General features: G+C 35.7%; 49 protein-coding genes (1 of these 49 cut by a window edge). 32 read left to right on the forward strand and 17 right to left on the reverse strand.

The annotated features are described in order from the left end of the window. Window positions 1–908: 908 nt before the first annotated feature. Genes IGI43_RS13875 through IGI43_RS13890 form a run of 4 tightly spaced genes read right to left on the reverse strand, consistent with a single transcriptional unit; the run spans window position 909 to window position 4,342 of the window. Window positions 909–1,583 carry an ABC transporter permease gene (locus tag IGI43_RS13875; RefSeq protein ID WP_438758369.1) on the reverse strand — a complete coding sequence of 225 codons (675 nt, stop codon included), beginning with the start codon at window positions 1,581–1,583 and terminating at the stop codon, window positions 909–911. After that, window positions 1,583–2,515 carry an osmoprotectant ABC transporter substrate-binding protein gene (locus IGI43_RS13880; protein ID WP_438758370.1) on the reverse strand — a complete coding sequence of 311 codons (933 nt, stop codon included), beginning with the start codon at window positions 2,513–2,515 and terminating at the stop codon, window positions 1,583–1,585. Before IGI43_RS13880 ends, IGI43_RS13875 begins: the two co-directional genes overlap by 1 nt. Beyond that, window positions 2,515–3,150, reverse strand: a complete 636-nt coding sequence (locus IGI43_RS13885) for an ABC transporter permease (RefSeq protein ID WP_438758371.1) — start codon at window positions 3,148–3,150, stop codon at window positions 2,515–2,517. Before IGI43_RS13885 ends, IGI43_RS13880 begins: the two co-directional genes overlap by 1 nt. 4 nt (window positions 3,151–3,154) lie before the next feature. Further along, complete coding sequence (locus IGI43_RS13890; RefSeq protein WP_438758372.1) at window positions 3,155–4,342, reverse strand: betaine/proline/choline family ABC transporter ATP-binding protein; 1,188 nt, start codon at window positions 4,340–4,342, stop codon at window positions 3,155–3,157. Window positions 4,343–4,879: 537 nt separating this feature from the next. On the opposite strand from IGI43_RS13890, the gene queA reads away from it, so the two are divergent. Further along, complete coding sequence (queA, locus tag IGI43_RS13895; RefSeq protein WP_438758373.1) at window positions 4,880–5,911, forward strand: tRNA preQ1(34) S-adenosylmethionine ribosyltransferase-isomerase QueA; 1,032 nt, start codon at window positions 4,880–4,882, stop codon at window positions 5,909–5,911. A gap of 100 nt (window positions 5,912–6,011) precedes the next feature. Here queA and spxA read toward each other — a convergent pair whose 3' ends face one another. Continuing rightward, the gene (gene spxA / locus IGI43_RS13900) at window positions 6,012–6,410 is read right to left on the reverse strand and encodes a transcriptional regulator SpxA (RefSeq protein ID WP_438758374.1); all 399 of its coding nucleotides are present in this window, start codon (window positions 6,408–6,410) and stop codon (window positions 6,012–6,014) included. Window positions 6,411–6,925: 515 nt separating this feature from the next. Between spxA and lanM the strand changes: the two genes are divergently transcribed. Beyond that, window positions 6,926–9,820 carry a type 2 lanthipeptide synthetase LanM gene (gene lanM / locus IGI43_RS13905; protein WP_438758375.1) on the forward strand — a complete coding sequence of 965 codons (2,895 nt, stop codon included), beginning with the start codon at window positions 6,926–6,928 and terminating at the stop codon, window positions 9,818–9,820. Window positions 9,821–9,901: 81 nt separating this feature from the next. Continuing rightward, window positions 9,902–10,078 (forward strand): hypothetical protein, encoded by a 177-nt coding sequence (locus IGI43_RS13910; protein WP_438758376.1) that lies wholly within the window; start codon window positions 9,902–9,904, stop codon window positions 10,076–10,078. Window positions 10,079–10,144: 66 nt separating this feature from the next. Here the strand turns inward: IGI43_RS13910 and IGI43_RS13915 are convergent, their stop codons facing one another. Both IGI43_RS13915 and IGI43_RS13920 read right to left on the reverse strand, forming a co-directional pair. After that, a complete protein-coding gene (locus IGI43_RS13915; protein ID WP_438758377.1) occupies window positions 10,145–10,477 on the reverse strand; it encodes a hypothetical protein in 333 nt (110 codons plus the stop codon). A 20-nt stretch (window positions 10,478–10,497) separates the two neighbouring features. Continuing rightward, complete coding sequence (locus tag IGI43_RS13920; RefSeq protein ID WP_438758378.1) at window positions 10,498–10,752, reverse strand: helix-turn-helix transcriptional regulator; 255 nt, start codon at window positions 10,750–10,752, stop codon at window positions 10,498–10,500. A gap of 685 nt (window positions 10,753–11,437) precedes the next feature. Here IGI43_RS13920 and IGI43_RS13925 point away from each other — a divergent pair. From IGI43_RS13925 to IGI43_RS13990, 14 genes are all read left to right on the forward strand, one after another. Beyond that, window positions 11,438–14,074, forward strand: a complete 2,637-nt coding sequence (locus IGI43_RS13925) for a calcium-translocating P-type ATPase, PMCA-type (protein ID WP_438758379.1) — start codon at window positions 11,438–11,440, stop codon at window positions 14,072–14,074. Window positions 14,075–14,776: 702 nt separating this feature from the next. Next, entirely contained in the window at window positions 14,777–16,723 is a 1,947-nt protein-coding gene (locus IGI43_RS13930) for a KUP/HAK/KT family potassium transporter (protein ID WP_438758858.1), read from the forward strand. Between the two features lie 131 nt (window positions 16,724–16,854). Continuing rightward, on the forward strand, window positions 16,855–18,153 hold the full coding sequence (locus IGI43_RS13935) for a hemolysin family protein (protein WP_438758380.1): 1,299 nt from the start codon (window positions 16,855–16,857) through the stop codon (window positions 18,151–18,153). 229 nt (window positions 18,154–18,382) lie between these two features. Next, window positions 18,383–19,300, forward strand: a complete 918-nt coding sequence (locus IGI43_RS13940) for an L-lactate dehydrogenase (protein ID WP_438758381.1) — start codon at window positions 18,383–18,385, stop codon at window positions 19,298–19,300. Between the two features lie 39 nt (window positions 19,301–19,339). Continuing rightward, window positions 19,340–20,059, forward strand: coding sequence for an epoxyqueuosine reductase QueH (locus IGI43_RS13945; RefSeq protein ID WP_438758382.1), 720 nt, complete (start codon window positions 19,340–19,342; stop codon window positions 20,057–20,059). A gap of 170 nt (window positions 20,060–20,229) precedes the next feature. After that, window positions 20,230–22,494 (forward strand): 5-methyltetrahydropteroyltriglutamate--homocysteine S-methyltransferase, encoded by a 2,265-nt coding sequence (metE, locus tag IGI43_RS13950; protein ID WP_438758383.1) that lies wholly within the window; start codon window positions 20,230–20,232, stop codon window positions 22,492–22,494. Beyond that, window positions 22,495–23,358 carry a methylenetetrahydrofolate reductase [NAD(P)H] gene (metF, locus tag IGI43_RS13955; protein WP_438758384.1) on the forward strand — a complete coding sequence of 288 codons (864 nt, stop codon included), beginning with the start codon at window positions 22,495–22,497 and terminating at the stop codon, window positions 23,356–23,358. It begins immediately after the preceding gene. An 805-nt stretch (window positions 23,359–24,163) separates the two neighbouring features. Continuing rightward, window positions 24,164–24,766, forward strand: a complete 603-nt coding sequence (locus tag IGI43_RS13960) for a signal peptidase I (protein WP_438758385.1) — start codon at window positions 24,164–24,166, stop codon at window positions 24,764–24,766. A 71-nt stretch (window positions 24,767–24,837) separates the two neighbouring features. Next, on the forward strand, window positions 24,838–26,085 hold the full coding sequence (locus IGI43_RS13965; RefSeq protein ID WP_438758386.1) for a hypothetical protein: 1,248 nt from the start codon (window positions 24,838–24,840) through the stop codon (window positions 26,083–26,085). Window positions 26,086–26,124: 39 nt separating this feature from the next. Then, window positions 26,125–26,859 carry an LPXTG cell wall anchor domain-containing protein gene (locus tag IGI43_RS13970; RefSeq protein WP_438758387.1) on the forward strand — a complete coding sequence of 245 codons (735 nt, stop codon included), beginning with the start codon at window positions 26,125–26,127 and terminating at the stop codon, window positions 26,857–26,859. 16 nt (window positions 26,860–26,875) lie between these two features. Next, a complete protein-coding gene (locus IGI43_RS13975) occupies window positions 26,876–27,718 on the forward strand; it encodes a BsaA family SipW-dependent biofilm matrix protein (protein ID WP_438758388.1) in 843 nt (280 codons plus the stop codon). 13 nt (window positions 27,719–27,731) lie between these two features. Beyond that, on the forward strand, window positions 27,732–28,352 hold the full coding sequence (locus IGI43_RS13980) for a hypothetical protein (protein WP_438758389.1): 621 nt from the start codon (window positions 27,732–27,734) through the stop codon (window positions 28,350–28,352). Between the two features lie 118 nt (window positions 28,353–28,470). Beyond that, window positions 28,471–31,008, forward strand: coding sequence for a hypothetical protein (locus IGI43_RS13985; RefSeq protein ID WP_438758390.1), 2,538 nt, complete (start codon window positions 28,471–28,473; stop codon window positions 31,006–31,008). A gap of 308 nt (window positions 31,009–31,316) precedes the next feature. Then, a complete protein-coding gene (locus IGI43_RS13990) occupies window positions 31,317–32,024 on the forward strand; it encodes a recombinase family protein (protein WP_438758391.1) in 708 nt (235 codons plus the stop codon). 98 nt (window positions 32,025–32,122) lie between these two features. On the opposite strand, the gene IGI43_RS13995 is transcribed toward IGI43_RS13990, so the two are convergent. From IGI43_RS13995 to IGI43_RS14005, 3 genes are all read right to left on the reverse strand, one after another. Next, the gene (locus IGI43_RS13995) at window positions 32,123–33,274 is read right to left on the reverse strand and encodes a pyridoxal phosphate-dependent aminotransferase (protein WP_438758392.1); all 1,152 of its coding nucleotides are present in this window, start codon (window positions 33,272–33,274) and stop codon (window positions 32,123–32,125) included. 106 nt (window positions 33,275–33,380) lie between these two features. Next, window positions 33,381–34,103: an amino acid ABC transporter ATP-binding protein gene (locus IGI43_RS14000; RefSeq protein ID WP_438758393.1), complete on the reverse strand. Its 723-nt coding sequence runs from the start codon at window positions 34,101–34,103 to the stop codon at window positions 33,381–33,383. Then, window positions 34,096–35,559 carry an ABC transporter substrate-binding protein/permease gene (locus IGI43_RS14005; protein WP_438758394.1) on the reverse strand — a complete coding sequence of 488 codons (1,464 nt, stop codon included), beginning with the start codon at window positions 35,557–35,559 and terminating at the stop codon, window positions 34,096–34,098. Before IGI43_RS14005 ends, IGI43_RS14000 begins: the two co-directional genes overlap by 8 nt. A 220-nt stretch (window positions 35,560–35,779) precedes the next feature. On the opposite strand from IGI43_RS14005, the gene IGI43_RS14010 reads away from it, so the two are divergent. The 11 genes from IGI43_RS14010 to IGI43_RS14060 all read left to right on the forward strand — a co-directional run bounded on the left by IGI43_RS14010 (window position 35,780) and on the right by IGI43_RS14060 (window position 45,911). Beyond that, complete coding sequence (locus tag IGI43_RS14010; RefSeq protein WP_438758395.1) at window positions 35,780–36,868, forward strand: iron-containing alcohol dehydrogenase family protein; 1,089 nt, start codon at window positions 35,780–35,782, stop codon at window positions 36,866–36,868. A 169-nt stretch (window positions 36,869–37,037) separates the two neighbouring features. Continuing rightward, window positions 37,038–38,183: a tRNA guanosine(34) transglycosylase Tgt gene (tgt, locus tag IGI43_RS14015; protein WP_438758396.1), complete on the forward strand. Its 1,146-nt coding sequence runs from the start codon at window positions 37,038–37,040 to the stop codon at window positions 38,181–38,183. Window positions 38,184–38,265: 82 nt separating this feature from the next. Next, on the forward strand, window positions 38,266–38,637 hold the full coding sequence (gene yajC, locus IGI43_RS14020) for a preprotein translocase subunit YajC (protein ID WP_438758397.1): 372 nt from the start codon (window positions 38,266–38,268) through the stop codon (window positions 38,635–38,637). Between the two features lie 49 nt (window positions 38,638–38,686). Continuing rightward, window positions 38,687–39,001 carry a post-transcriptional regulator gene (locus IGI43_RS14025; protein ID WP_438758859.1) on the forward strand — a complete coding sequence of 105 codons (315 nt, stop codon included), beginning with the start codon at window positions 38,687–38,689 and terminating at the stop codon, window positions 38,999–39,001. Between the two features lie 105 nt (window positions 39,002–39,106). Then, complete coding sequence (locus IGI43_RS14030) at window positions 39,107–39,925, forward strand: zeta toxin family protein (protein ID WP_438758398.1); 819 nt, start codon at window positions 39,107–39,109, stop codon at window positions 39,923–39,925. Then, window positions 39,925–40,302: a hypothetical protein gene (locus IGI43_RS14035; protein ID WP_438758399.1), complete on the forward strand. Its 378-nt coding sequence runs from the start codon at window positions 39,925–39,927 to the stop codon at window positions 40,300–40,302. The genes IGI43_RS14030 and IGI43_RS14035 overlap by 1 nt, the downstream gene beginning before the upstream one ends. Before the next feature lie 235 nt (window positions 40,303–40,537). Continuing rightward, window positions 40,538–43,135 carry a bifunctional acetaldehyde-CoA/alcohol dehydrogenase gene (gene adhE / locus IGI43_RS14040; RefSeq protein WP_438758400.1) on the forward strand — a complete coding sequence of 866 codons (2,598 nt, stop codon included), beginning with the start codon at window positions 40,538–40,540 and terminating at the stop codon, window positions 43,133–43,135. 92 nt (window positions 43,136–43,227) lie between these two features. Then, window positions 43,228–43,659 (forward strand): GNAT family N-acetyltransferase, encoded by a 432-nt coding sequence (locus tag IGI43_RS14045; RefSeq protein ID WP_438758401.1) that lies wholly within the window; start codon window positions 43,228–43,230, stop codon window positions 43,657–43,659. Between the two features lie 26 nt (window positions 43,660–43,685). Then, window positions 43,686–44,450 carry a type I methionyl aminopeptidase gene (map, locus tag IGI43_RS14050; RefSeq protein WP_438758402.1) on the forward strand — a complete coding sequence of 255 codons (765 nt, stop codon included), beginning with the start codon at window positions 43,686–43,688 and terminating at the stop codon, window positions 44,448–44,450. Window positions 44,451–44,580: 130 nt separating this feature from the next. After that, window positions 44,581–45,441 (forward strand): VOC family protein, encoded by an 861-nt coding sequence (locus IGI43_RS14055; RefSeq protein WP_438758403.1) that lies wholly within the window; start codon window positions 44,581–44,583, stop codon window positions 45,439–45,441. Window positions 45,442–45,482: 41 nt separating this feature from the next. Continuing rightward, entirely contained in the window at window positions 45,483–45,911 is a 429-nt protein-coding gene (locus IGI43_RS14060; RefSeq protein WP_438758404.1) for an NUDIX domain-containing protein, read from the forward strand. Between the two features lie 80 nt (window positions 45,912–45,991). On the opposite strand, the gene fni is transcribed toward IGI43_RS14060, so the two are convergent. From fni to IGI43_RS14090, 6 genes are all read right to left on the reverse strand, one after another. After that, the gene (gene fni, locus IGI43_RS14065; RefSeq protein ID WP_438758405.1) at window positions 45,992–47,038 is read right to left on the reverse strand and encodes a type 2 isopentenyl-diphosphate Delta-isomerase; all 1,047 of its coding nucleotides are present in this window, start codon (window positions 47,036–47,038) and stop codon (window positions 45,992–45,994) included. Then, window positions 47,022–48,119 (reverse strand): phosphomevalonate kinase, encoded by a 1,098-nt coding sequence (locus IGI43_RS14070; protein ID WP_438758406.1) that lies wholly within the window; start codon window positions 48,117–48,119, stop codon window positions 47,022–47,024. Before IGI43_RS14070 ends, fni begins: the two co-directional genes overlap by 17 nt. Further along, window positions 48,116–49,114 carry a diphosphomevalonate decarboxylase gene (mvaD, locus tag IGI43_RS14075; RefSeq protein WP_438758407.1) on the reverse strand — a complete coding sequence of 333 codons (999 nt, stop codon included), beginning with the start codon at window positions 49,112–49,114 and terminating at the stop codon, window positions 48,116–48,118. Before mvaD ends, IGI43_RS14070 begins: the two co-directional genes overlap by 4 nt. Further along, window positions 49,114–50,058, reverse strand: coding sequence for a mevalonate kinase (gene mvk, locus IGI43_RS14080; protein WP_438758408.1), 945 nt, complete (start codon window positions 50,056–50,058; stop codon window positions 49,114–49,116). The genes mvaD and mvk overlap by 1 nt, the downstream gene beginning before the upstream one ends. A gap of 411 nt (window positions 50,059–50,469) precedes the next feature. Next, entirely contained in the window at window positions 50,470–51,105 is a 636-nt protein-coding gene (locus tag IGI43_RS14085) for a pentapeptide repeat-containing protein (protein ID WP_438758409.1), read from the reverse strand. A 15-nt stretch (window positions 51,106–51,120) separates the two neighbouring features. After that, the gene (locus IGI43_RS14090; RefSeq protein ID WP_438758410.1) at window positions 51,121–52,179 is read right to left on the reverse strand and encodes an FUSC family protein; all 1,059 of its coding nucleotides are present in this window, start codon (window positions 52,177–52,179) and stop codon (window positions 51,121–51,123) included. 343 nt (window positions 52,180–52,522) lie between these two features. On the opposite strand from IGI43_RS14090, the gene IGI43_RS14095 reads away from it, so the two are divergent. Continuing rightward, window positions 52,523–54,199: a peptide ABC transporter substrate-binding protein gene (locus IGI43_RS14095; protein WP_438758411.1), complete on the forward strand. Its 1,677-nt coding sequence runs from the start codon at window positions 52,523–52,525 to the stop codon at window positions 54,197–54,199. Between the two features lie 79 nt (window positions 54,200–54,278). Here IGI43_RS14095 and IGI43_RS14100 read toward each other — a convergent pair whose 3' ends face one another. Beyond that, on the reverse strand, window positions 54,279–54,626 hold the full coding sequence (locus tag IGI43_RS14100) for a DUF3899 domain-containing protein (protein WP_438758412.1): 348 nt from the start codon (window positions 54,624–54,626) through the stop codon (window positions 54,279–54,281). Between the two features lie 81 nt (window positions 54,627–54,707). On the opposite strand from IGI43_RS14100, the gene opp1B reads away from it, so the two are divergent. The 3 genes in view from opp1B to opp1D are tightly spaced (at most 5 nt apart) and all read left to right on the forward strand, a layout consistent with a single transcriptional unit that may run on beyond the window. Beyond that, a complete protein-coding gene (opp1B, locus tag IGI43_RS14105) occupies window positions 54,708–55,649 on the forward strand; it encodes an oligopeptide ABC transporter permease Opp1B (protein WP_438758413.1) in 942 nt (313 codons plus the stop codon). Then, window positions 55,649–56,701 (forward strand): oligopeptide ABC transporter permease, encoded by a 1,053-nt coding sequence (gene opp3C / locus IGI43_RS14110; protein WP_438758414.1) that lies wholly within the window; start codon window positions 55,649–55,651, stop codon window positions 56,699–56,701. Before opp1B ends, opp3C begins: the two co-directional genes overlap by 1 nt. A gap of 5 nt (window positions 56,702–56,706) precedes the next feature. Next, window positions 56,707–57,671, forward strand: the 5' portion of a protein-coding gene (opp1D, locus tag IGI43_RS14115) for an oligopeptide ABC transporter ATP-binding protein Opp1D (RefSeq protein WP_438758415.1). 97 nt of this gene lie beyond the right edge of the window; only the first 965 of its 1,062 coding nucleotides appear in the window; the start codon lies at window positions 56,707–56,709; the stop codon falls past the right edge of the window.

Raw genomic sequence — 57,671 nt, forward strand, 5'->3', positions numbered from 1 at the left:
CATTCTGCTTATTGCAGTTTTACCTGTTCTTTCACTTTTATTTTTTTAATAATAGAAAATAGTAGGTGAACTTGAATATTTTATGCGGTTATAAAAAGGGGCTGAAGCACATAAATACAAAATTTATTAAAGTGATTGGTTATATTATTATCTCTATATCAATACTAATATCAATACTATTTAGTTTTAATCCTGATAAAATTCTTGTTGATGGAGATCCTCTAGATACTGGTTATACGATATCAAAAACGTTATTTATAATCACTAGTCTACTCATCTCAACTATTATTGGAGTTCAATTAATCAACAAAAAATAGTTTTATTTTAACTACTAAGAAAGTTGATATGAAGATGCTGAACAAAAATAATCGTAAATATTATTATGTTGTTATAGTGGCTGATGTATTTGTTAGGATTGTTATCTTATTTTGAGAAAACTAGCTTATTTTTTTAATGATGAATTATCTATTTATAAGAAAAGTAAACTAATAGTTTTAATTTAAAAAAACAAAAAGAAAAAATTGAATAAAAAACCTCAATACTTTTTACAAAGAATATGTAAAAAGTATTGAGGTCGTTTTATTTATTGTCCAATTTACCTACAGCAAAAGCAGTTCCTTCTGGGTCGAAAAAACCAAAGGCAAGTAACGTATTATTATCTAAGATGCCGCTTGTAGTGTCGATTCTAGCATGTACATCCTCAAAATATTCTACAAAAAATATACCAGAGTGAGGATTTTTAAAACGATATTTTCAAAATTATCTGATAAGCTATTTTTTTCTACAGTTTTTGCTCTGAAGGTATCTTGTCAAAACACACAGATAGTCTCAACATTACTAACGCAAAGCATTAATCTTGTTTTCTAAATGAGGTTATCACGCTTTTCAAAATGTCGTCGTATTAAGAATTAATTTGTTGAATGTTTACTCGCTGGATCTAATCGACGTTCGATCATACCTAATACCCAGTCTGTAATAATTGCCATTAAAGCTGTTGGTAAGGCCCCAACAAGAATGATGGCTGTACCGTCTGTTGCATTTGTTCCGCGAATAATGATATCACCAAGACCACCGGCACCTACAAACGCACCGATTGCGGTAATTCCGATCGCCACAACCAAAGCATTACGAATCCCTGCCATGATCACGGAAACAGAGAGTGGCAGTTCTACCATGTAAAGACGTTGCCATTTCGTCATACCCATTCCTTTACCCACATCTAAAATATTTCGATCGACTTGAATCATACCCGTATAGGTATTTTTGATGATCGGTAAAAGAGAATAGAGAAAGACGGTGACAATAACCGTATTTACTCCAAGACCAAGGCCTAGCATCAAAATTGAAAGCATTGCCAGAGAAGGAACTGTTTGGATCAAGTTTGCGATACTCACGACCCAGCCAGCCATTTTTCTTCTGCGGGCAATGAAAATGCCAATTGGTATTCCAACAATCGAGGCAAATAATACACCGTAAATGGAAATTAGAAAATGACGGACAAATTGACTCAAAACATAGCTGCCGTTTTGATCAAAGTAATAGAAAAACTGCTGCAGTAAATTCATATCATGTAGATTCTGCATTATTTTCCACCTCCTTCAGATTCGAAGAAATGGTGTTCTTTTAAGAAATTTTGTGCAACTGTTTCAGGTTCCATTAGGTCATTATCTGCTTGATAATTTAGTTTTTGCATTGTTTCAGTTGTGATTTTTCCTGATAGTTTAGAAAGCACGTCATTTAATTCAGGGTGTTTTTTTAAGATTTCATCGGTTGCAACTGCACATGCATCATAAGGTGGGAAGAAATGAAGGTCATCTTCTAAAATGACTAAATCATAACTGCGGATTCGACCATCCGTTGAATAGCCTAAAACAACATCCATCTTATTCGCTGCAACAGCATCATAAACTAAACCAATTTGCATAGGGAAAACACGCTTGAAATCAAATCCATAAGTTTCGGTAAAACCCTTATAGCCATCACCTTTACGATCGATCCAAGAAGTATCAACACCAGCTGTTAATTGATCACCGACTTTTTTCAGATCGCTGATTGTTTTTAAATTATATTTTTTAGCAGTTTCTTGGGTGACCATAAAGGCATAAGTATTGGCAAATCCATAAGAATTAAACCATTTTTGCTGAAATCTTTTTTGAAATTCTGATTGCACGACATCGAACGCTTTTTTAGGATCTTTGATTGGTTCCATATTTAGCGTTGTCGTCAAATCAGTTCCAGTATAACGAGCAGCTGAAATTTGTGCATCTCCATTCATCATTGCTTGATGATTGATTGTAGTTGTTGCTAAGTTATTGATGATCGTTGTTTTTTCATCAGTGTAATGTTCGATCATTCCAGAAACTAGACTTGCTAATATTTGGGCTTCTGATGTAATGCCCCCAGTAATGGAAATCGTCGAGTCATCAGAGTTAGAAGCGAGTCCTGGTAATGAGCAACCTGATAATAATAGAGCGCTACAAAACGTTATGAATACTAATTTTAATTTTCGTTTCATTATTCTGCCTCCCTTAATGCTTTAGGAGTTAATTTCTTCTCTAACAGACCAAGTAATAAGTCTGCAGCTAAAGCCAAAATAGTAACAGGAATGGTTCCGGCAAAAATCAAGTCAGGTTGGTAATTATTCAATCCACTAAAAATAAAGTCTCCAAGACCTCCTGCACCGATGTAAGAAGCTAATGTCGCCCAAGCAATCACATACACTGCAGCTAAGCGAATTCCAGCCATGATAGTTGGCATAGCAATCGGTAATTCTACCATAAAAATCGACTGTACATTTGTCATGCCCATTCCTTTTGCGGCATCTTTATAATCAGAACTGACTTCTTTGATCCCAATATACGTATTACGTAAAATAGGCAGTAATGAATAAATAAACAATGCGATGATTGCTGGAATTTTCCCAACACCAAAAATTGGAATCATCAAGGCAAGTAATGCTAATGAAGGAACTGTTTGTAAGGCACTAGTTAAACCGATGACAATCGCTGCGGTTCTTTTTGTTCTAGTCAATAATATACCGATCGGTACGGCCAACAAAATTCCTATGAGCAGTGCGACACCTGAGATAAAAATATGTTCACCGATTTTAGTAACAAGTTCATTTCCTCTTTCTAAAAGAAATTGATTCATCTTATTACACCTCCGCTTGAGGCTGTTTGACATCAGTTAGTTCTGTTTCATTTGGAACATCTTCAGTTGTCTCTTCTTCACCCCAGATAACATCATATACAATATCAACCAATGAAGCGCGAGTTAAGATACCAACGACTTTTTGATTATCATCCACAACGGGCACATATTTTAAACCACGTTTTAAGATTCGTTGTAAGGTATCGCGCAATAAAGACGATTTTTTTACATAGAAGACTTTTGGATTCATGATGTCACTCACACTTGTCGCTTTATTTCTACGGCGGTCGAGCGTTTCAACATCAATAAAGCCTTTTAATACACCAGTACCATCAACAACTAAGAGCGTATCGACCCGTTTTTCTCTCATTAGCTTGATTGCTTCTGATAATGATTTTTCCGGTGTGATCGTGATAGCGTTGTTCAACATCACTTCGCCAACTGTGGTAATATCTGGCTTGGCTTGGATCAAGCGGTCTTCACCGATCAATTCTTCGACAAATTCATTGACTGGATGACGTAAAATATTATCTGGCGTATCAAATTGAATGACTTTTCCTTCACTCATGATCGCGATTCGGTTGGCTAATTTTAATGCTTCATCCATATCGTGTGTCACAAAAACAATCGTTTTGCCTAAACGCTCTTGTAGATCTTTAACTAAATCTTGCAATGAATCTCTTGTGATCGGATCTAAAGCACCAAATGGTTCATCCATCAAAATGATGTCTTGGTTCGCTGCAAGAGCACGAACGACACCAATCCGTTGTTGCTGACCACCGGACAATTCATTTGGATAGCGATCTAACATTTCTCTAGGTAATTCGACTAAATCAATCATTTTTTCAGCGATTTTGTTTCGTTCTTCTAGGTCAACTTTTAATAACTTAGGTACAAGTACAATATTTTCTCTGATCGTCATGTGTGGCATTAAACCAATATTTTGAATAACGTAACCGATTTTTCTACGTAATTCTACGGGATTACTAGTTTGAATATCCTCACCATTGATCAAGATTTTTCCTTTTGATGGATCAGTCATTCGATTGATCATCCGCATAGTAGTTGTTTTACCACTACCACTGGTTCCGATAAAGCAGATAAATTCACCTTTATCAAAAGACAGATTGACGTCATCTACAGCGATTTTACCGCCTTTGTAAATTTTTGAAACATGTTGAAATTCGATCAACTTTCTCACCCCAAATTCTTTTTTCTGTATCTTACTGCTTAAATGATTGCTATGTTTACTAACAAACGTTTCTACTACTAGTATGCTACAAAACAGCGATTTCGACAAATCAGAGGGTTTTTTCAGTTGTCTTCAGATAATAATGATAGTAAAACAAATTGGTTATTATAGTGTATATTTGCTTAGTTTAGCATTTACTTTAGCTAATATTAGAGAGAAGTTTATTGTATTTGGTGGATTTTATGCGCGTTGTTCGAGTGTTTATTCTGGTCGAATCATTTTAAAAACATATCAAAAAATGTAAAACTAGTTTGTTCGCGTATAATTACTTTAACTGACAAAGCAAAGACCACATTTAATACACAGGAGTCTTCTCGCCGAAATTACTGTCGTTAGCTAGGTTTGATTTACGTGGATTCCAAATGTAGTATAGTACGTTCAAGCATTTTGTCCTGTTGAAGGAAATTCTCTTCGTAGCCAGATAACCTAAAAAATGGTAAAATAACCAAGACAAATCAAGTAGAGAGAGTGACAAATATGCTTAGTACAGAAGATTTTGATTTTGATTTACCAGAAGAATTGATTGCTCAAACACCGTTGAAAGATCGAACAAGTTCACGGCTTTTAGTTTTAAATCGCGAAACAAAAGAAATTGAAGACAAATATTTTCATGAAATTATTGAAGAATTAAATGCTGGAGACGCATTAGTAATGAATGATACAAGGGTATTGCCGGCTCGACTATACGGGGAAAAACCAGAGACTGGTGGGCATTTAGAAGTACTTCTTTTGACAAATAAAGAAGGAGATACGTGGGAAACCTTGATCAAACCTGCTAAGCGAGCGAAAATCGGCACGAAAATCAGCTTTGGTGATGGTCGTTTAATGGCAACTGTTGTGGAAGAATTAGAACATGGTGGTCGAATCGTGACATTTGACTACGAAGGAATCTTTTTAGAAATTTTAGAATCACTCGGAGAAATGCCTTTGCCGCCATACATTAAAGAACGTTTAGAAGATCCTGATCGGTATCAAACAGTGTATGCTAAAGAAAATGGGTCTGCAGCGGCTCCTACAGCTGGTTTGCACTTTAATCAAGAACTACTTGCTAAAATCCAGTCAAAAGGCGTGAAGCTCGTTTATTTGACCTTACATGTGGGATTAGGAACGTTCCGTCCTGTCAGTGTAGATAATATTTCAGAACATGAAATGCACAGTGAATTTTACCGTTTAACTAAAGAGGCGGCAGCGCAATTAAACGATGTTCGTGAAAATGGCGGGAAAATTGTTGCAGTAGGGACAACCTCGATTCGAACATTAGAAACGATCGGAACCAAGTTTGACGGACAAATCAAAGCAGATAGCGGCTGGACGGATATTTTTATTACACCAGGCTACAAATTCAAAGTTGTACAAGCTTTTTCAACGAACTTTCATCTGCCAAAGTCAACATTAGTGATGCTAGTCAGTGCATTTGCAGGAAAAGATGTTACGCTTGCAGCTTATCAGCATGCAATCGATGAACGTTATCGTTTCTTTAGTTTCGGAGATGCGATGTTTGTGAAATAATATAAAACGAAAGTATCAAAAAAACTCATTCAATTCTAAACGTTAACGCTTAGAATTGAATGAGTTTTTTTATTGATTTTTAGACTCGAGGTAATAACGATTATAAACCACTTAAAAGTAAGGTTTGGGATAATTCTCTTTTTCGGACTGATCTAGGTAAGAAGCAACGAATTTCATCTTCATTAAAACCAATCTGTAATCTTTTTTCATCAATCATGATTGGACGGCGAAGTAATCCAGGATTATCTTTGACCAGCTTCAATAATTCATGCAATGGGAGTTCATTAATATCTAAATCTAATTTTTGGAAGACTTTAGAACGGATGGAAATGATATCTTCTGTACCTTCTTCCGTAAGGATTAATATATTTTTTAGTTCATCTAATGTAATAGGAGTAGTGGCAAAGTTCTTTTCTTCAAATGGAATATCGTGGTTTATCAGCCATCTCCTCGCTTTTCTACATGATGTACAGCTATTTGTTGTGTATAATTTCAACATGTTTTTCAGGTCCTTTCGAAAATATTGGTACGTACCTCTTAACAACTATAATATACGAAAAGTAAAAAATTTACAAAATAAAAGCTCGTAAAATAGCTGTTTATTTATATTGAAGTCGATAAAAAGTGAATAATTTATAAATTTTTGTTATTTTTTTATTTATAAATTATACTATTGGCTTTGGAATTGAGAAAACAGTCTTGTTATGTAAAAAAATGACCCCAAATTTTTTTTCTTTGACAATTGTGAAAAATTTGTCCAAAAAATAAATAGTAAATTTTAAAAAGAGTACACAATCTATATTAACGAAAGTTAAAAAACGAGTCAAAAGATGCAATGCTCCTTTTTAAACATCATGTTCGCTATTGTTTATAATGTGCACTTCGCGCAAAAATATAGATTTAAACGTTCTTTTGACTGTAAAAAAACTAACGAATACAAACTTACCATAGTATTTTTCCTACTTTTTTATTATTATTATAAAGAAGGTTGATAATGTCAAAGGAGTGATAACGATGATTGAAGAATTGACGTATAGTTATGCAACAACAATATCAGAAAGGATTCAGTGCTGGAAAAACCTAAATCTAAAAACAGATACTTATTTAAAACAGTGGCAAGCGCGTAAAAGCTTATTGACAAAAACTGATTATGATAAAATGCTTCAACAATATCATTTAGACGAAGAAGCTTTTGGTACTGGATTGCTGCCTTTTACAGAAGAACGAGCCAAATTATTACTTTCGACTGTTGAAGAAAGTGGATGGTTCAAGTTACATAAACATTTATTTACAGCTGAAATTTCGGTGAAAGAAATGACGTTAAAAGCTGCATTGCGTTTTCATTTACATCATTATGAAAAACATATCCATAGACTGTTACAAAAATTTCCTTTGATCCAGCTATCAGAAAAGGCAGTGACAGAATTAATCGAGCAATTATGTGACGAATTCTTTTTTATTGCCCAAAAAACATTAGTTTGGGATGTTCATCAGATGATTGAAGAATATCAGTTGCAAGCAGGATCGAAAGAAGCAGAATTCACTAAATATATCGAAGAATTTCTTGGTGATAAACAACGGACTTATCTTTTCTTTGCAGAGTATCCCACGCTTGCTAGACTCCTTTCTGTCAGATTGACCTTTGCGTGTGAAGTGATTGAGGAGTTTATCTCTGCCCTAAATGATTCTACTGAACAACTAGCAGCAACTTTCGATATCTCAGCGCCCATGGAACTTACTGAAATACAACTTGGACAAGGGGATAGTCATGATCGTGGAAAAACGGTGATTCAGTTTGAAGTACAGGCAAAGCCGTTGATTTTTAAATTTAAGAATCTAGAAATAGGAGAACGATTCAATGACTTATTGACCTATCTTGAAGGGCTAGATCCAGCATTGTCTTTCTATAAAATCAACCGAATTGTTCAACCAACATTTACCATCGAGGAAAAAGTTTCTTATCAGGAATGCAAGGAAGAAAGTGACGTGACTGATTTTTATCAAAATTATGGTCAGTTATTGGCGATTGTCTATTGGTTAGGGGCAACAGATTTGCATATGGAAAACCTGATTGCAAGTGGTCCCTATCCTGTGTTGATTGATGTGGAGACGTTGATCCGGCCTGAAATGTTTAAAATGACCAAAAAATTATCTAGACAAGCGCGAATAGAAAAGCATTCTGTGATCGTCACAGGTTTGTTGCCGCAGAAAAAACACTTAAAACGTGAGCTGGAAATGGACGCGTTGTCTGGTACCAAACAAAAGTTGCCTAAAAAGATCAGAAGATTGAGAAATGATCGTTCCAGTGCTATCGCTTTTCAGCTAGAAGAAGCTTATATGGATGGTGCTCAAAATATTCCTCGTTTGGCAGGAAAAGAAGTTGATTATTTAGTTTATCGCGACGTGATCCAGATGGCGTTTAAAAAGATGAATCAACTATTACTAAAGAATAAGTCTGAATTTATCGCGCAAGTCAAAGCCTTATTTTCAGATACAACGATTCGGCTGATATACAGAGATACACAGCATTATGGAAATTTATTGAATTTTACCTTGCACACAGATTGCATGTCTAACTATATCGAAAGGGAAAAAATCATTGAAAACTTATGGGCTAGTAAAATTATTCCAGAAACGTTGATCCCCTTTGAGATTCAATCGATGTTAGACCATGATGTTCCTTTAGTCACAGCAAACACGTCTTTGACAACTGTTTATACGAATGGTCATGAGTTAGGGCAATTGTTAGTTAAGACTCCGCTAGAAGATACGGTAGAGCATATGGAGCAGATAACAGAGAAAACTAGTCATTTTTCTTATCTTTTATTAAAGGAAAGTTTAGATACTCTAGAATATAAGACACAAGAGATCGCGATTCCAGCGAAAAATAATTCACTTGAACCACCGTTATTACAAAAAGCAGCTGATATTGGAGATAAAATTATTGATCAGATCAAGATAGATCAAGACAGCGGGGAAGTTGATTGGATATCTGTTCTTCCAGAGTCAGATGATGAGATAGGAATTACCTATCCAGGCACTGATCTTTATGAAGGCAGTGCAGGCATATATTTATTTTTGGTTTATTTGAACCATTATGTTCCTAAAGAGAGTTATCAAGAAGTGATCGATTTATTGGAAAAAGAAATTTTTATGACGGAGAGCAAAAAGGATACTTACCAGAGTGCTTTTTTTGCTGAAGGAATGCGCTTGACAGTTGCCTTTTATGTGACAAGATTGCTCAATGATGATAAGCATCGATTGTATATGGAAAAGAGTTTAGAGGCTTTAAAAACAACTCAAATAAAAGAACAGAATCAACTGAATGAATGGCTTTACGGCAAAGCGAGTTTATTAACGATTTTAGCAATTGTCTATCAAACATTCCATAACGAAGAAGCTTGCGCACTACTTTTTCATTATGCTCAATCAGTCACCTGTCAAGAAATGGGTGATAACAGTTTTGCTCATGGTTATGCTGGAGTATGCTATGGTTTAAGTCGAGCGAACCAAGTTCTAAATGACAGGGTGATCAAAGAAAAACTTGAATGGTATATAGAACGATTTGAGAAACGACTTGAAAAAGACGAAATTTTAAATAAATCTTGGTGTCGAGGGACATTGGGGATTAGAGAAGTAAGCAAATGTTTGAATTTTACTTTTACTGAGGAAATGCTTGGAAAAGTAGAAGATGTCAATACAGAGGATGATTGTTTATGTCATGGGAACTATGGAAATAGCGATAATTATTTAAATGATATTAATTTATTAATAAAAGATGTCATCAAGCTGAAATCCGATTCCGAAAGCATTCCTATCAGTCTTTTTTGCGGTTTAGCAGGAGTAGGCTATCAATTATTGAGAGCCTATGACCCGTTTGATGTTCACTCCATGCTATTTATTAAGTGACACAATCTGAAAAAAGAACTTTACTTATCTGTGAGAACGATTTATAATCTAAGTATTAACGTAAGGGGGAGAAATATTATTATGAGAAAATTATCGATTGAAAAAATGGAAACAAAAACAGACACAACAAAGTTAGACAAATTTGTAGGTGCTTCTTTCGAAAGAAATGAAGAGACTGAAGAAATGTTTAATAGACTTGATGAAGTTACACCGCAATCAGTTGCTGGTTGGACTAGATTCATCGGACCATGTAGATAATTTTGACAGAATAAGGGTCGGAAAGCTAACAAATGAATGTTGGCTTTCCGACCCTTATTATTGTTATTAGTTTAGCTTTCTTAAAATAAGAATACCAATTGCTTCTGTCCCGGAGATTAAAAATACTAAAAAGTTTAATAACCAAGAATATGATGTTGGGCTATGTGTAGCCACATCTTGGAAGAAATTGTTTAAGATACCTATCAAAACAAGTCCAACTATGAAAGAGATGAAACTTGCTGTTGAAATAATTTTCTTACCACGTTCGTCTTTTCCTTCTTTACTAAAGAAAAAGTAAATAGAATAGACAATGAATATAAGTGATAGTATAAACACTAGCAAGCTAGACCAGTGATTTACAGGTAGATTATCAAAAAAAGATTTAAGTGATTCAGTCATAATTATCCTTTCCTTCCGTGTTAGTCGGTCACTTCGTTAGTTTGCTCTTCTTCTGTCAATTTTTTGAAAGTGAAGATTTGTTCAATCGGCACCTCAAAAACGTCAGCTATGTCATGAGCCAGTAAGAGGGAAGGATTGTACCTATTTCTTTCTAACTGAATAATTGTTTGTCTAGATACTCCCACTTTGTCAGCAAGTTCCTGTTGGGTCATGCGTTTCATGGCTCTGTAGACGTGAATGGAACTCTCAAATGATGAGTTCTTCTTTTTTGGCAATGCAAATCCCTCCAATAGTCTAATTTATGTATTAAATAAAAAGCGCATAGTCAATATACCATATCTTACTTTCACTTACAAATAACTTGCAGTAATAATTCAAAGAAAAAAGCCAAGCTTCTCGATTAGCTTGGCTTTCGTTTCTGGAAGGAATCAGTGTACTGAATGATTTTTTTTACTTTTAGTTATACATATAAAGTAATTGGTTGAATTTCTTGTTCATAAACCAAATCTTGTCTTCATTACATTTTCTACATTTCTTTGTTTAAATTTTTTTCAATCAAACTATCTTTATACATGTTTTTTTGTTTTATTTAGATCGATCATCTAACTTTTTACACATATTCACTATTTTTAAAGATGTTTTTATGATTTTTTACTCTACATATATATTTTTTGTGAAAGGTGAATCCTGTTCTGCTAACAATTTTGTGTTTATTTACTTCATGCTTCGAGAAATTCTTCAATACAACTGATTAATCCTCCTTCCTTCTATAAATATAGTAACATAAAAAGGAAGCGTTTTCAAGTTAAAAGCTTTTTTTAAATGCAATATTGAAACGAAAAAAATGGTAAAGAAAAAATGAAAAATTAGCCATATTTATTGAAGTTTGAAAAAAGAACATGGTATAGTGAATATAGATACTATAATAATAGAAGGAAAAAATAAGAATGGGGGGATAGGATGGAAGCATACAAACAACCTATCGAGACAATTATCAAAGAAGTAAATACCAATAAAGAACAGGGATTAACAGGACAAGAGGTACAAAAGCGACTTGCTGAACATGGACCCAATGCGTTTCAAGAAACGAAAAAAGATTCTATAGTAAAGAAGTTTCTGCATAGTTTATCTGATTTTACAACCATCATCTTGCTAGTTGCAGCAGCTATTTCGTTTTATACAGCGATTGCTACGGAGCACGGGGATTATTTTGAAGGAATTTTAATTATTGCAATCGTGATTATCAATGCAGTCTTAGCGATTGTTCAAGAAGGAAATGCTGAAAAATCGTTAGCGGCGTTGCAGAATATGAATAAACAAAGTAGTTCCGTTTTACGTGACAGCAAGGTAGAGACCATCGATGCAGAAGATGTTGTTGTTGGAGATATACTCGTATTAGAGTCAGGATCGATGATTACAGCAGATGCTCGTTTGATCCAAGCGTCACAACTTAGAGTAGAAGAATCTGCCCTTACTGGAGAAAGTGAACCAATTGAAAAAGATTCGGAATACATAGGGAAACAAGATGCACCGATTGGCGATCAACTCAATATGGTCTTTAAAGGCTGTACTGTGTCAAATGGTCGGGGAAGAGCGATTGTTACAGCAACTGGCATGCAGACTGAAATGGGTAAAATTGCTGGGTTATTGAATGACGATGTGACGCAGCAAACGCCACTTCAAAAACGCTTGAACCAATTAGGCAAACGCATCAGTTTAATTGCTTTAGGTGCTGCAGCATTAGTGTTTATCATTGGTGAACTACAAGGCGAGCCAATATTAGAAATGTTTATGACGGCTGTCTCACTAGCTGTGGCAGCAGTACCAGAAACATTGATGGTAATCGTGACGTTGACCCTTGCGTATGGTGTACAGAAAATGGCTAAAAAGCATGCAATTATTCGTCGTTTGCCAGCTGTTGAAACGCTTGGAACGGCTAATGTTATTTGTTCTGACAAAACTGGAACATTAACACAAAATAAAATGCGTGTTAGACGTGTTTGGTCGCGTGGCGATGAAGTAACTGACACAGAAGATGCAATGACAGATGAAGCGATGGAAGTTTTAAAAATGGCTTCGCTTTGTACGGATGTTATTGTAGATAAAGATGGGAATGACTTAGTCATTCAAGGGAATCCTACAGAAGCAGCTATCGTGCGTGCTGTTGAAGAAAATTATCATACAAAAGCTGAATTAGAAGAAAAATACCCAAGAATCGGTGAAATTCCTTTTGATTCAGAGCGCAAAATGATGACGACCGTTCATAAAATGGGGAAAAAATATATTTCTGTAACGAAAGGTGCCTTTGATGTCTTATTAACTCGTTTTCGTTTTGGTGATTTAGATCAAGCAGCTGTAGTAAATGATCGTTTTGGGAAACGTGCTTTACGAGTGATTGCAGTAGGTTATGCGATTTATGATGAAGAACCTACCGAGATCACTTCAGAGGCTCTAGAAAAGAATTTACGTCTATTAGGATTGATTGGTATGATCGATCCGCCAAGACCAGAAAGTAAAGGCGCTATCGCTCGTGCGAAAAAAGCTGGAATAAAAACAGTTATGATCACGGGAGACCATGTAGTAACTGCGGGAGCGATTGCTAAAGAATTAGGTATTTTAACAGATAAAAGTGAAGCTTTGACAGGATCAGAATTGCAAAAAATGTCTGATGATGAATTAGATTCACGAGTAAAATCACTTTCTGTATATGCACGAGTGACTCCAGAAGATAAAATCCGCATCGTTAAATCTTGGCAGAGAACGGGTGCAGTTGTTGCCATGACAGGTGACGGAGTCAACGATGCACCTGCTCTAAAAGCAAGTGATGTTGGGTGTGCGATGGGAATTACAGGAACAGATGTCGCACAAGGTGCGGCAGATATGATTTTGACCGATGATAACTTTGCAACAATCGTTGACGCAGTAGCACAAGGTCGGGCAGTTTATAGAAATATTCGTAAAGCAGTAAACTTTTTACTAAGTTGTAATATTTCGGAGATATTTATTGTGTTGATTGCTATGTTGCTAGGCTGGGGAGCACCATTTACAGCTGTCCAATTATTATTTGTAAACGTTGTGGCAGACGGTCTTCCAGGGTTTGCGTTAGGAAAAGAGCCAGCTGAAAAAGGAATCATGGACGAAGTACCGATTCCTAGAAATGAAGGAATTTTTGCTCGCGGTTTGTGGCAAAAAATTGCAATCAATGCGTTTGTTTTTACTGTTATCACCTTGTTCGGTTTTTATTTAGGTGCAAATGTTGATTCAGTTTCTTACTTTTTCGAAGCAAGCCATGAAATTGGTCAGACTGTAGCATTTTTGATTTTAGCTTACTCATCGATTCTACATGTTTTTAATGTTAGAAGTACAGAATCAATTTTCAGAGTAAAATTATCAACAAATAAATCTCTGTTTGAAATGGCTGTACTCGCAATTATCATTACGACAGTTATTGCGTTGTTACCATTCACACAAGAGTTGTTCGGACTTGTTCCAATCGGAATCAATCATTGGTTGTTAGTAATGGGCTTATCGATCATACCTATTTTTGTAAACGAAATGATCAAATTCCACTACTCAACAGATGATGACGACGAATAAAATTAGATGAAAAAGAATACTTGAAGAACGGATTTCCTAATCGAAACTCGGACTTCAGGTATTCTTTTTGTAAAAAACGGTTTGATGAAAGCTTATTTTTGAAAATACTATTGAAATTATTTACATAAAAGGCTTGCTAAAATGGTAAAGGAGTATTATAGTTGTTATCAAAATCAGTTGTTTCAATTTTGAATTCATATTTTTAAATAACGTATAAATAGTAACCAATATTTTTATTTGGGTTTCCAAATAAGGATCTTAGGGGAGTAGCAGCATAGTTTATCTATGTTTTTAGATCAACAGCAAGTGTGAAAACACTGGTCTAAGAATGAAATTGCGAGACCTAAGTGTAAGGGCCAAGTGGCGTTTCACTTAGGTCTCTTGTTTTACTTAAAAGTGAGATTAGGATGAAGAATTTTTAATGATCAACTTTTTAGCTTTACGTATTATCTAGCTATGTGGACTGGCAATAGGCTCTGTATCAATCACATCAACTCTGATGAGCTAAATCTCAAAGAATTGAATGTTATCGGAAAAAATAAAATCTGTCTGTGACAAAAAAAGTATCGCAAACAGATTACCCCATTTTTCTGTCAGAGCTTCATGGACCGCTACACTTTTAAATTGGAGGAGAATCGTGTGATAGAAAAGTCAAAAATTTCCCATCATCAGAAATTGACTGCTGCTGGTCTTTTAGTAGCAATGGGTGTTGTTTACGGGGATATCGGAACAAGTCCGCTTTATGTAATGAAAGCGATCGTTGGAGATAATGGTGGTCTTCAGAATGTCTCAGAGAATTTTATTATTGGTGCGGTATCATTGATCTTTTGGACATTAACAATTTTGACAACGATCAAATATGTTGTGATTGCTTTAAATGCGGACAATCATGGTGAAGGTGGGATTTTTTCTTTATACACACTTGTTCGTAAAAATGGAAAATATTTGATTATTCCAGCAATGATCGGTGGGGCAGCATTACTTGCTGATGGTGTATTGACTCCTGCGGTAACAGTGACGACAGCAATTGAAGGGTTGCGAGGAATTCCAGTTTTCTTTGATCGTTTTGGTAGTGATCAAAATATTATCGTGATGATTACCCTGGCCATTATTCTTATTCTGTTTTCGGTTCAACGTTTTGGGACAGATGCAGTGGGAAAAGCTTTTGGACCGATTATGTTTGCTTGGTTTACGTTTATAGGTGTGATGGGTTTAATCAATTTTGGACAAGACTGGACAGTCCTTCGTGCATTGAATCCTTATTATGCGATTCATCTGCTTTTTAGTCCTGAAAATAAATTAGGGATCTTTGTTTTAGGGAATGTCTTTTTGGCAACAACCGGAGCAGAAGCGTTGTATTCTGACTTAGGTCACGTTGGTAAACACAATATTCGTGCTAGTTGGCCGTATATCAAAGTTTGTTTAATCCTCAACTACTTAGGACAAGCAGCGTGGATCTTGAACGCAAAAAATGATCCGTCTATTTTAGCGATTGAAAATTTAAACCCGTTCTTTCAAATGATGCCAAACAGCATTATGTTGATAGGAGTAGTTTTCGCTACAGTTGCGGCAGTCATTGCATCTCAAGCACTAATTTCGGGTTCATTTACGCTAGTTTCTGAAGCAATTAAATTAAAACTATTACCAAGATTAAAAATTATTTATCCTGGTGCTAATATTGGTCAAATGTATATTCCGGCAGTCAATATGATGTTGTGGATTGTGTGTTCCTTGATCGTGGTCACGTTTAGAACATCTACGCATATGGAAGCAGCATATGGTCTTTCTATTACGGTGACAATGCTTATGACGACTATTTTGTTGATGTTTTACTTATTACAAAAAGGCGTGCCGAAATGGGTGGCGTATCTTATTACTCTATTCTTTGGCAGCATTGAATCGATTTTCTTTGTTTCAAGTATTGCAAAATTTTTCCATGGAGGTTATGTTGCAGTTGGGATTGCACTATTGATATTAGCTGTGATGACTATTTGGGAACGTGGAAACATTATAAAAGAGAAAACCTCTGATACCGTTCCGCTCAAACAATATGTTGAACAATTACGAATGTTAAAAGATGATACAAGTGTTCCAAAATCTCAAACCAATGTTGTGTTCATGACACCTGATACGATTGGGGAGGAGATTGGGCGACAAATCATTTATTCGATCTTAGATAAACAGCCTAAACGAGCAAATGTGTATTGGTTTGTCAATGTCGAGGTAACAGATGAACCGTTTACCAAAGAATATTCTGTAGATATGATGGGTACGGATTTTGTTGTTCAAGTTCAACTATATCTTGGTTTTCATGTAGCACAAGAGGTAAATGTTTACATTCGTCAAATCGTGCATGATTTAATGAAAGAGGGACGTTTGCCTAAACAACCACAGAAATATTCATTAACACCAGGCCGTGAAGTAGGGGATTTCCAATTTGTAATTATTCGTGAAGAACTATCCAAAGTAACCGAATTGAAAAAATGGGATCGTCAAATCATGCAGCTGAAACTAGCAATCAAACAACGAACAACAACGCCTGAAAACTGGTTTGGTTTAGAATATAGTGAAGTGAAATATGAATCTGTTCCTTTGATTATTGGTGATACAAGAAAAACCAGATTAAGGGAAAGAAAAACTATGTCATAGTAAAAATCTCTAAGACTGTTTTGAAGTCTTGGAGATTTTTCAGATTTTTACTTTAACGTATTGGTTTCTATTCGCGCTATTTTGAAAGGACAAGTATAATAAACAGATAGAAGGAAAATGAGGTGTAACATATGCTTGCAATAAATTTTTTTATATTATTTTTAATGATTGCAATTACAGCATTTTTTGTAGCAAGTGAATTTGCTTTAGTTAAAATTCGAATGTCCAGACTGGAACAATTAAAAAAAGACAACGTTAAAAATGCAGAACTCGCAATCCATGTAACGCATCATTTAGATGCTTATTTATCAGCTTGCCAATTGGGTATCACATTAACAGGATTAATTATAGGTTGGGTTGGTGAAGGATCGGTAGCGACACTACTTCATCCACTGATAGGAGATTTGCCAATAAGTGCTACGCTCAGTCGTACGATCTCCATCATTTTGGGATTTGCGATAGTGACGTATGTAGATGTTGTTGTTGGAGAATTATTGCCTAAAAGCTACAGTATTGCTCAAGCTGAAAAAGTGGTTTTAGGAATCGTTAAACCGCTTCACTATTTTTATAAAGTGATGTATCCTTTTATTTGGTTATTGAACCATTCTGCGGCAAAATTAGGGAAAGTATTAGGAATAAAACTTATTTCAGAAGGTGAAGAAACCTTGACCCAAGAAGAGTTGCTATATGTTGCTGTTGATTCTTATAAAAAAGGTGAACTGACTGAAGAGGAATATCATTATATGGAAAATGTGTTTGAATTTGATGATACCTTAGCCAAAGAGATTCAGGTCGATCGAACATCAATGGAAGTTTTTGAAGCAGATGAAACCGTAGAACAAGCTATCCAACACTCGTTAAAGCGAGGGCATACACGTTATCCAGTTATCGAAGAATCTAAGGATAAAGTATTGGGATATGTTACATTGCCAGCTTTGATCAAGGAGTCATTTATCAATGATCAACGAAAAGTTAGCGAATTAGTCGAAGAGCCGATTATTGCTCTAGCGACAATCCCGATCAAAAGTTTATTGACGATGATGCGAAAAGAAGGGAAGCACATTGCCATTTTGAAAGATGAATATGGCGGAACGACAGGGATGGTCACGATCGAGGATATTTTAGAAGAACTAGTAGGAGATATCAGGGATGAAACAGACTTAGAAAATGCCTTAATTGCGAAAGAATCGAGTAATTCTTATATTATTTCTGGGAAAATCACACTTGATGATTTTGAACGTTATTTTAAAGTTAAAATTCCATCGTTTGAAGATTCTGAAATGTCGACATTAGCTGGGTTTATTGTGGAGCAAAAAAACAATCAAATTACTGTAGGTGACCAAATCAAGATCGATCGTTTTACTTTTGAAGTAATGGATTATGAGCATGCCCATATTGATTATTTTAAGGTAACTAAATCAGCTGAATAAAAAAATGAACCCGAAACAAAACGAAAAACAAGTTTTGTTTCGGGTTTTAGAGTCGGATAAACAGCGAAAAAGAGGAGCTACTGTACATCTCTTTAATTATTTGAAATTTTGGAAAAGTCTTTTTTAGAATTTTTTGTGTTAGCTGATTTTCACTTAGAGTGTAAAATAAGATTGACTTGAACTGGTTATTCAGCTAGGATTAAGAAAAAGTGAAATAGGGAGTGTTTGGATGCGAAAGGTAGGCATTATTGGATTAGGACATGTGGGTGCAACACTTGCTTATACATTGGTCACTGAAAGCTTAGTTGATGAGCTTGTTTTGATTGATAAAAATGAGACATTAGCTGTTTCTGAAGAATATGATTTACTAGATGCAGAAGTTTTTTTGACGGGTAAGACCCAAATCGTTATTCAAGATTACCAAGCTTTAAAAGATGCATCGGTCATTGTTTTTTGTGCAGGCCAGATTAGTGCATTAGGAGACGATGGCGACCGTTTTAAGGAACTTGAGATCACGAGTAAAATAGTAGAAGAAATAGCGCCTAAAATTAAGCAGTCTGGATTTAATGGTATTATTTTAACAATTACGAATCCATGCGATGTGATTGCAGCGTATATGCAAAAATTAACAGGATTTGAAACGAATAAAGTATTTGGAACAGGTACGATGTTGGATACAGCACGGATGAAACAAGCAGTCAGTCGTAATTTATCGATCGACAGTCGCAATATTGGTGGTTATGTTTATGGTGAACATGGGGATTCTCAATTTGTTGCGTGGTCAAGTGTGACAGTTGGAGATCAGCCACTTTTGACTTGGAGCAGTGAACTTGATTTAGAGGGATTAGATGAAGACGTTCGGGCAGGGGGCTGGAATGCATTTGCAGGAAAAGGCTATACAAGTTATGGTATTGCAACTTGCGCTGCTCGTCTCGTTGGAATGATTCTAAACGATTCAAAAACGATTGTTCCTGTTTCCGCTTATAATAAACAAGCGGATGCATATTATGGTCAACCTGCTATAATTGGAAAAAATGGTACAGAATCATTGATCGATTGTTCGTTGACTGAAAAAGAAATCGACGCCTTAAAAAAATCTATTGAGATCATCAAAAATGGTCTGGCTAACTTACCATTTGAGCACTAAGATAAAGCGTATCATTCTACTAAATCTGGAGGTGATCCATTGATAAACTTAACGGAAATAACGGAAAAGATGTCCTCAAATCAAAAAATCAATTATGATCGTGTCCTGCAAAAAGTGATTATGGACTGGGAAAAATCGGATAGTCGTCCAACTGTTTTACTTCACAGTTGCTGTGCGCCTTGTAGTACGTATTCACTTGAATATTTGACACAATATGCAGACGTCACGATTTTCTTCGCTAATTCAAATATTCATCCACGAGCAGAATATCAACGCCGAGAAATCGTACAGCAAAAATTTGTAGCGGATTTCAATGAAAAAACCAATAATCAGGTTCAATTTTTAGCGGCGCCTTATGAACCGAATAAGTTCATCCAAATAGTGCAAGAAAAAGAACTAACTGAAGAACCAGAAGGTGGAAAGCGCTGTTCTGCCTGTTTTCAGATGCGCCTAGATATTGTTGCAGAAAAAGCACAAGAATTAGGCTACGATTACTTCGGTAGCGCACTGACGCTGTCTCCAAAGAAAAATAGTCAATTGATCAATGAAATCGGAATCGATATTCAAAAATTTTATGCAACCAACTATTTACCAAGTGATTTTAAAAAGAATAATGGTTATAAACGTTCGATCGAACTGTGTAAAGAATACGACGTGTATCGTCAATGTTACTGTGGTTGTATGTTTGCAGCGGCAAAACAAGGTGTTGATTTAAAAGCAGTGAATAAAGAAGCGAAAGCGTTTTTAGCAGAACAATAAGAACAGTTAATCAAGACGATGATTTCAGATAGTTGAAACCATTGTTTTTTTTGAGCATTTTTATTTTTAATTATAGTTTTAAACTATATATATCGATAGAAAATAAGTGTTATTCTATATTGTCTTCTCGTGGTAAGCTAGTTGAAATACCTTATTGAAGGAGGAAAAGTATGAAAACATCGATTATCGGGTTCCCGCGAGTGGGAGAATTAAGAGAATTAAAATTTGCAACAGAAAAATATTTTAGAAAAGAAATTTCAGCAGAAGAATTGGAAGCAAAAGGCAAAGAACTGCGCACTAAGCATTGGCAATTGTTAGTCGATCAGGGAATCGATTTTATTCCAAGCAATGATTTTTCATTTTTTGATACAACCTTAGATACAGCGGTTTTATTGAATATCATACCTGAAAAATATCAAGCGTTACATTTATCTCCGTTAGAAACTTATTTTGCATTGGCAAGAGGATACCAAGGAAAAGCCGGAGATGTCACAGCATTGGCAATGAAAAAATGGTTCAATACCAATTATCATTATATGGTTCCAGAAATCGATGATGATACAAAGTTGAAACTTGTTGGAGAAAAAATCTTTACCACCTTTAATGAAGCAAAAGAAGTGGGTGTTGTTACTAAGCCAACGATAATCGGTCCATTTACTTTATTAAAATTATCTACTTATCACGGATCAAAACAGGCAAGTGATTTTTATGAAGACGCAATTACAGCCTATTCACAAATTTTTGCTCAATTAGCAGAACTTGGGTGCGAATGGCTTCAACTTGATGAACCAGCTTTAGTTTTAGATCTATCACTAGCAGAAGTTAAGCAATTTAAAGCGTTGTATCAAAAATTATTAGCTAAAAAGGGAAATTTAAAAATACTAATGCAAACATATTTCGGAGACGTTCGAGATGTTTACCAGGAATTGATTGATTTACCAGTTGATGGAATAGGGTTAGATTTTGTTGAAGGGAGAAAAATACTAAGTTTGCTTGAAGACTATGGATTTCCAAATGATAAATTATTGTTCGCTGGAATCATAAACGGAAAAAATATTTGGAAAAACGATTATCAAGCAACATTAACATTACTTGAAAAGCTTCAACCATACGGCGATATCGTATTAAATACATCGTGTTCATTATTGCATGTGCCATTTACATTAGGCAATGAGTCCCTATTATCAACAGACGTAACCAATTATTTTGCGTTTGCCGTCGAAAAATTAACTGAATTGAATGATTTGAAGCAGATAGTTGAGAATAAAGAAGACAATCAAGACTTGTTGAATGCTAATATTACCTTATTTGAACAGCAACGCTTTTCTGAAAATGAGCAGGTGGCACAACAGATCAAAGCCTTGACTGAAAAGGATTTTATCCGATTACCAGAATTGGAAAAACGTGCAGTTATTCAAGAAGATAAATTAAAACTGCCAATTCTACCAACCACCACGATCGGTTCTTTTCCGCAAACAAAAGAAGTCAAACTAAATCGAGCGAAATTTAGAAAAGGTGAGATCGCTGAAACTGAATATACAGCTTTTAACCAAGAAAAAATTGCGGCGTGTGTTGCTTTTCAGGAAAAAATCGGATTAGATGTTTTAGTGCATGGTGAATTTGAACGTAATGATATGGTCGAATACTTTGGTGAAAGTTTAGAGGGCTATCTATTTACTGAAAAAGCTTGGGTTCAATCATACGGAACTCGCTGTGTAAAACCACCAATTATCTGGGGAGATGTTTCTCGATCAAATCCGATCACCGTGGCCTACTCTAAATACGCTCAAAGTTTGACGGATAAACCGGTGAAAGGCATGCTGACAGGTCCTGTAACGATTCTAAATTGGTCATTCCCGCGTGAAGATATCAGTTTAAGAGAATCAACGTTACAGTTAGCTTTGGCCATTCAAGAAGAAGTCTTAGATTTAGAAGCGAATGGAATTGAAATTATTCAAATTGATGAAGCCGCACTTCGTGAAAAGCTACCATTACGTCAAACGGATTGGCATTCTGAGTACTTGGATTGGGCAATACCAGCTTTCCGTCTTGTTCATAGTAAAGTACAACCGACAACTCAAATTCATACTCATATGTGTTATAGCGAATTTTCGGACATTATTCAAGATATTGATAATATGGATGCAGATGTTATTTCATTTGAAGCATCTCGCTCAAATTTAGATATTTTAGATGCATTAAAAGCAATCGATTTTAGAACGCAAGTTGGACCGGGTGTTTATGATATTCATTCGCCGCGTGTTCCATCAGTAGAAGAAATCGAAACAACGATCTATAATATTTTAAACAAATTACCAATTGAAAAAGTTTGGGTCAATCCAGATTGTGGCCTGAAAACGCGAGGAGTACCGGAAACAGAAGCAAGTTTGAAAAATTTAGTACTCGCAGCAAAAAAGGTCCGTGGAGGGGTTTAAATGAGAACTGATGCCTTGTTCAAAGAAAAAACCGTCTTTTCCTATGAAATTTTTCCGCCGAGACGAACAGCACCGATCGATACAATCTATCAGACGTTGGAACGCTTAAAAGGACAACAACCAGATTTTATCAGTGTAACATTGGGTGCTGGTGGAACAGGTGAGAACTTAAGTACTGCAGACATTGCTCAGAAAATTCAAGAGGAGCAATTTTTGCCAAGTGTCGCACATTTACCTGCCGTGAATTTTTCTAAAGATGAAATTATTGTTATTTTAGAAGAACTAAAGCAAAAAAATGTAGAAAATATTTTAGCTTTAAGAGGGGATATTATACCGGATAAAGAACCAAAAAAAGATTTTGCTCATGCTAATGATTTGGTCACGTTTATTCAAGAACAAGGTAATTTCAACATTATTGGTGCTTGTTATCCCGAAACCCATGGGGACTCTGAGAGCGCAGTTGAAGACATTAGAAACTTGAAGCGTAAAGTTGATTCTGGAACGAATCAATTGATCACACAGTTATTTTTTGATAATAATTATTTTTATACATTCAAAGAAAAGTGTGATATTGCCAATATCAATGTACCGATACAGGCAGGTATTATGCCTGTAGTCAATAAAAAGCAAATTGAGCGAATTGTAAAAATGTCTAATGTGACATTGCCGACAAAGTTTTTAAAAATGATGGAACGCTATGAGCATAATCCAGAAGCTATTCGGGATGCTGGTATTGCTTATGCAATCAATCAAATTGTGGATTTAGTGGCACAAGGAGCAAATGGAATTCATTTATATACAATGAATAATCCTTATGTAGCACAGAAAATTAGAGAAGCAACACGTAGTTTATTTATTGCATAATTTAAAAAAATGCAGGATTCAATTGTTTTTGAGTGTCAACTCAGGACAGTTAGATCTTGCATTTTTTTTATAATCTAATTTTATATAAAGTGTTTCCTAGGTGTTATTATTATTTTTCTGAATTTGTTCAACATTATGAATGTCATTATTTTATGATAATTAAATAACGTTTATATGAATTTTTATTAAAAACATTTTTATTATAATTTGCACGTTTTTTAGTTTTTGTTTTTTCGTAAAATGCATTTCATGTTCATTAAAAATGCTTTTTATAAGGTTTTTAAGGTTTGGGTAAATTTAATTTTCTTAATTAGTAAAAAAATTGAAGAGAAAATTTACGAATAGTTATTGACATTAAAAATAACAAGATATATAGTTTTATGTAGAGGATTAAGTTATTTTTTAATTATGATCTTAGTTTGTTCGTTGAAGTTATCGTATTTTGTTTTATCTACGACAAAATTACTAATTTAGTACGATTCAATGAAATGAAAGGAGTCTTTATATGCCAAGAAAAGCGCCTATCCAAAATAGTGCGAGTTCTAAAGACGAAAAGGCTAGGCGGATTGATTCAAAAAAATATTCAGTTTTTTATGCAGAGTCTAAAAGGATATTTCCAGAAAATAAACGAGATAAGCGGCGCGTGGTAAAGGTAAGACCGCGATCAACAGCACGAATCTCTCATAATGAATATTCCGAAAAGTTTAGAAGTTCTGAATGTTCAAAGCCTCGTCAGGTACGGCCTCGTAGAACTGTTCAAAAACGAAAAATGAGACAGGGTTATAGTGAAATAGAACGGAAACAGATGACTAAAAGTCCAAGCTTCTTGCTGTTTTCTATTTTAAGCAATTTGGTGTTTTACGGAATTACAATTGGAATCATTTTGATGTCAGTGATGTTTTCATTTAGCTCAAAGTCAACAGCATCGATTTTTGGTTATCGATTTTATACTGTTTTAACTAATTCTATGGTTCCTCAAGAGAATGGACCTAAAGGTGGTTTTTATGCGGGAGATATCGTTATCGTTAAGTTGATGGATGATAATAAAATCAAAAAAGATGATATTGTAACATTTGCTGTTGGAGATGGTTCTCGTTATCTAACTCACCGGATGGTGGAACGAAAAAATGAATTAAACGGAGAAAAAGGAGATTATCTTATTACAAAAGGGGATGCCAATCAGAGTAATGATCCGCCCGTAAAGGCAGATCGTGTTCTTGGAAAAGTAGTATTTGCGCTTCCCAAGATAGGTAGTGTTATAGCGTTTGCTCGAGAAGAATTTTGGGCATGTCTAGTGTGTATTTTTTCTTTATATGGATTTTTCTTAGTGCTGAAGGCCTACCTATTTTCACAAAAAGAAGAACCAGCTGGTAGAAGAAATAGAAGGAGCCCAGCATACGAACGGTGATATTACCACTTTATCTTATCTAATAGGAAAAGTGTAAATATATATTATATTTTTATAGGAGGATATTAAGAATGAAGAAGAACAAGAAGAAAAAGTTGGTAGCCGCAGCTTGTCTAGCATTATTAGCAGCTGCCGCAGGTACTTTTGCATGGATCAATTCTCAAGATCAACGAATTAACCGTGTAAAATCTGCCGCAATCAAAGATGGTAGTGTCAGTGTAGAGGAAAATTGGAATCCCAAACCAATTGTTCCTGGTACAGATGCAACGAAAGAAGTAGCTGTGACGAATTCAGGAAATACTCCGGTTTTTGTTCGTGTTTCGTATGAAGAAGTTTTGAAATATTTGACAGAAAAAGGTGCTGTGACGAATCGAACTATCGGATGGAAAGCCAGCGAAACATCTACTTTATCAGATGATATTCCAGTTGAATATGATGGAGAAAAGTATAAAGATGCAGGAAGTGGCTACATAGATGTAACAGCTCAAGTAAAAAATAGCTCTGCAGATGCTTTGCCAGCCGGAGTAAAAGTGTATGCAAAAGGTTCTGTCACTAAAGATCCAGTGACGGGTGATGAAAACACAACGTTCAGCTATTCCGCATTCTTTGAATATGCTCCTAGCAAATATCAAGCGATGGAATCAGAAGTATCGGTAGCAAGTGGAAATACTGTTGATTCGCAAATCGAAAGTTGGAACTTTGTTATGCCTAAAGCAGAATACCTAGTTTATAAAGGTGGATATAGCCATAAAGCAACAAACTGGGCAGCATCTTCTTTAGAAGGAGCTTCAACAGAGGCAACGGCAGCGAAAGCTTCTCTTTTAGGTAGTGCTGGGAAAAAATACGATGTAGATTATAACTATACAATTGCTGCTTTAGGTTTAAGCGCACTTCCAGCTGTTACTCCAGCAACAGCTACTGATCAAATTCCAGTTACCAATGCAGATAAAAAAGGTATCCAAGCAGATAAAGAGGCTTTAGGAGTGAGCGGAATTAAAGTAGAGTATGGTGCGGACATGATTACAACAGCAGCACTAGCTAAAGATAAATGGGCTTACAATAAAGAGGATGGTTATTTCTACTTCACAAGTCCAATTATTTCAGGTGCTACAACGCCACACCTATTGAAAAAATTAGTATTTACAAATGATGTAGGAACAGAATTTACAAATGCGACATATGATTTGGTTGTAAAAATGGAAGCCATTCAAGCAACTAAAGAAGCGCTAACTGATAGTACTGGTTGGAACTTAAAGGGAGCGGATGATTCAGAAACTAAAAAAATCACGACGTTTCTAGATAGACAAGCAGCAAGCTAGATTTCTAGCTAAAAAAAGTAAAAGGAAGGGGTGCAAACGATGCAACAATATCACGTACGAGAACGTCTATTGTTACGGGTTTTGGGCGGTTTATTGAGTATTTTTATCACGTTTACAAGTGGATCGTTACTAGCTGTTGCCAGTCAAACCCTTCCTCCGGGAGTGGTCATTGGCGATGAGACAGGAATATTTGCTTCTTCAGAAGGAGAGTATTATGTTGATTTGCCGAATGTCTTACCTGGAGAAAGCTATGAAAAAACGATTACGATTCGTGGTATGGATGTAAAAGAACCATTTGAATTAGGAATTTTAGTAACTCCAGATGCAACAAAAGGAGTTATCAATTTTAATAAAATGATTACATTGACTTTGTCTATTGATGGGAAAAAATTGTATCAGGGCCCTTTATTAGGAAATGGAGAATTTGATTGGACAGTCCAACCGCTTACAATAGGAACTTGCGAGTATGGTAAAGATCAGATTTTAACTGCGGTATTCGAGGTAGATAAAGACCTAACTCTTGCTGATTATAAGGAAGAAAGCCAGCTATTGTATCATTGGACCTTTATTGCAACAAAAAATCAATCAAAAAAATCAGATACTACAGATAGTCGTTCCGCTATAAAAGATAAATCAAAATCTAAAGGAACCTTTCCGATGACGGGAGAAGAAATCAAAAACCTGATTTACCAAACACTTGCAGGGCTATTATTGGTATTGATTGTAATTCTATTATGGAAAAAACGTAAAGAAAAATTAGATCAAGAGGAGTAGAGGAAGGGGGAGACCGATGAGTGGAGTAAAAAAATTGTTGAAAATAATCAATCAGAATAAATCTTTCTTGGCTGTCTTTTCTTTATTTTTAAGCCTTTTACTTGTAGTAGGGAGTACATACTCATGGATTACCTATAGCGATGAAAAGATCAATCAAAACGAGTCACATAGTAAAAAGCTTTCTGCGGTAATTGATGAGGTCTTCACTCCAAATCTGCAGTGGGCACAAGGAAAGACGACTGAAAAGAAATTACTAGTGAAAAATGACGGACAAATGCCAGCTCTTGTTCGGATATCGTTGTATGAATTTTTCACTCAGTTTACGCTTGATATGACTGATGGTGTTGGTAATGGTAATCAAAAAATTGTTAGCAAATCAAGTGGTTCTGATATGACAATGGAAGATACTGCTACATGGAAAAAAGGTAATACATATAAAATTGCTTCTGAAAAGTATTATGTAGCATCCGAGGTTTACAAAGGGGATAAAACAAATCCAAATACGGCGTATGTCTATAAAAAAAGTCGATCATTTGAGGGGCTTAAATACTTAAGGATTCAATTTAATGATGCTGATATCTATGATGAAAATGAGCAACCATTACCTGATGCACAGAATTATTGGTATTATTCAGATGGTTATTTTTACTACTCAGAAGTGTTGCAACCACAAGAAAAAACAAAACAACTTGTCCAAAGTATTACTTTAGCTAGCGCTTTACCTAACAAGTATAAGGGCTCTTTATACCAGTTAATTCCAGTTATGGATGCGCATGATGTTACAAAATCTCTAATGAAAAACTGGAAGGTTTCTTCGGGTTCATATGTGGAAGCAATGTATCTTGAAAAAGTTAATTAGGAGAGGAGTAAAAATGAAAAAAAAGAACAAAATCGTCCATTTTTTGTTGATATTACCTATACTTATTTTGTTTTTAGTTATTGGAAGCGTAGCTGCATATGCCGCAATGATGATGAACGACGAGAAAGCAAATCTTTTTCAGATCGGCAATCTTCAGACTAAAGTTAAAGAAGTTTTCACAGAACCTACTGCGATTAAGCCAGATGAGAAAGTCGTAAAAAAAGTAGCAGTGGAAAATACTGGAACTGTTAATCAGTTTATTCGAGTGATGCTTCACCCTGAAATTCATTTGGAAAGTCTTGGAAGTATCCGGTTATTGCCTTCAAAGATTGGAGAAGAGATTTTTTTAGATTTGAATAGCACAGAGTGGAAGCTAGGAGAAGATGGCTATTATTATTACCTGAAAAGTTTAAGGCCTGGTGAATCTAATGTTACGAAAGACCTCTTTACAGAAGTCAAATTGAAAAATGATTTAGGATTAGAGTATCACAACGCTTTTATCAGTTTATTGATAAAAGTAGAAGCAATTAATTGCGCACAATATGCTTATCGTGAGGCATGGTGGCAGGGAGCTACACCTAGTAGTGGAGCTTTACAGACAATCGACAAAGAATTAGCTAAACAAGCAGAATAACGTTAGGCACATGGAATAATTATTCCATGTTGGCCTATTTCAATTCAACACTCATGAAATGAGTGTTTTCTAAAAAGGAAATCATTGATTTGATAAGTATTGATAAGAAGGAGATAAAATGAAAAAAAAAGAGAACAAAAATAGTAAAAAATGGTTGTTTGTACTATCAGTAATAGTAGCTGTAATTTGCGGTTATTTTATAATAAATAGAGATACTTTGAAGGCTTTTACAGTTGTAACCAAAGGTGATTTCAAGCTAACAGTAGAGAATAAGTGGAGTCAAGAGGATCGAAAGAATTTTGCTGATTTAAAATGGGATAAGATAGATGATATAGGTCAGTCAGGTTATCAATTGTATCAATCTGAGGATGGAACAACTTGGAACAACCGGTCTTTAAAGTATGGAAAAGCAATAAAAGTACTAAATATTTATCCCGATGATCCTAAGTCTGCTAAATTAGGAGAATGGATGGATGAGCTAAATTTGAAGGCATTAGATGGAAGTAACTTGATTCAAGTTACTTCAGAATCATTAAGTAACTATAATGCCAATCCCAATAAATATTTGAAAAACAGTGCTGATGAATATCAATATGATGTTTTGATGTTTGGTTCCTGGGATGGGAATAATAAAATGGATATGAAGCAAAATGCTGCCAATGAAACAAAGCAATATCTAAATACGGGAAGAGGGGTACTATTTGGTCATGATACTGTCATTACTATAAGACCAGTTTTTTATGCTAATTTTAAAAATTTATTAGGTGTAGGTTATCGTCTTGAATCAGGTGGTGTGACGGATACGGGATCTTCAGAAGTTAAGCTGATAAATAATGGCTATTTAATGAAATACCCTTTTGAAATGGAAAATGATTTGGTTCTAAAAATTCCATATGCTCATAACTACGAGTTACAAAAGAAAGATGTTGGAACAACGTGGCTTGAATTTATTAATCCTTCAGGTAGATGGCCAAATCCAATCTATGATAGTGGTGCTTGGCGGGGAGGGTGGTATTTAAAAACGAATAACAATGTTGGGATGATTCAAACAGGGCATTCCTCAGGAGATTCGAGTATAGACGAGAGAAAAATAATAGCTAATACATTGTATAATTTGTCACAAGTATCATTAGATAATTTCGCTAGTGATCAAAGTGTTAAAGATGATCAAGCTCCCGATATGCCCAAAACTAGTATACATTGCGGTAAAGAAGGTGATGATTTAAGGGTTATGCTTGATGCTGTTGATAAAGGTAAGGAATATCAGTGGTACATAGAAGCGAATACTAAAAAGAGTGGCAAAAAAAAATCAGATGTCATAAAAGAAACCATCATAAGTAATATTGCAGGATATTTTTACGAGGTAACCGATTCTCCAAATTCTTCTTTACATCAAAAAGTAGACGGATACAAAGATTCATACGGAAGAATAGATCCGATGAAATATGATTTATATGTTGCTCCAGATGATGATTCTATCAAATATGATACTAGGGATTCTTTCATTATTCATGAAAGAACAAATTCAGAAAAGTATCTACATGTTTTAGCTGTAGACCGTTCTAATAATATATCTCAAGTGAACAGTCAAAAATTAGAAGACTTGAATCAAAGTATTGAGTTTAAAGTTGAACGTACGAAAGATGAGGCAAAATTAATTAATTTAAAATTGGATAATACTTTAAATAATAAAATGGAGACATTAGAAATTGTCATACCTAAAAATACAGTGATTAAAGATTTTAATTCTTTAAATCTTCCACCGAATTGGTCACTTCAAGAAAGTAATGAAACGATTGATAATAAGTTTTTTTCATTTAAAATTAAGGAAAAAAATGATTTGGCAACAATTACTAATTTTATAAAAAATATACGCTTTTCAATCAACACTCCTTTTGATCAAAAGGGTGAGCTAAAAATAGTATTTTATGAAAAAGACAAAAATACATCAGTGATAAGTAATGTCACTAAAGTTTGTTGGGCTGAAGATATACCTCAAAAAGTCTCATTAAAAGCGTATGATGAAATGGGCAATCCAATACCTGCTGCTGATTTATTGTTAGATCAGAAATTGACGATTGAAAAGAAAGAAACGATTGTGCCGAGAACGATTGATTTCTATGATTTTATTAAACTAGTAAGTATTGAAGAAATACCGATTTCTCCACTTGAATGGATAATCACAAATGAATTTCAAACAGGGAATTTGATTTATGACTTACGTAAATTAACAATTCATAGTAGACAAGTTGTTAATGATAATAATAAGCAAGTAGTTATACCAAAAAGTGGATTTTCAGTATTGACAAGTGAAACTCAAAGTGGTGAAAAAACGAATGAATTCTCATTAACAATGAATTCAACTGCAAATAATAGTTCAATCTTTGATACTTATATTATTCGCTATCAGCGTAATGAGCCTCTATATATTTTTAGTACAAAAATTCCGATGAATTACGAATTGATTGGGTATGTGCTGACAACTCAAAAAGAAGAGCATCAGCCGAATGCCAATATTCAGACGTCGATTCAATTTGATGTATCAGTCACTCCAGAAGTCTGGGTGACGACGTATATTAAACCAGTCACTGATACCCCTTCACTTTATCACTGGGAGTATAAAGAAAATAATTTGGGTATAATTACATCAAAATGAAGAAAAACATATATTTGATTTATAAATGAGTTTGAAAATATTGGTTCATAGGTGCCGCCATATAGAATAACTTAAAATCCTAAATCAACAGATAGGAAGGTCATATAAGTGTATTTACTTTTAGTATCATTAGGTGTCATTATTTTTTTCCACAGTATACTACTTACGTTTATCATTCGAAAAAATGTAGAAATAGAGCATCGACTTAATCAAATTACTAAAAGAAAATTATTTTCTAAAAAAAGATAAGTAGATAAAATAAAGAATTTAAGAAATGATAATCCAATAAAATAAGGAAGTTGGTAAGAATGTATCTAGGTTATGCTCATGGTAATAAATTGAATAAACAATTTGATTTTTTAGAAATTTATGGACTAGATGAAATATTTTCAGATGAGGAACATAGCTATGAAGTGTTTCAAAATCCTGAGAGTGAGTATCAAAGATTATTGAATTCCACTGAACCAGGCGATTGTATGGTAATTGTTTTTTTGGAGGTAATATCAAGAGATTACCAGCAATTACTTAGGTTTTTGAACGAACTGGAAGATTTAGAACTAGATTTAGTTGTATTAACCGCGCCAGAGTTGAATTTGAACGATTGGAGAGCGGTGGTCTCGTGGATAAGTCGAAATGATCAGTTAATACATCCGCGTTTAATCAAGATGAAGTTGATACGAGAAAAAAGTGAGAATAAAGAAACCTATTCTGTGTTTACTCGAGATCCGGAAGCAAAACAATTATATCGTGATATCGCTTGGCAATTGGTTAAAAAACGTAAATTAAGACAAATTGCCAAACGCAATGGTGTTCCAGTTGAGACGATTTATCGAATCCAGCAAGAAATTAAAAAAGTAAAATTAGCGGTAATCTTAGCAATCTGTTTCTTCCTAGCTATTGCTACTATCAAAATTACTGAGAATTTTTCCGATAATGTACTTATTCAAATCGTGGTTTGTGTTGTTTCAACATTAGTGATTCTCTATATTACATTGTCAGATAGCGAACAACCGTAGCGAACAACCGTAGCGAACAACCGTAGCGAAAGATCGGATAAAGATAAAAAAGTTTTGCATTTCCTGTCACTACGATAGGAAATGCAAAATTTTTTTATCTAAAAATCCATTTTTTCGATTCGATCAAAAGCTTCTTTTAAGATCTCTATATTTTGAGTTGCTGCTAGGCGAACATAATCATCGCCAGTTGTTTCGCCAAAAGCTTTTCCAGGAATCATTAATACATTCGTTTCCTTTAAGACTTTTTCAACAAATGGAACGGAAGTTAGACCTGTTTTGGAAATATTAATAAATGCATAGATACTTCCTTTGACTGGATGTAGTGAAAGGAAGGGAATCTTGGCGATTCTTTGCTCCAGATATTCCAGACGTTCTTTAAATACAGAGACCACGTTTGTTACGAGTATTTCGGCGTGGTTCAAGGCATAGATGCCTGCTTGTTGAGAAGGGCTTGGCGCAGAGTACGTAATACTTTCGTTGATCAATTTGGCTGCATCGTTGATATAATCAGGTGCAATCATATAGCCAATACGCCAGCCAGTCATTGCGAAGGCTTTTGAGAAGCTGCTGAATGTAATAGTATTTTCGGGAGCAAATGTTGCCATCGGTACGAAATCGTCATAGAAACAAAAGGCTTCATACACTTCATCAGAGAGAATATAAAAATCATGCTCAATGGCCAAATCAGCAATTTCTTTGAATAGTTTAGGAGAGAAGACAGCTCCAGTTGGGTTATTTGGTGAGTTAATAATAATTGCTTTTGTTTTATCTGTAATAGCTGCTTTTAGCACATCGATATTGATTTGAAAATCATCTTGCTCGTATGTTGGAATAAATACTGGTTTGCCTCCAGCAAAAAGTACTTGATCTTTATAGGGGGAGAAATAAGGCTCGTGTATAATTACTTCATCTTCAGGATCAAGTAATACCTGTAAAGTTAAATACATTCCGTGTAATGCGCCAACTGTGGCACGCACTTGATTTGCTTCGAAGGATAAACCATATTGTTTTTGATAAAATGTGATCACGCTATCAATGAATTCTTGACTGCCACCTGATGCGGTGTATTTAGTGTGGCCATTTTTAACGTCTGTAAAAGCTGCTTCGATGATTCGTTCATCGGTAATCAAATCTGGATCACCAATCGATAAATCCAATAAATCTGGTACTTTTTTAGCTAAAGTAGCGATATCCATCAAGATATTTTCAGCAGGTTGCTGATGTTTTTTTGCAATCGTCGAACGATTCATGTTTTTGCCTCCAATTACTAGTTTCTTTGTTTATTCTATACTATTTATTTAAGAGAGCCCGGGATAAAACTAAAAATCAGTTTTGTCTCGGCCTCTCTGTTGATTTCTATAAAACTTTTCTTAAGAAATCCTGAGTCCTTGGGTTCTTAGGTTGTCCAAAAATCTCTTCTGGCGTACCTTCTTCCTGAATGATTCCAGCATCCATAAAAATCACACGATCTGCTACTTCACGAGCGAAACCCATTTCATGTGTTACAACGACCATCGTCATTCCTTCAACTGCCAAGGCTTTCATAACAGCTAAAACTTCACCAACCATTTCGGGATCAAGTGCAGAGGTTGGTTCATCAAAAAGCATCACATCAGGATTCATTGCTAAGGCACGTGCGATGGCTACCCGTTGTTGTTGCCCACCAGATAAACTTGAAGGATAGCTCGTCGCTTTATCTTTTAGGCCAACTTGTTCTAATAAAGCAACAGCTTTTTCTTTTGCGGCTTCTGACGATTCCTTTTTGACTTTTATTGGGCTGATCGTTAGATTATCTAAGACTGTTTTATGTGGAAACAGATTGAAATTTTGGAATACCATGCCCATTTTCTGGCGAAGAGCGTCAATATCTGTATCTTTATCCAATAAATTTTTTCCTTCAAATTCAATTGTTCCATCGGTTGGTTGTTCTAATAAGTTTAAGCAACGCAAGAAGGTACTTTTTCCGCTGCCTGAAGGACCAATGATTACGACAACTTCTCCAGCTTTTACATCCAAATCAATGCCTTTTAAGACGTCATTTTTCCCGAAGGTTTTGTGTAAGTTTTTAATATTAATCACTAGTGCTCATTCTCCTTTCAGCAACACCTAACAGGCGTGAAATGGTAAAGGTTAAAACAAAATAAATCAATGATACTACTAAATATGGTAAGAAAGGTTTAAAGCTAGCGCCTTGAACATTGCCAGCTTGGAAAATCAATTCCGAAACGCCGATAACAGAAACAACAGAAGATTCTTTGATTACAGTGACAAATTCATTTCCTAAAGCAGGTAAGATATTCTTGATTGCTTGCGGTAAAATGATGTAACGCATTGCTTGTGGTTGATTCATACCAAGAGAACGTGCAGCTTCTAATTGCCCTTTGTTGACTGCATTGATTCCCGCACGAACGATTTCAGCAACATAAGCACCACTATTTAAGGCTAAAGCGATGCAACCAGCAGCGACTTTTGATAAATCAAGACCTAAAACTCCTGTACCAAAATAAACGATAAAGATTTGAACCAATAAAGGAGTACCACGAACATATTCGATATAGCAAATTGCAATGCCGCGTAAAATTTTTGATTTGGATAATTTCATTAAGGCAAGTATACCACCTAGAATCGCGCCAAATAGAACACCCATAAAGGCCAAGAAAATTGTATAACCAGCACCGCTGATATAGAATTTACCATATTTTCCAAGGAAGCTTTCATCGTCGGTAAACATTAATTTACCTGCTTCTTTTTTGTAGCCATCAAGTAAATTATTATCATTGATCGTTTTAATCGAAGCGTTGACTTTTTGTTCTAAAACAGGTGCATTTTTAGGAATCGCAACTGCTGCATCTTTTTGCCCATGTTCAAATGAAACGTCTGCAAATTTTAATTCTTGATCACGATCAACATAAGCTTCGGCAACAGGACCTTCTAGCACTGCAGCATCAACTTTTTTATTTTTCAAATTCATAATAATGTCTGGTACTTTTTGCAAAGAAGTTGGAATTGAACCGATAAGTTCCGTCTTCGCTAACTCTTCTTGAGTGGTTTGTTTTTGCACACCAACTTTTACACTATCAAAATCTGTTGTAGATTTGAATTGTTCTTGATCACCGTTTCTGACAACCACTTTTTGCTGAACTGTCATGTAAGGGGATGAAAAATTAACTTCTTGTAATCGTTCAGGAGTTGGTGCCATTCCTGAAATAATCAAATCGATTTTACCAGTTTTTAAGGCACCTAATAATGCATCAAAACCCAATTCTTCGATTTTTAATTTAACTCCAAGATCATCTGCGATTTTTTGTGCGATCGAGATATCAAAACCAACGATTTGGTCTTTACCATCAACATCTGCATGGAATTCATAGGGAGCATAGTCGGCAGATAAACCAACGATCAATTCTCCTCGTTTCATAATGCTGTCATAAACAGGATCTTTTTCTTCGGCAACGGCCGTAGTTACTGGAACAAAAGTGAGTAGTACCAGCAATAGAGGGATAATAATTGCTAAAGTTTTTTTACATAAGTTCATTTGCTTTTCTCCTTTATAATGGAATGGATAGTAGCTGAGTAGGCACAACTACTTATTTTTCAATAAATATTCTAAAAAATGCGTATAAATGTATAAAAATTTATTGTTTTTGGATGTGTTTTATCATATCATAGATTAAGGGAAAGGAAAAGTGAATTTTATCAAAGAATTTACAAAAATTCACTTTTGCATAAAAATGAGTAATGAAAGGTCGAGAAGAATGAGTCAGTCATTGATAGTAAGAGGGGCACCGCAAGAATATGAATGCCGAGTTGGTGCGTGGGATGAATTAGAAGAACATTTAAATAGAAGAAAGATCAAACGTGTAATGGTTTTACATGGGAAAGATTCATGGGAAGCCGCTAAACCTTATTTTCCTGAATTATTGAATATAGAGACACATTTTATCTATTATGGCGGAGAATGTACGGATGAGCACACACAAACATTAAAACAAGTTTTTGAACGCGAGCAATTAGACGGGATCATCGCTGTCGGAGGTGGAAAAATTGCAGATTTAGGAAAAGCGGTAGCGAATCAATGTGATACGCCTATCTTGATTTTACCAACACTTGCTGCAACTTGCGCTGCGTATACACCATTAAGTGTCATATATGACAATGATGGAGCTATGGACCGTTATGATGTCTTTCCTAAAAGCAATGCGTTAGTTTTGATTGAGCCTAAAGTTATTTTAGATTCACCGATTGAACTGATGGTCGCAGGGATCGGCGATACTGTCGCTAAGTGGTATGAAGCAGATGCAATGATCTCACAATTAGCGGTACAGCCGATTGAAATCCAAGTATCTGTATTTGCAGCTCAAAAATGTCGAGACGTTTTACTTTCTGACAGTCAAGAAGCACTTAATGCTATGGAAGAAAAAGAAATCAATCAAGCTTTTTTAAATGTTGTAGAAACCAATATTTTGCTAGGTGGAATGGTGGGTGGATTCGGAGATGATTACGGACGAACTTCTGGGGCTCACTCGATTCATGATGCATTGACTATTTTGCCAGAGAGTCACCACCAACTTCATGGCAATAAAGTTGCATATGGTGTTTTGGTTCAGTTAGTGATCGAAAATAAATGGTCGGAAATAGAGCAGCTAATACCATTTTATCGCAGTCTGGGGTTACCGATTTCTTTAAAAGAAATGAAGATGAATTTATCAGAGGAAGATTATCAGTGTGTTTCCAAGCGTGCTGCTGAGCCGCATGAAACTATTCATTATATGAAGGAAAAGATTACACCAGAAATTATAAAAAAAGCAATGATCGAACTTGAAAGAGCAATGAGCAGCAAATAAATGAATTTGAAAAAATCAAAAAAACTGGAGATCGAAGATTTTGAAATCTTATTTTCAGTTTTTTTTTGTCTAAGGATATGCTAAAGAAAGTCCGCAAAACCTTGCAAATATGAACAAAAAAAAGTATGATGAGGAAAGTGTAAATTTACAAAAGAAAGTAGGAGAATGAATGACAGAACCAGCCATTCGTTATCGTTTAATAAAGAAAGAAAAACATACCGGTGCCCGTTTAGGAGAAATAATCACGCCTCATGGTACTTTTCCAACACCAATGTTTATGCCTGTAGGAACGTTAGCGACAGTAAAAACAATGTCACCTGAAGACTTAAAAGAGATGGGGGCAGGAATAATTTTGAGCAATACGTATCATTTGTGGCTTCGTCCAGGAGATGATTTGATTGCGGAAGCTGGCGGCTTACATAAATTTATGAATTGGGACCAACCGATTTTAACCGATTCTGGTGGCTTCCAAGTGTTCTCACTAAGTGATATGCGTAAAATCACAGAAGAAGGCGTTCATTTTAGACACCATTTAAATGGATCGAAGCTGTTTCTCTCACCAGAAAAGGCGATTAACATCCAGAATAATCTTGGGTCTGATATTATGATGAGTTTTGATGAATGTCCACCGTTTGATGAAAGCTATGATTATGTAAAGAAATCGATCGAGCGTACATCACGTTGGGCAGAACGTGGCTTGAAAGCTCATGCTAATCCAGATCGTCAAGGATTATTTGGAATCATTCAAGGTGCAGGTTTTGAAGAGTTACGTCGTCAAAGTGCGAAAGATTTGATCAGTATGGATTTTCCTGGCTATTCCATCGGTGGATTGTCTGTTGGTGAACCTAAAGCTGAAATGAACCGCGTTTTAGATTTTACAACTCCTTTGATTCCTGATAATAAACCAAGATATCTAATGGGTGTGGGAACAGCTGATTCATTGATCGATGGCGTGATTCGTGGTATCGATATGTTTGATTGTGTGTTACCGACTCGAATTGCTAGAAATGGTACTTGTATGACGTCTAAAGGTCGTCTTGTTGTTAAAAATGCGCAATACGCAAGAGATTTCCGTCCGTTGGATGAGAAATGTGATTGTTATACTTGTAAAAACTATACACGTGCGTATATTCGTCATTTGATCAAAGCAGATGAAACATTTGGTATTCGCTTAACATCTTACCATAATCTATATTTCTTATTGAACCTAATGAAGCAAGTTCGTCAGGCAATTATGGATGATAATTTACTAGAATTCAGACAAGCCTTTTTTGAAGAATATGGCTTCAATAAAGAGAATGCAAAAAGTTTCTAAAAAAATGATCAAAAGACTAGTGTTGTACAAGAAATTTTGTTACAGTAAACTAGTGATTATAGGATAGAGAGGTGAATAGATAATGGGCGGAGGACTTTCGTTTATTTTACCATTAATTCTTTTAGCGGGAATGATGTTTTTTATGACACGTTCGCAAAAGAAACAACAAAATGAACGTCAAACACTTTTAGAAGCAATGAAAGTGGGCGATGAAATTGTCACAATCGGTGGATTGCATGGTGTAATTTCTGAAATCGATAATGACAAGAAAACTGTACTGATTGACTGTGAAGGAATCATCCTTGAATTTGATCGTGCGGCAATCAAAACAGTGAAACCAGGTAGCGTTGTTGTAAATGACAATGATGTGACTGTAGTTGAGACTAAAGAAGAAATAGTGGTTGAAGAACCAACTGTAACTGAAACTTCTGAAAACAACGAGACGAAAGAATAAATTCCAGCTTGCTGGAATTTTTTCTTTCTATCACATCTGTAGATTATACATAAGGTCATTCTTTAGAAAGAAGGGGAGAACCATCGAAAAGCTGTCATGGCACCAAAAGTTCTTATTGAAAAAAGAATTAAAAATAAAATGCCGATTCTTTCAGCAACTTGGTTATTCATCGGTTAATGAAAATGAGTTGATGAACTATCTTGTTTCTTATCGTTGGAAAAAGAACACTCCGCCATCGATTAAAGCTTGTCGTGAAGATATTTTACATATTGAACCAAACGAATTTTTTGATTATCAGCAATTGATTGCCCAAACAAGTAGTCTCACAATAAAAGATTGGCAGGATTTAACGGATCTGTTTTAAATAGTACCAAAAATTGGAATTAATTTTTAATTTAACGGTCTTTTTCCGCCTTTTGTATGATATAATAATTATATTGTTTTTTATAAAAAGTGTAGGGGAAAGATTATGACAACTAAGGAAGCTTATTTCGATGAAAAAAAAAGCCAGTATTGTATTTCAAGAGCTTTATTTCATGATTCAATTGTGACTATTACTGATAAAATTTGCGAAGGATATCGAGAATTAGCTGTTGAAGACCAGAAAAAACAAATTGTTTTTATTGGCGGCGGATCTGGTGTTGGAAAGACGACGACCATCACTCAGTTACCCATCTATGATGAGATAAAAAAATTCAATAGCGTTGATGCAGATCAAATCAAAGCGTTACTTCCTGAATACTATTGTGAAGATTTGAATAGAAGATTTGCAGATAAGGTTCATGATGAGAGTAGTGATCTTTCGGCGAAAATGCTAAAATGTTATCAGAAGCTAGAAAGAAAAATAGTTTATGATGGAACTATGAAAAATGCTGCTAAGTATCGTAAACTGATCAAAGAGTTTTACGATAATGGGTACGAGATTACCCTTATATTTATTGATTGTGAATTACCAACAGCCTATAGACGAGTTGCCTATAGGGAGAGGGATACAGGCAGAGAAGTAGAGACTGAAATTATCAGAGATTCAAATTATCTATCTGCTAGAACATTGATCACATTATTGCAGGAATTTGATCATGAAATTGCTAATGTGTTAATCATTAATTCTTCTTGTGATAAAAGGGAATTAGTTTGTTCAAAAAGTACAGATAAAGTTGGAATAACTATTTTGAAACAAGATTTGTATAATGAAATTCTGTTGAAATCTAATACGGATAATAAGAATTTTATGACAATTCATGATATGATAAGGTTATCAAAAAAAACTAAGGGAGGAAAAGCCTAATGGATATTGGAAAACTAGTACAAAAGACGATTGAAAGCTTTCCAACCGAAAGTTATAAAGAATTAGAAGAAAAGCAAGTTCAATATATTAGAGAAAATGAAGAACAATTGCATAAACAAGCTGAAGATAGAATGCGTGTTCAAGAAAAGAAGCAACGAGAGTTTACTATTGCGAAAGTTACAGGTAGCAATAGCAGTACCGAAAAATATATAATCAAGAAATTTATTGAAACACTTTCTCCAACTCCTTATGTTGAGATAAGACAAACTACTAAAAAAAGTTTAAATGCTTATCACAATCATATGGCTATAAATCGCTTGGCTAGTCAAAAGTTAGAACATTATCCAGACGTTATTTTTCATTCTGATGATAGATAAAGAAGTTAGAGTCAGAAAGTTTACATATTCTCAAATAACAATAGTGAACGAAAGACCTAAGTGTATTGGTAAATCGCCTACATATTTAGGTTTTTTTTGATCATAAAAAAATTTTGCGTTTTAATGTGAAAAAAATCACAATAACTATTTACAAGATAAAAATAATGTTGTATGATGTGTATGTGAAATAATTAACAAACAAAAATAAATAATTTATTTTTCTAGGAGGATCACAATGGCTAAAACAATGAAGAAAGAAGATACTAAAAAAACTGATGTAGCAGCAATGATCGACGAGTTAGCAAAAAAAGCAAATGTCGCTTTAAAAGAAATGGAAGACTTCGATCAAGAAAAAGTTGACCACATTGTGCACCAAATGGCAATGGCTGCTTTAGATCAACATATGCCTCTAGCAAAAATGGCCGTAGAAGAAACTGGTCGCGGAATTTATGAAGATAAAGCAATTAAAAACATGTACGCTTCTGAATATATTTGGAACAGTATCAAACATGATAAAACAGTAGGCGTCATCAATCAAGATGATCAAACTGGTTTGATTGAAATTGCTGAACCAGTAGGAGTTGTTTGCGGGGTTACACCAACAACGAACCCAACATCAACTACGATTTTTAAAGCCTTGATTGCTATCAAAACACGTAACCCAATCGTATTTGCATTCCATCCAAGTGCCCAAAAATGTTCTGCAGAGGCTGCTCGTATCGTCCGTGATGCTGCTATCAAAGCAGGCGCTCCTGAAAACTGTGTACAATGGATCGAACAACCTTCATTAGAAGCAACTTCAGGTTTGATGAATCATCCTGGGATCGCAATCGTTTTAGCCACTGGTGGTAGTGCTATGGTGAAATCAGCATACTCAACTGGTAAACCAGCTTTGGGTGTTGGACCAGGTAACGTTCCGTCTTATATTGAAAAAACAGCCAAAATCAAACGTGCAGTCAATGACTTGATCGTGTCTAAATCATTCGATAACGGTATGATTTGTGCCTCTGAACAAGCTGTGATCGTAGATAAAGAAGTATATGCAGCTGTAAAAGCTGAATTTGAAGCTCATCAAGTGTATTTCGTTAAACCAAACGAATTACAAAAACTAGAAGATGCCGTAATGAATGAAGGAAAATATGCCGTGAATCCAGCAATCGTTGGTTACTCAGCTGAACATATCGCAGAGCTTGCCGGCATTAAAGTACCAAAAGGAACGAAAATTTTAATTGCTGAACTTGAAGGTGCAGGAGCTGAATATCCACTTTCACGCGAAAAATTATCTCCAGTTCTAGCCATGATGAAAGCAAAAAATACAGATCATGCTTTTGATCTATGTGAAGCAATGCTTGAATTAGGTGGATTAGGACATACAGCTGTGATCCATACAGAAGATGAAGCGTTACAAGTGAAATTTGGTTTGCGCATGAAAGCTTGCCGTATCTTAGTAAACTCTCCATCAGCAGAAGGCGGAATCGGTAATATCTATAACGAAATGATTCCTTCATTAACATTAGGTTGTGGATCTTATGGTAAAAACTCAGTCTCTAAAAACGTATCTGCTGTCAACTTGATCAACGTTAAAACTGTAGCGAAACGGAGAAATAATATGCAATGGTTCAAATTACCGCCAAAAATTTTCTTTGAAAAAAATTCATTACAATATCTACAAAAAATGGAGAATGTTGAACGTGTGATGATCGTCTGTGATCCAGGAATGGTTCAATTTGGTTATGCTGATACGGTTCGTAAAGAATTACAAAAACGTAAAAATGACGTTCAAATCGAAGTATTCTCAGCAGTAGAACCAAATCCATCTACAAACACAGTTTATGCTGGAACAAAAGTTATGATTGATTTTGAACCTGATACAATCATCGCTTTAGGTGGGGGATCTGCAATGGATGCCGCTAAAGGAATGTGGATGTTCTACGAACACCCAGATACAGAATTCTTTGGTGCTAAACAAAAATTCTTAGATATCCGTAAACGTACGTATAAAATTGAAAAAGCAGTTAAAACTCAGTTTGTATGTATCCCAACAACATCAGGGACTGGTTCAGAAGTAACACCATTTGCGGTTATTACAGATAGCGAAACACATGTAAAATACCCATTAGCTGACTATGCATTGACTCCAGACGTTGCGATCATCGATCCTCAATTTGTGATGTCAGTTCCGGCTTCTGTAACAGCTGATACTGGTATGGACGTATTGACACATGCAATCGAGTCTTATGTTTCAGTAATGGCTTCTGATTATACGCGTGGATTAAGTCTACAAGCAATCAAATTAGTCTTTGAACACTTAGAAAACTCAGTGAAACGTCCAGATGCAGAAAGCCGTGAAAAAATGCATAACGCATCAACAATGGCTGGTATGGCTTTTGCCAATGCATTCTTAGGAATTTGTCACTCAGTAGCACACAAAATTGGTGGAGAATATGGGATTCCTCACGGACGTACAAATGCGATTTTATTACCGCATATCATCCGTTACAATGCCAAAGATCCTTCAAAACATGCAATGTTCCCTAAATATGATTACTTCCGTGCAGACACAGATTACGCTGATATTGCGAAATTCTTAGGTCTTAAAGGAAAAAATACAGCAGAATTAGTGGATGCATTAGCAACAGCTGTTTACGATTTAGGTGTATCAGTTGGAATCGACATGAACTTGAAAGCACAAGGCGTGACACAAGAAATTCTTGATTCAACTGTTGATCATATGGCTGAACTTGCTTATGAAGATCAATGTACAACAGCAAATCCAAAAGAACCATTGATCAGTGAATTGAAACAAATCATTATTGATGCCTACAATGGTTAATTGAATATAAAAGAAGAGTAGCTGATAAGTTGCTCTTCTTTTTTTATGAAAAGGAGTATAATGAGGGGAAATCAACAGTGGAGGGATAGATAATGGTCGTCAGAGAAGCAAAAATCGAAGATATAGATTCTATCAATCAACTAAATACTTATCCATTAAAACATGAATATTTATTGGAAGATGCTAAAGAACAACTAAACTACTTACTTTCATCACCCGTCAATAAATTATTTGTAAAAGAAATAGAAGGAGAAGTGGCGGGATATATTCAGTTAAGTGAATATGTCTGTACGTATGGGCCGAGATTGATGAATGTTATGGCACTTGTGGTAGACGAAGACCTACATGGAATGGGCGTAGGTAAATCACTATTGAATCATGCAGAACAATGGGCAAAAGAAAATAGTGCAAAAGGAATTCGGCTAAATTCAGGTATAGAACGTATCGAAGCCCATAAATTTTATGAACACCAAGGATATGAACGTGTCAAGAATCAAGTGAACTTCAGAAAATTATTTCAATAAAAATAAATCAAGAAAAGAGGAACAAAATGATTACATTAAAATCCAAAAGAGAAATAGATAAGATGATAGAATCTGGGGCGTTGTTAGCAGATGTACACAAACAGTTACGTTCATTTATAAAACCAGGCATTACAAGTTGGGATATCGAAGTATTTGTCCGTAATCATATTGAAAGTCATGGTGGAATACCCGCCCAAATTGGGTTTGAAGGATATGAGTATGCAACGTGTTGTAGCATCAATGATGAAATCTGTCACGGTTTTCCTAGAAAAAAAATATTAAAAATTGGAGATTTGATTAAAGTTGATATGTGTATTGATTTGAATGGGGCTATCTCAGATTCCTGTTGGTCTTATTCAGTAGGGAAAGCGTCAGATGAAACAAAACAGTTAATGGAAGTTACTAAGAAAGCATTATATCTGGGTATTGAGCAAGTTAAAATTGGCAATCGTGTTGGTGATATAGGTCATGCTATTCAAACGTATGTGGAATCAAAAGGATATAGTGTAGTTCGGGATTTTATAGCGCATGGAATTGGGCCGACAATTCATGAAGAACCATTTTTTGCCCATTATGGAGAACCTGGTAAGGGGTTACGACTAAAAGAAGGAATGACCATAACGATAGAACCAATGGTCAATATCGGTTCGTGGCAAATGGAAATGGAAGCAAACAGATGGACTGCCAAAACAAGAGACGGTAGTTTAAGTTGCCAGTATGAACATAGTTTAGCTATCACAAAAGAAGGGCCAGTGATTTTGACCTCTCAAGGTGAGGAAGGTAGTTATTAGAGAATAAAGTTTTAGAGCTAATAAAATAAGAGCATTTTTTTTTCAAATAAATCGTTTGATGTATATAATGAAGCTAAAGTATAAGTAGTTCATAAAATAAGAAATTCTATTCAAGAAAGGATGAGTGAAAATGTCCAAATTTTCTCCATGTTTATGGTTTGATGGCAAAGTAGAAGAAGCAGCTGAGTTATATGTGAACGCTTTCGATGGAGGCGAAATTAATAAGGTTGATTATTATGTAGACAGTGAACATCAACCTAAAGGATCCGTACTGACGGTATCGTTGACACTTGCAGGACAAGAAGTTATTTTGCTCAATGGCGGGCCGGAATTTGATTTTACACCTGCCATTTCATTTTTTGTAGAATGTGAGACAGAAGAGCAAATCGACAAGTTATGGGAAACATTAAGTCATAAAGGTGAAATATTAATGGAATTTGAGACCTATCCTTTCAGCAAGAAATATGGCTGGTTAAAAGATCAATATGGTGTTTCATGGCAGTTGTCCTTATCAGAAACGTCGCAGTCTATCACACCAAGCTTTTTATTTACTGGAAAACAGTTTGGAAAAGCAGAAGAAGCGATGAACCAATGGATCGAGATTTTTGGTGAAGGCACTATCGAATTTGTCCAAAAAAATCAGGATGGTACTGTAGCGCAAGCTTTATTTACGATGCATGGACAGCCGTTTCGGGTGATGGATAGCGGTGAACAACATAACTTTACCTTTACGATGGCAACGTCATTTTATGTCTATTGTAAAGATCAAGCTGAAATCAATCGATTGTGGGATGCTGTAACGGCTAAAGGAAAAGAATGGCCCTGTGGTTGGATGGAAGATGAATACGGGGTGTGTTGGCAAACTGTTACGGCGGATATGGAGAAATTATTCGATAATTCAGATCCAGATCGAGCGTATCGCGTGATGCAGGAATTGTATAAAATGAAACGAATTGACATAGCAGCGTTACGAAAAGTATATGAAGAATAAGGTGAGACAATCGAGTTTTTATAGGTAAAGGGAGGGAAAGATTGAAGTCTTTTGGAAAAAGAAATGATAAATTGCTGTATCGGCGTCGCGTAGGCGCATATGCAGTGATTTTAAATCAAGATGGAAAATATTTGGTAATTGAATCTACTGAGGGATACTTATTTTTGGTCGGTGGAGAGATTGAAAAGGGGGAAAATCCTGTGGTAGCTTTGGAGAGAGAAGCTATTGAAGAAATAGGGTTTAGCCTAAATATAGGCGAATTTATTGGGAAAGTTGAAAAACATTGGGTTTCTCCACAGTATTCTGATCTATCACAACACAACATCGGATATTTTTATGCTTGTACCTTAGTTGATAAGGTACAAACTCCACTAGAAACTGAACCTATGCGTTGGGTATCTTTGGAAACGCTTGAGAAAAAACTATTTCATGAACACCATTTGTATATGTTAAAGAAAAAAGTAGAGTGAATCAAGTCAATTATCAGAAATCAATAGCTCTATAAAAAAAGGCTAGTATATAACTCGTAGAGTTATGTTCTAGCCTTTTTTTATTTACTCCTCTTCGCAAAAGGCTGATAAGCAATTCCACGACTTTCACACCAATGAATGATCTCACTAGAAAAAATAATATCGGTTGTTTTAAGTTCTTCAGTAGTCGTTTTCCCAAGCAAAGTATATAACATTTTAAGCTCATCTTCCCATTGTTGAACAAGTTCAATTGTTTCGTCTACACCATTTGTCATCAACTGGTTCAAAATAGTTCCTGCAACGCCCACACTTTTAGCCCCTAAGCTAAGTGCTTTGACGATATCTAAGGACTGTCGAATACCACCAGAAGCTAAAATCGTTAAATCACGCTGCCAATTCATAGATTCTAACAATGACAGGATCGTTGATTGTCCCCAATCAGTTAAAAAACCGAGCTCTCTTTTTTTCCGACGAGCATTTTCGATCTGGGTAAAACTTGTTCCACCTTGACCGCTGACGTCGACAGCTTTCACGCCTCGCCAAACTAATTGCTCGATCGTTTCACTACTCATGCCAAAGCCAACTTCTTTAACGATCACAGGAACAGATAAGTGCTTGACAATATCTTCAATAGTATCTAGCCACCCATGAAAATCGCGATCGCCTTCTGGCATGACTAACTCTTGCGGAACATTTACATGAATTTGCAGTCCGTCAGCATGAAAAAGATCGACAGCTTTTTTCGCATCTTCTAAAGCCAACCCTGCTCCGATATTTGCTAAAATCACGCCATCAGGATTTTCTTTACGCATGATTTGGTAAGTATCGGCTAAATCAGGATTTTTCAGTGCGGCGCTGACGGATCCAGTTGCCACCATCACGCCAGTTTCTCTCGCTAGAATACCTAGTTGCTGATTAATTTTTTTTGCTCTTTCGCTGCCACCTGTCATGGCATTGATATAAAACGGTTGTTTGAAAGAAAAGTCAAGAAAAGACGTTGAAATATCCACTTCATCTAATGCTATTTCTGAAAACGAATGATGGATAAAACGAATTTGGTCGAAGTCGTTCGTTTTTTCTTTATGAAAGGCTTTTGCCAAAGAGATATGCTCATCTTTTCGATTCATCTTTGTCCTTCTTTCCGTAAAAATATACATGTAATGGTAAAGGAGTGATCCCTTCTTTTTCCCAAGAACTCATTAAAGGTAAAATACCGGATTTTTGTTTAAATAAGACGATTCCGCAATCGCCACCACCTGCACCAGATGATTTGGCTGCTCCACCATAAGTCTGTGCTAAATTACATAGTTTTTTAAGAGCAGGTGTTTCGATCGTAACGCCTGTGATTGAGGTTAGTTGTTGAAGTAATTTACGATTTTTTCGTATTTGTGTTTGGATCAATGAAATATTTTCCGAGTTGAATCCTGTAATCATCGTTTCAACACAGGTTTTACTATCATTTAAAAATTGTTGGTAGGCTTTTTCTTGCATCTCTTTTGATTGATAGACTTGATCCACTAAATCAGACGTAGAAGCAGGACTACCCGTCCAACCAATTAGAAGACGTAGTTTTTTGGGTACAATCAAGGGTTGAATCATTAATTTTGGCCAAGTTTCTTTAAGTAAGGCTGTCAATGTCAGTTTTTGCACATGTTCGTTGACCCATTGATGGTCAAATGTTGAAAAAGCAATCCAACCGCCGTAGCAACTTGCTGCGATATCTCCGCAAGAGCCATTTCCTTGAACTTCTAAATGAGCCAATGCAGAAAGTTTGAAGATATCTTCTTCGGTCAAATCTAAATCATAGAAGAGACTCAATGCTTTCACGGTCGCAACAGTGACAGCGCCGCTAGAACCTAATCCATATTTTCGTCCATTTGAATTATCTAACTCACTAGTGACTTTCAAGTGGTAAAAAGATAGGGCTTTGTGCTGTTCTTGGGCATACTTTTCGGTTAAACGAATTGCTGCTAGTACGTAGTGAAAGGGATTTTCACGTATATCTAGAACAAGTTCGTTGTTTCTTCTTGTCCAGCGTACCGGTAAAGAACTGAACTGAGCAGACTGAATACTGCCGACGTTTTCAGCTGTTTCGATCGTAACTGTTACAAATTGATCTACTGCAACGATGATTGCCGGATGTCCAGGCTCAACAACTGCATATTCACCGGCAATAAATAATTTTCCGGGTGTGGAAACTTCTATCATATTTTTTCCGACCTTTCTACAGGTATTACGTTTATTCCTGGTCCTGCGTATGCTGTAATCAGTTGTTGTTCAGAAAAATGACCAGCTAGAAAGTTCTTTAATACAGGTACATTTTTCTTTTCTAGCAAAATTTTAACATTTGGGCCAGCATCCATTGTAAAGTAACAAGATATTCCTTGTTGTCTGGCAGCACGTACTAACTGCATGACTTTTAAGCTTTCAGGCGACCAATAAGTAAAAGGTGGTACGGCAGCTAATGTAGTACCATGCATACGTAAACCATTTGCTTCAGTTACTTGTCCCAATGTATCAAAGTCTTTTTCTTTGATTGCTTTTTTAGCCGTTGCTAAATCTGCTTCGACATTTTCTAACCAACCAGAATAAAAGCTTGATGTTTTAACGGTTCGTTTCATACCGTCACGACTGGAAATATCTTTTACACCATCATCAATTAAAACGAAAAGCATCGCCAGCTCATTTTCCCACGCATCAGATGGAATCGTTTTGGCAAATGAAGTTTGATCCGAGTCACCCTTTTGCCATTCAGAAAATCCACCGAAAATACTGCGACAGGCTGAACCTGAGCCTCGTCTGGCTAAGCGAGACAACTCTGTTTCAGTTAATTGTAAATTCAATGCTTCGCTACAAGCCCCAGCGAGAGCTGCCAACCCACTAGCAGAAGACGCTAACCCCGCGGCCGTAGGTACAAAATTTTGACTGTCGACTTTCGCAAATAGTGACAGATTTTGTTGTTGACGGACAAGTTCTAAAAATTTAGAAATTTTAGCTGTTTGTTTAAAATCTTGTTTTTCACCATCTAAAAAGAAACTATCCTCAGTCAATGATTCATCAAAAACGACACTTGTTTCAGTATAAAATGCATCTAATGTTAACGAAAGACTGCTGTTCATTGGTAAAATCAATTGCTCATCTTTTTTGCCCCAATATTTGATCAATGCAATATTGGTATAGGCTCGTGCTTTTCCAGCGTACATTAATTTTTCACTCCTAATGATTGAATCCAAGTTGCCACAGCGCCAGCCGACTCTATTGCTGCAGCGATTTTTACTGCTTGCTCCTTAGAATCAGCTAAGGCGATCATACAACCGCCGCGCCCCCCACCTGTTAATTTTGCGCCTAAAGCGCCATTTTTTCGAGCTGTAAAGACTAATTGATCGAGTTGTTCATTACTGACGGTCAATGCTTTAAGCTGTTCCTGTGCTTGATTCATAACGTTTCCTAGTTTATGAACATCATCTGTTAAAATAGCTTGTTTTGCAAGTTTAGTCAAGTGACCTAACTCAGTAATATGTTGTGAAACACTTTGTTTGTTTTGTTCAAAAAGCCGAGCTACATCACGGACAGCAGCCCTGGTCTGGCCTTTGATTCCTGTATCAGCCACGATCAAAAAAGCATTGGAAACATTCATTGGGAATGGTTCTAATGGGTGACCTTTTATAAAAAATAGCGATTCCTTGCCGCTCGTTGCAGCTGCATCAATACCACTAGGATTACCGTGAGCAATTTTTTCGGCGCCATTTACTAAAGGAAGCAAAACTTCTTGTGTGCAGGGTTCATCGAAATAATCATATAGTGCCCGAACGATAGAAGCAGCAGTAGCAGCACTTGAACCCATCCCACGTTCTGCTGGAATCGTACTAGTGATAGTAACTTTTAAAGTCGTATTTTCTTGCTGAAGTGTCTTCAAGGTTTGGTTGATGACTTCTTTGACACTATTTAGTTGATGAGGCACTTCTGACAGTTCTCCGGAAAAATAATGACAATCTAATACCAGAGTAATGTTAGGTTCAACTTTTGTTGAAATGTAAGTCTCTTGAAACGGAAACGCAATTGCAGGTTCACCATAAACAACAGAATGTTCACCCATCAATATAATTTTTCCACAAGCTTGCCCATAACCAATTTTTTCTTTATTCATTTTAATAAACAGTCCTTTTATTTAAATATCAACTACATGATGAGCCAAAGAGTGGCAAAAAATCATAATTAAAATACAATGATTCTCGCTCTTTTATTAATAGTACTATAGATGAATCCTACGAGAAAAATCCCTCAACGATTTATTAAGTCTTCACATAGGATAGTGAAAAAAATTAACAAAAGCTGAACTTGGCAGATATGATTTATACAATAAATTTAGTAATAGGAGAAAAATGGTTCTCCTGTATGAAAACTATTGTCAAGCTATACTAGTTTACCAAAAAAGTATATGAAATAAAATTTTTAGTTTCTATAATTAAAGAAAATATTAATTTCTTATTAATATTTATAAGCAAAAGAAGAAAGAGTAGAGCAAAAATACTACGCTCATCTCTACTCTTTCTTTTTATTAGTCTTCAATAATTAACCCCAAACCTGCAGCAATCGTAATAGCTTGTTCTTGTGTGACCTTTAATCCTTTGAGTAATTCTTGCGAAAAAGCAATTTTATCAAAGCTACTCTTCGTTAAATCAAGTCCAGCTAATTTCGTGTGAAACCAATTGCCCCCTGTCAATGAGCAACCATCAAATACTAGATTATTCCACGTAACGTCAACGAATTCAGTATCATTTAAACTAGTTTTTTGAAAATGAACAACCTTTTGATTCGTTGCACTAAAAGAAGCATAGTCTGCTATGCACTCTTCAAATAAGCAATCGCGCAAATAACTCTCAGCAAAATTTGTTCCTGTTAATTTGCACTGATGAAAATGAACTTGGTGAAAACTAGCCCCAATCCACTCTATATTGGAAAAATCACAATGATCAAAAATCACGTTACTACATTCAAATCGTTCAAGATGATTTCGGTTCATTGTGATTTTTTCAAAACGACATTCTCGAAACACTAAATTGCGTATATCTTGATAACTAAGATCTTGGTCTTTTACTGACAAACCTTCAATAATAATCTCATCATCTAAAAAAATAAAATCAGTTTCAATAAGTTTGGGCAGCAAAGGTGCAATAGGTGCTTTGATTTTCATAAATAAACCTCCCGATTATTCTGTTTCTTTGTCTAAACTTTCATCTAATTGATAGGCACGATTATAAAATTTTAAACAAGTCGTCAATACAAATGCTCCTAAAAGCCCTAAAAGACTACCTAAAACAATTCCAATCAAACGATAATTAAGCAAACTGATTAAATATTGATGGCGAGCTAAATTAGCTAATAATAAAGACATTGGTGTTGTAAAAAAATTCGCGATCGTATAATTTCGTTTAATGAAAAATTCTACAGTCAAAAAGAAACAGCAAATCAGTAAAATATTTTCCAGTGTAGTAAATGGGATACTCAAAAAAAGAGCTGCAATCAATAAACCAATCATCGTCCCGAGTATTCTTTGTATATTGCGATGCATAATAGCCCGTAGATTATCACCTTGTAAAACAGCCGCGCAAGAAACGACCATCCAATAAGCATTTGTCAAATGCAAGGATTGACTGAGATACGTTGCCAAAAATAAAATCGCAGCATAATGCAGCGCATCAAGAAGAGCTCCTGGATCTGTGTAAAGTCGCTCTTGTAAGGAAATCTTCTTTTGAGTAACGACAGATTCCCCTTCAACAAAATACAAAATGACAGCGACAATAAGAGAAGTCAAAATGCCTAATAAAACATAACTCATCATAATAGGCACTTTTTCAAAAGGAATTTTGGTTCCGCTCCCCATTGCAGTTACCATGACAATAAAAAAAGCCCCAGGCTTAGCAATTCTGTATAACCTAAAAATAATTCTAGCGGAAAAAGCGATCAATGCAATAACGATCGGAATGATCCAAGGGATATGGGTACTAAGAACACCCGCTAGATTTCCAAAAAGTAAAAAAATACCGATGGAACTAAGTCGGATCATCAATTCTTTTAGTGGAAGAGTTTGATAGTAGAGGAATGTAAAAATGCCAAGTGAGCCGAAACTACCAATTAATAAATTATTTGAAAAATAGCCAATAAACAAAGGGACTGCCATACAGATACCTGCACCAATAAAGCGAAAAGGTGCTTTTTGAGGTTTGTGAAAGGTAGTTAATTCTTTGAAAAATGATGAACGATGCATCTAATCACTCCTTATTGATTGTTATGAAACTAGAATATTATTTTAAATCAATCACTATTGAACACGATAAATGAACAAAAAAGGACTTGCGTAGAACAGCGATTATTTCTTCCATTACTAATCTAACATACTTTTTTATAAGAAGACAATCGCTTTTTGTAGCTATTTCTAAGAAATCACTTCTATTGAAGGTATAATTTAATGATGCCAGTATTAAAATAAAATAAGATAATTCTTGATTTTTTAATTTAAAAATTGTAAACTATACCTCAGTACAATAAATAATTATTAAATTCTGATTTTTCAGAAAAATACTCAAGGTCTTATTAGGGAGGAAACAACAATGAAGTTAAAGAAGTCATTTGCTTTTGGATTCATCACTTTATTTAGTTTAACACTAGCAGCTTGTGGTAATGGCGGCGGAAAAACAGACGATACAGGCAGCTCAAAAGCAGCCGATGGAAAACCTAGTGGTGAGCAAATTTTCAGTGTCAATGTTTTACAAGAAATGCCGAGTGCTGATTTATCAGTAGCAACAGATGTTATCAGCTTTACAGCACTAAACAATGTTTATGAAGGAATCTATCGTTTGAATTTAGATAATAACCCAGAACCTGCCGGAGCGAGCGAAAAAGCAGAAGTCAGTGATGATGGTATTACGTACAAAATCAAATTAAATGAAAAATCTAAATGGTCAGACGGCAAACCAGTAAAAGCAGAAGACTATGTCTATGGATGGCAACGTACAGTTGATCCAAAGACAGCTTCAGAATATGCTTACCTTTACGAATCTGTTAAAAATGGTGCAGATATCGCAGCAGGTAAGAAAGACGTAAGTGAACTTGGAATTAAAGCAACTGGTGATTATGAGTTAGAAATCACCTTAGAAAAAGCAACACCGTACTTTGATTATCTATTAGCTTTCCCATCGTTCTTCCCACAAAGAAAAGATATTGTTGAAAAATATGGGAAAGATTATGCAGCAAACAGTGAGAACGCAGTTTATAATGGACCGTTTGTTTTAGCAGACTTTGATGGACCAGGAACAGATACTGAATGGTCATACAAGAAAAACAAAGATTATTGGGATGCTGATACTGTAAAATTAGATGAGGTAAAAACAAATGTTGTGAAAGAAGCTCCAACTTCATACAACTTATTCCAAGATGGACAAGCAGATGATGTAACATTAACGGGTGAACTAGCGCAACAAGCAGCGAATGATCCACAACTTGTCATCCAAAAAGAAGCATCAACACAATATATGGAATTAAACCAAATTGCTGAAGACTCACCATATAGAAACGAAAACTTAAGAAAAGCTATTTCTTATTCAATCGACCGTAAAGCACTAGTTGAGAACATTTTAGGTGATGGATCAGTTGAACCTAAAGGCTTAGTTCCAGCAAATATGTCTAAATCTCCAGATTTAAAAGAAGACTTTGCAGAAGCTGCTGGCGATAAAATTGAATATGATAAAGACAAAGCAAAAGAACATTGGGAAAAAGCAAAGAAAGAATTAAATATTGATTCATTAGACATTGATATTTTATCTTCTGATGCAGATTCATCTAAGAAAACAGTCGAATATATCCAAGGTGCGATCGAAGAAAACTTACCAGGTACAAAAGTAACGGTTAGTCCTGTACCATTCTCTGTTCGTTTAGATCGTTCTAATAAAGGCGATTTTAAAGCAGTAATCGGTGGTTGGGGAGCAGATTATGCAGATCCAAGTAGTTTCCTAGATTTATTCCAAACAGGCGTTCCATATAACCGTGGACACTATAGTAATCCTGAATATGATAAATTAGTAAAAGCGGCTGCAACAACAGATGCCAATGATCCTGAAAAACGTTGGGCTGATATGGTAAATGCAGAGAAAACAATCATGGGTGACATGGGTGTAATTCCTCTTTACCAAAAAGCAGAAGCGCATTTACGTGCTGAAAAAGTAAAAGATGTTGGTTTCCATCCAGCAGGTGCACAATACGATTATAAATGGACGTATATTTCAGAATAGTCTGAAATAGTTTTCAATAGCAAAAAGGACCTTTGCCCTCTTTTAAATAAAAAGGCAACGGTCCTCTTGCTATCTTTGCTCATAAAAAGTAAAATAATAAAGAAACAATAGAGACGATCAGTAAAATACCACCAGATTCAAGCCAGTAAAGCTGATGTGCTTTACCTATTTCTGAAAATGGGATGAATTCTTTCGGTTCATTTTTCTTTCTAAAACGAAAATGCATTTTCATAAAACGTTGGAAATTATCAAAAAATCCTGAGGACATGATCCATAAGGCTAAGCCGATAATCAGAAAAAATAATGAAACAATGAAGAAGGTATCAGATATAGAACGGATAGTCAGTGACTGATGTATCAGTAGGTAAATAAAAATACCGATGCTTGAGACCGCTGAGGTGATCAAGGGCCATTTTAAGTTTTTCATGTGCTCATCCTTACTTAATTTTCTATCCTTACTTTATCGAAAAAAACTGATGAAGTCAAAATAATCTCGGAGGTGTCATTCTTGAACAGTTTTGGAAAATATTTTCTTAAACGAGTCTTCTTCATGATCATCACATTGTGGCTGATCGCAACGATTACGTTTTTCTTAATGCAATTATTACCAGGTACGCCTTATACCAACCAAGAAAAACTTAGTCCAGAAACAATTGCTATGTTGAACAAGCAGTCAGGTTTGGATAAACCAGTCATCGTTCAATATGGAATCTACTTAAAAAATCTTCTGGTCGGTGATTTTGGGATTTCATTCCAATTTAAAAATCAACCAGTGGCAAAACTTTTGGCAGGTCGTATCGGACCGTCAGTACAATTAGGTGCACAAGCTATCATCTTTGGTACACTAGTCGGTATTTTACTAGGAATCATTGCAGCGATGCGCCAAAATACATGGGTAGATACATTAGCTACTTTAATGGCGATCTTGGGACGTTCCATCCCTAACTTTGTTTTTGCGGTATTACTGCAATATATCTTTGCCATGAAATTAAAAGTGTTACCAATCGCAATGTGGAATGGCTTTTCTTATACGATTTTGCCGACGATTGCGTTAGCAATGAGTCCAATGGCCGATTCCGCCAGGTTTATTCGAACCGAAATGGTCGAAGTTTTACATAGTGATTATGTAGAGTTAGCCCGTGCAAAAGGCTTGAGTCGTTGGCAAGTTGCCGTGAGACATGGACTTAGAAATAGTTTGATTCCTTTGATCACGTTACTTGGCCCATTAGCTGTAGGGCTGATGACAGGCTCGTTAGTAGTTGAAAATATTTTCGCTATCCCAGGTATTGGGGAGCAGTTCGTAAAATCAATCATGACCAATGACTACCCAACGATCATGGCAGTAACGATTCTATACTCTGCTTTGTTAGTATTCGTTATCTTGATTGTTGATTTACTTTATGGATTGATCGATCCAAGAATTCGTGTTTCAGGAGGTGCCAAAGGTTAATGGAAATAGTAGACTTAAAAAATGTCCCAGAAAAAATTAAAGAAATACCAGCAAATGAATTCCAGCCTTTGGATACATCAACAACAAAGGAACGTGAACGAATTGCAACACCGTCATTAAGCTTTTTACAAGATTCTTGGCGTCGTCTGAAAAAAAATAAAGCTGCTGTGATTTCTTTAGTATTTTTAGGAATCATCATCTTTATTTCAATTATAACAATTTGGGTATCGCCTCATGACCCTACACAACAAAATGTAGCGTATATCAATTTACCACCACGGATTCCGTTTTTAGATAGTATCAACGGATTCAATGGTACAGCGAATGTTGCTGGTAAAATGGTAGACAAGTACGCTCAAGCCAATGTTCCTGATAATGTGAATTTTTATCTTGGAACCGATGGACTAGGCCGCGATGTATTGAGCCGTTTATTCATGGGAACTCGTATCTCATTATTGATTGCCTTTATCGCAGCTTTACTTGATATTACGATCGGTGTTACGTATGGTTTGATTTCAGGACTTTTAGGTGGACGAGTGGATACAGTGATGCAACGTATTTTAGAAGTCCTTTCTGGAATTCCTAACCTTGTTGTGATGATCTTGATGTTGACTGTTTTTGATCCAGGTATTTTATCGATCGTTTTAGCGATGGTTATTACAAACTGGATTTCAATGGCCAGAATCGTTCGGGCTCAGACGTTGAAATTGAAAGATCAAGAATTTGTTTTGGCAGCTCAAACATTAGGTGAATCTCGTTTGAAGATCGCCGTAAAACATATTTTACCGAATATTTCAAGCGTGATCATTGTTCAAATGATGTTCAGTATCCCATCGGCAATTTTCTTTGAAGCGTTTCTAAGTTTCATCGGTTTAGGATTAAGACCGCCGACCGCTTCACTTGGTACATTATTAAATGAAGGATATAAAACGTTCCGTTTCCTTCCATATTTGATGTGGATTCCTGCCGTAACCTTGTCAGTCGTGATGATTTGTTTCAACTTGTTAGCTGACGGACTACGTGATGCCTTCGATCCTAAGATGAAAGAGTAGAGTGAATGACTATGGAAAAAGTATTAGAAGTAAAAGACTTACAGATTTCTTTTGATACGTTTGCTGGAAAAGTAAATGCTATTCGTGGTGTTAGCTTTGAGCTGTTCAAAGGGGAAACTCTTGCAATCGTAGGAGAATCTGGTAGTGGTAAATCTGTAACAACTAGAAGTATCATGCGTTTATTGAGTAGCAATGCAAACATCGACAATGGAGAAATTCTGTTTAAAGGTGAAGATATTGTACACAAGACGGAAAAACAAATGCAAACCATTCGTGGGAAAGAAATTGCGATGATTTTCCAAGATCCAATGACGTCATTGGATCCAACGATGCCAATCGGCAAACAAGTAGCTGAATCGTTGATCAAACACAATAAAGTATCGAAAAAAGAAGGCCTGGATCAAGCCTTAGAACTATTGAAATTAGTAGGGATTCCAAATGCTGAAAAACGTTTGAAAAACTACCCTCACCAATTTTCAGGCGGACAACGTCAACGTATCGTGATTGCGATTGCGTTGATTTGTTACCCAGAAGTTCTAATTGCAGATGAGCCGACAACAGCATTGGATGTTACGATCCAAGCACAGATTCTAGAATTATTGAAAGACCTACAACAAAAAATCAGCACATCGATCATCTTCATCACCCATGATTTAGGTGTTGTAGCAAACGTCGCTGATCGTGTAGCCGTTATGTATGGCGGACGTTTAGTGGAAGTCGGAACATCCGAAGAGATTTTCTACAATCCGCAACATCCGTATACGTGGGGATTACTGGGCTCAATGCCGACAATGGAAGGAACCGAAGACAAGCTTTATGCGATTCCTGGTTCTCCACCCGATTTGTTAGATCCGCCAAAAGGAGATGCTTTTTATCCGCGTAATGAATTTGCGATGAAGATCGACGCTGAAGAAGCACCACCATATTTTGAAGTCTCGCCAACTCATAAAGCTGCAACGTGGTTATTAGC

Origin of the sequence: Enterococcus sp. AZ126 (assembly GCF_051714545.1) — a bacterium.
Taxonomy (GTDB): Bacteria; Bacillota; Bacilli; order Lactobacillales; family Enterococcaceae; genus Enterococcus_L.

What these genes read in the sequence shown, in the direction of transcription:
- IGI43_RS13875 (WP_438758369.1), bottom strand. Translation starts at nt 1,583, where the DNA reads ATGCAGAATCTACATGATATGAATTTACTGCAGCAGTTTTTCTATTAC.
- IGI43_RS13880 (WP_438758370.1), bottom strand. Translation starts at nt 2,515, where the DNA reads ATGAAACGAAAATTAAAATTAGTATTCATAACGTTTTGTAGCGCTCTA.
- IGI43_RS13885 (WP_438758371.1), bottom strand. Translation starts at nt 3,150, where the DNA reads ATGAATCAATTTCTTTTAGAAAGAGGAAATGAACTTGTTACTAAAATC.
- queA (WP_438758373.1), top strand. Translation starts at nt 4,880, where the DNA reads ATGCTTAGTACAGAAGATTTTGATTTTGATTTACCAGAAGAATTGATT.
- spxA (WP_438758374.1), bottom strand. Translation starts at nt 6,410, where the DNA reads ATGTTGAAATTATACACAACAAATAGCTGTACATCATGTAGAAAAGCG.
- lanM (WP_438758375.1), top strand. Translation starts at nt 6,926, where the DNA reads ATGATTGAAGAATTGACGTATAGTTATGCAACAACAATATCAGAAAGG.
- IGI43_RS13910 (WP_438758376.1), top strand. Translation starts at nt 9,902, where the DNA reads ATGAGAAAATTATCGATTGAAAAAATGGAAACAAAAACAGACACAACA.
- IGI43_RS13915 (WP_438758377.1), bottom strand. Translation starts at nt 10,477, where the DNA reads ATGACTGAATCACTTAAATCTTTTTTTGATAATCTACCTGTAAATCAC.
- IGI43_RS13925 (WP_438758379.1), top strand. Translation starts at nt 11,438, where the DNA reads ATGGAAGCATACAAACAACCTATCGAGACAATTATCAAAGAAGTAAAT.
- IGI43_RS13930 (WP_438758858.1), top strand. Translation starts at nt 14,777, where the DNA reads ATGGGTGTTGTTTACGGGGATATCGGAACAAGTCCGCTTTATGTAATG.
- IGI43_RS13935 (WP_438758380.1), top strand. Translation starts at nt 16,855, where the DNA reads ATGCTTGCAATAAATTTTTTTATATTATTTTTAATGATTGCAATTACA.
- IGI43_RS13940 (WP_438758381.1), top strand. Translation starts at nt 18,383, where the DNA reads ATGCGAAAGGTAGGCATTATTGGATTAGGACATGTGGGTGCAACACTT.
- metE (WP_438758383.1), top strand. Translation starts at nt 20,230, where the DNA reads ATGAAAACATCGATTATCGGGTTCCCGCGAGTGGGAGAATTAAGAGAA.
- metF (WP_438758384.1), top strand. Translation starts at nt 22,495, where the DNA reads ATGAGAACTGATGCCTTGTTCAAAGAAAAAACCGTCTTTTCCTATGAA.
- IGI43_RS13960 (WP_438758385.1), top strand. Translation starts at nt 24,164, where the DNA reads ATGACTAAAAGTCCAAGCTTCTTGCTGTTTTCTATTTTAAGCAATTTG.
- IGI43_RS13965 (WP_438758386.1), top strand. Translation starts at nt 24,838, where the DNA reads ATGAAGAAGAACAAGAAGAAAAAGTTGGTAGCCGCAGCTTGTCTAGCA.
- IGI43_RS13970 (WP_438758387.1), top strand. Translation starts at nt 26,125, where the DNA reads ATGCAACAATATCACGTACGAGAACGTCTATTGTTACGGGTTTTGGGC.
- IGI43_RS13975 (WP_438758388.1), top strand. Translation starts at nt 26,876, where the DNA reads ATGAGTGGAGTAAAAAAATTGTTGAAAATAATCAATCAGAATAAATCT.
- IGI43_RS13980 (WP_438758389.1), top strand. Translation starts at nt 27,732, where the DNA reads ATGAAAAAAAAGAACAAAATCGTCCATTTTTTGTTGATATTACCTATA.
- IGI43_RS13985 (WP_438758390.1), top strand. Translation starts at nt 28,471, where the DNA reads ATGAAAAAAAAAGAGAACAAAAATAGTAAAAAATGGTTGTTTGTACTA.
- IGI43_RS13990 (WP_438758391.1), top strand. Translation starts at nt 31,317, where the DNA reads ATGTATCTAGGTTATGCTCATGGTAATAAATTGAATAAACAATTTGAT.
- IGI43_RS13995 (WP_438758392.1), bottom strand. Translation starts at nt 33,274, where the DNA reads ATGAATCGTTCGACGATTGCAAAAAAACATCAGCAACCTGCTGAAAAT.
- IGI43_RS14005 (WP_438758394.1), bottom strand. Translation starts at nt 35,559, where the DNA reads ATGAACTTATGTAAAAAAACTTTAGCAATTATTATCCCTCTATTGCTG.
- IGI43_RS14010 (WP_438758395.1), top strand. Translation starts at nt 35,780, where the DNA reads ATGAGTCAGTCATTGATAGTAAGAGGGGCACCGCAAGAATATGAATGC.
- tgt (WP_438758396.1), top strand. Translation starts at nt 37,038, where the DNA reads ATGACAGAACCAGCCATTCGTTATCGTTTAATAAAGAAAGAAAAACAT.
- yajC (WP_438758397.1), top strand. Translation starts at nt 38,266, where the DNA reads ATGGGCGGAGGACTTTCGTTTATTTTACCATTAATTCTTTTAGCGGGA.
- IGI43_RS14030 (WP_438758398.1), top strand. Translation starts at nt 39,107, where the DNA reads ATGACAACTAAGGAAGCTTATTTCGATGAAAAAAAAAGCCAGTATTGT.
- IGI43_RS14035 (WP_438758399.1), top strand. Translation starts at nt 39,925, where the DNA reads ATGGATATTGGAAAACTAGTACAAAAGACGATTGAAAGCTTTCCAACC.
- adhE (WP_438758400.1), top strand. Translation starts at nt 40,538, where the DNA reads ATGGCTAAAACAATGAAGAAAGAAGATACTAAAAAAACTGATGTAGCA.
- IGI43_RS14045 (WP_438758401.1), top strand. Translation starts at nt 43,228, where the DNA reads ATGGTCGTCAGAGAAGCAAAAATCGAAGATATAGATTCTATCAATCAA.
- map (WP_438758402.1), top strand. Translation starts at nt 43,686, where the DNA reads ATGATTACATTAAAATCCAAAAGAGAAATAGATAAGATGATAGAATCT.
- IGI43_RS14055 (WP_438758403.1), top strand. Translation starts at nt 44,581, where the DNA reads ATGTCCAAATTTTCTCCATGTTTATGGTTTGATGGCAAAGTAGAAGAA.
- fni (WP_438758405.1), bottom strand. Translation starts at nt 47,038, where the DNA reads ATGAATCGAAAAGATGAGCATATCTCTTTGGCAAAAGCCTTTCATAAA.
- IGI43_RS14070 (WP_438758406.1), bottom strand. Translation starts at nt 48,119, where the DNA reads ATGATAGAAGTTTCCACACCCGGAAAATTATTTATTGCCGGTGAATAT.
- mvaD (WP_438758407.1), bottom strand. Translation starts at nt 49,114, where the DNA reads ATGTACGCTGGAAAAGCACGAGCCTATACCAATATTGCATTGATCAAA.
- mvk (WP_438758408.1), bottom strand. Translation starts at nt 50,058, where the DNA reads ATGAATAAAGAAAAAATTGGTTATGGGCAAGCTTGTGGAAAAATTATA.
- IGI43_RS14085 (WP_438758409.1), bottom strand. Translation starts at nt 51,105, where the DNA reads ATGAAAATCAAAGCACCTATTGCACCTTTGCTGCCCAAACTTATTGAA.
- IGI43_RS14090 (WP_438758410.1), bottom strand. Translation starts at nt 52,179, where the DNA reads ATGCATCGTTCATCATTTTTCAAAGAATTAACTACCTTTCACAAACCT.
- IGI43_RS14095 (WP_438758411.1), top strand. Translation starts at nt 52,523, where the DNA reads ATGAAGTTAAAGAAGTCATTTGCTTTTGGATTCATCACTTTATTTAGT.
- IGI43_RS14100 (WP_438758412.1), bottom strand. Translation starts at nt 54,626, where the DNA reads ATGAAAAACTTAAAATGGCCCTTGATCACCTCAGCGGTCTCAAGCATC.
- opp3C (WP_438758414.1), top strand. Translation starts at nt 55,649, where the DNA reads ATGGAAATAGTAGACTTAAAAAATGTCCCAGAAAAAATTAAAGAAATA.